The organism is Streptomyces sp. HUAS CB01 (genome assembly GCF_030406905.1).
GTDB lineage: Bacteria > Actinomycetota > Actinomycetes > Streptomycetales > Streptomycetaceae > Streptomyces > Streptomyces chengbuensis.
On sequence record NZ_CP129137.1, the window covers coordinates 7,293,675 to 7,349,827 of the forward strand.

Sequence of the window (56,153 nt, forward strand, 5' to 3'; positions counted from 1 at the left end):
GGGGCCCGTGACGCAGCAGACGCAGACGATCCGGGGCGGCAGGCCGCTCGCGGTGTTCGACCTCGACGGGACCCTCGCCGAAACCGGCCACCGGCAGCACTTCCTGGAGCGCAGGCCGCGCGACTGGGCCGGGTTCTTCGCGGCGGCTCCGGACGACACCCCCCTCACGGAGGGGCTGCGGCTGGTCGCGGAGTCGGCGGAGGACTGCGAGGTCGTGTACCTGACCGGGCGGCCCGAGCGCTGTCGCGCGGACACCGTGGCCTGGCTGGAGCGCCACGGACTGCCCCTCGGTCGCATCTGGATGCGGCGCAACGACGACCGTCGCCCCGCGCGCACGACCAAGCTGGAGATCCTGCGGCGCCTCGAACGCACCCGCGAGATCCGCGTGCTCGTCGACGACGACGAACTCGTGTGCGACGCGGCGGAACGGGAGGGCTTCCGTGTCGTCCGCGCCCGCTGGGCCACGACCTCCACGGCGATGCGTGCGGCCCAGCAGACGGAGGGCCGCACCTGACGGCGCGCACGTGCACCGCGCGTCAGACGGCGCCGTCGCCCCTTCGGGGTGCGGCGCGACGGTCGCAGCCCACCGGAGCGACAGCGCCCGGCGGGTACCCCACCCCTCGTCGACGGGTCACGGCACGTGCTGGCGGATGCGTGTCGTGCCCCGTCACGGGCGGGACCCTCGCGCCGTGCCCGTGCCCGTGCCGTGGGGCGTGAGCCGTGTGACGTGACGCCCGCGCCACGCTTCGTTCCGCACGGCACCGGGGCCCGGCACACCCTCGCCCCCGCCACGTGGCGGGTGTCACACACCCGGTTCAGGGGCGGCCGCGGCGCCGTGGATCCGCGGGGGTCCGTGCGGCCGGCCGGGTGACGGCGTCAGCCCGCGCCCTCCGCGTCCTCGATCCGGAAGCCGACCTTCAGGCCGACCTGAAAGTGCTCGATCTCGCCGTCCGCGATGTTGCCGCGCACCTGCGTGACCTCGAACCAGTCGAGGCCGCGCAGCGTTTGCCCGGCGCGGGCGATGCCGTTCCGGATGGCCTGGTCGACGCCCTCGTGCGAGGTGCCGACGATCTCGGTGACCCGGTAGGTGTGGTGGGACATGAGGGCCGTTCTCCTCTCAGCCGTGCCGCTGACTTCACTCCACCGTGCCCCAGCCGGTCCCGCTCCGCGAGACGTCGGGGGTTGACCCCGGAACTTGGTCCAGACCAAAATCCCAGCCACGCGCAACCGTCACGAACCCTGTTCGTTCCCCCCACGTCGCGTTCACTTCCCCGTGCCCCCACGCAGAAGGTGACCTACGTGATGAACCGTTTCCTGGCCGGTGCCGTCGCCCTCGTGTCCGCAACCGCCCTCGCGGGCTGCGGGCTTCTTCCGGGCGGCGGTCCCGGCGACCGTACGGTCACCGTCTGGCTGATGAAGGACAGCGTGTCCGAGGACTTCCTCGAGCGCTTCGTCACCGAGTTCGAGCAGACCCACCCGGGCATCGAACTGGACGTCACCTTCCAGGAGTGGACGGGCATCGGACGGAAGGTCCTCACGGCACTCGACAGCGACGACGCCCCCGACGTCATCGAGGTCGGCAACACCCAGGTCGCCCAGTACGCCGAGAGCGAGAGGCTCCTCGACCTCACCCTGGAGTCCATCCGCGACCTCGGCGGCGAGGACTGGCTGCCGGGGCTCGCCGAGCCCGGCAGCGTGCACGGGACGCAGTACGGCATCCCCTGGTACGCCGCCAACCGCGTCGTCGTCTACAACAAGGACCTCTTCGAGGAGGCCGGGATCAGCCGCCCCCCGAAGACCCGCTCCGAGTGGCTCGAAGCCACCGAGAAGCTCGACTCCAGCGGAAACCAGGGCATATACCTGTCCGGACAGGACTGGTACACCCTCGCCGGCTTCGTCTGGGACGAGGGCGGCGACCTCGCCGTCGACCGGGGCGGCGCCTGGCAGGGCGCCCTGCACGAGCCGGCCGCGGTGCGCGGGATGAAGTTCTACAAGAAGCTCCAGGCACTCGGGGACGGGCCCGGGAACGCGGACGAGATGACCCCGCCGCAGACCGGCGTCTTCGCCGAGGGGAACGTCGCCCAGATCATCGCGACCCCGTCCGCCGCCACGCTCATCGTGAAGGAGAACCCGGCGCTCGAGGGCCGGCTCGGTTTCTTCCCCGTCCCGGGGAAGACCGCCGGGAAGCCGGGCGCCGTGTTCACCGGCGGCTCGGACCTCATCATCCCCGTGAGGGCCGGGGAGCGTGCCGCGGCGATCGAGGTGGTCAAGGCGCTGGCGGGGGAGCGCTGGCAGACGGACCTCGCGAGGACCATGAGCTACGTGCCCAACAAGGCCGGCCTCGCGTCCGTGATCGAGGGACAGGAGGGCACCGCCGCGATGGCCGCCGGCGCCGCGCAGGGCCGAGCGACGCCGAACTCGCCGCAGTGGGCGGAGGTCGAGGAGGACAACCCCATCAAGCCGTACATGACGGCCGTGCTGGGCGGCGCCGACCCCGAGACGGCGGGGCGGGCCGCCTCCGAGCGCATCACCAGCGTCCTCGCCGGCAGCTGAACCGTCTCCTCGCCCGGACGCCCCGCCCGGTTCCCGGGTTCGGCCGCCGAGTCCGTCGCCGCCCTCGCACCCTCGCCCGCGCTCCTCCTCCCGTCCCGTCCCGGGACACGGCCGCTTCCGGGAGGCGGGCCGTGCTCGGCGCGGCCCTTCCACCGCTCCCGCACGAGGTCTCCCGGCATTCAGACGGCGCACATCCGCGCTCCGCACCACCGTCATGTCGAATCCAGCCGGTCACGGAATTAGTTAGGGGCCGGACCGCCGCAGGCGCGGTCCGGCCCCACCGTCCGGCAGAGGAGACCGCCATGCCCGCATCGCCAGCCGTCGTCCCCGCCCCCCTCGTCGCCGCAGAGCCCCGCTACGTGGTCTCGCTCGCCCGTGACCAGGAGGGCGTACGAGCCGCTCAGCGGCTGCGCCACCAGGTGTTCGCCGGGGAGATGGGCGCCCGCCTCGAAGGTCCCGAACCCGGGCTGGACATCGACGCCTTCGACGCGTACTGCGACCACATCCTGGTGCGCCACGAGGACACCGGCGAGGTCGTCGGAACCTACCGCGTGCTGCCGCCGGAGCGTGCCCGGGTCGCCGGACGGCTCTACTCCGAGACCGAGTTCGACCTCTCCCGGCTCGCCCCCATCCGCCACGACCTGGTCGAGGTGGGCCGCTCCTGCGTCCACCCCGCCCACCGCAACGGGGCCGTCATCGCCCTGATCTGGGCCGGGCTCGCCCGCTACATGACCCGCACCGGCCACACCTGGCTGTCCGGCTGCTGCTCGGTCCCGCTCGCCGACGGCGGCGCGCTCGCCGCCGCGACCTGGGACACCGTCAAGGCCAAGCACCTCGCCCCGGAGGACTACTGGGTCACCCCGCACAAGCTCTGGAGCGCCGACGGCATCGCCCGCCCCCAGGGCCGAACCGAACTCCCGCCGCTGCTGCGCGGCTATCTCCGCCTCGGCGCCTGGATCTGCGGAGCGCCCGCGCACGACCCCGACTTCGGCGTCGCCGATCTCTACGTCCTGCTGTCGCTGCGCCGCACCAACCCCCGATACCTGCGCCACTTCCTGTCCCTGGCGCCCGTGAAATGAGCGTCTGGCTGCCCACCGCGCCCTGCACACCCGCCGACTGCGCGTCCCCGCGGTGGCCGACCGTGCGCCGGACCACCGCGGTCCTCCGTCTGTCCGCCGGTACGGCGGTGGTCCTCGCGGGCGTGGTGCTCGCCCCCGTGGCGATCCCCCTGGGCCCGGCCGGCCGCGCCCGCCTCGTCGTGCCGTGGTGCCGCGCCGTGCTGCGGGCCTTCGGCGTACGGATCCGGGTGACCGGCGCGGTCCCGGGGCAGCGGGGGCCCGGCGGTCCCGGCCCGGGCACGCTCGTCGTCCCCAACCACATCTCCTGGCTGGACATCCCGCTCGTCGCCTCGGTGCTGCCGGGACGGATGCTCGCCAAGCGCGAGGTGCGTCAGTGGCCCGTGCTCGGCCCGCTCGCCCGGTTCGGCGGCACCCTGTTCGTGGACCGCGACCGGCTGCGGGAACTCCCCGGCGTCGTCCGGACCGTGGCCGGCGCGCTGCGGCACGGCTCGCGGATGATCGTGTTCCCCGAGGGCTCCACCTGGTGCGGCCGGGAGCGGGGCCGCTTCCGGCACGCCGCCTTCCAGGCCGCCCTCGACTCCGGTGCGGCCGTGCAGCCCGTCCGTATCGCCTACGAGCCCCTCGGGGCGGCCGCGTTCGTCGGCGACGACGCGCTGGGCGCCTCGCTCTGGCGGGTCGTGACGGCCGCCGGGCTGACCGCGGAGATCACCGTGCTGCCGCCGATCCCCGCCGCCGCCCACCCCGACCGTCGCTCACTCGCCCGGGCCGCACAGCACGCCCTCGGCGGGGCGGCGGCGCCCGACGGCACCGCCGGCCCGCACCCGGCACACTCCGTGCCTCCGAGGATTCCCGCTCAGACCGCGGTCGACAGGGAGAGGGCGAACCTGCCCCCCGAGTCCGTCCACCACTCGGTGAGATTCATCCCGGCGGCGGCGAGTTCCGAACGCACCCCCTCCTGACGGAACTTCGCCGACACCTCCGTACGGATCTCCTCGCCCGCCTCGAACGGGACGACGAGGTCCAGCTCGCGGATCCTCACCTTCGTCGCCTCGCGTGCGCGCAGGCGCATCTCGATCCACTCCTCCTGCGCGTTCCAGACCGCCACGTGCTCGAAGCCGTCCAGGGGGAAGTCCGCGCCCAGCTCCCGGTTGACCACGGCGAGCACGTTCTTGTCGAACTCCGCGGTGACACCGGCGGCGTCGTCGTACGCGGCCACCAGCACCCGCTCGTCCTTCACCAGGTCCGTGCCGAGCAGCAGCGCGTCCCCGGGCGTGAGGAGCGCGCGCACGGACCGCAGGAACTCCGCGCGCTCACCGGGCAGCAGATTGCCGATCGTGCCGCCGAGGAACGCGACCAGTCGCGGGCCCGGGGTGTCCGGCAGGGCCAGTACGTGGGTGAAGTCCGCGATCAGCGCGTGCACATGAAGCCCCGGGCGGTCCGCCAGCAGCGACTCGGCGGCCCCGGTCAGCGCGCTCTCGCTCACGTCCACCGGGACGTAGCTGTGCAGCTCCGGCAGGGCGTCCAGCAGGAAACGGGTCTTCTCCGACGAGCCGGAGCCGAGCTCCACCAGGGTGCGGGCTCCGGTCGCGGCGGCGATGTCCCGGGCCCTGCCGGAGATGATCTCCCGCTCGGCACGCGTCGGGTAGTACTCGGGAAGCCGGGTGATCTCCTCGAACAGCTCGCTGCCGCGGGCGTCGTAGAACCACTTCGGCGGCAGTTCCTTGGGCGTACGGGTCAGGCCGTGCCGCACGTCGTCGCGCAGCGCGGCACTCGTGGCGTCCTCGGGCAGGGTGCGGGTCAGCTGGAACGGGCTCACGCGGACGGCTCCTTGAGCGGGGTCAGTAGTACATCGGTACGGGTCGCCGTGAGCAGCGCTCGGTCGGGCACCTCGCACCAGCGGGGATCGTCGTCGTACGGCTCCGACGCCACGACCGTGCCCCGGCCGGGTTCGGCCAGGTACCAGAGCGTGTCGCCCCAGGCGGTCGCGGCGATCGTCACGCCGTCGGTCAGCAGCAGGTTGAGCCGGGAGTCAGGCGCGGCCCGCGCCACGTCGAGCACGGTGTCGGCCACGGCCTGGCCGGGTTCGTCACCGTTCCGCAGCCGGTGCAGCACCAGCGCCCACACCAGCGCGGAGTCGCAGCGCGCCTCCAGCGACAGCAGTTCGCCGGCCGGCAGCGCGGCGGCGAGTGCGGCCATGCTGCCGGGCCAGCCCCGCACGGCGCCGTTGTGGCTGAACAGCCAGGGCCCGGCGGCGAACGGCGCGGCCGCGGCCTCGCCGTCCGCACCGGCCTCCGTCGCGTCGCGGACGGCGGCCAGCAGCGCCTCGCTGCGGACCACCCGGGCCAGATCGGCGAAGGACAGGTCGGCCCAGACCGGCCCGGCACGCCGGTAGCGGGCGGGTACCGGATCGCCGTCGGCGTACCAGCCCACCCCAAAACCGTCGGCGTTCACCGTCCCGTACCGCTGCCGGCGCGGCGCCCAGGACTGCCGCAGCAGTGCGTGCGGCGGCCGTACCAGCAGCTCGCCCAGTGCCGTCGGTCTCCCCAGGAAGGCGATGTGACGGCACATCACGCGTCCCGTGCGGTGCGGAACCCGGAGAAGATCTGCCGGCGCACCGGCAGGTCCCAGTTGCGGAAGGTGCCCCGGCAGGCCACGGGGTCCACGGCGAACGAACCGCCCCGCAGCACCTTGTGCCCGGGGCCGAAGAACACCTCCGAGTACTCGCGGTACGGGAACGCCGCGAACCCCGGGTACGGCAGGAAGTCGCTCGACGTCCACTCCCACACGTCACCGATGAGCTGCCGTATGCCGAGCGGCGAGGCGCCCTCGGGATAGGCCCCCGCGGGTGCGGGCCGCAGATGGCGCTGCCCCAGATTGGCGCGTCCGGGTGTCGGGTCCTCGTCGCCCCACGGGTAGCGCCGCGAGCGGCCGGAGGCGGGGTCGTGCCGGGCGGCCTTCTCCCACTCCGCCTCCGTGGGCAGCCGCCGGCCCGCCCAGCGCGCGTAGGCGTCCGCCTCGTACCAGCTGACGTGCAGCACCGGCTCGTCCTCGGGCACCGGTTCGGTCACCCCGAAACGGCGGCGCAGCCACTGGCCGCCCTCGCGCCGCCAGAACAGCGGCGCGCCGATGCCGTGCTTGCGGATCTGGTCCCAGCCCTCGGGCGCCCACCAGCGCTCGTCGGTGTAGCCGCCGTCCGCGACGAACGCCTGGAACGCGCCGTTCGTGACGGGGGTGGTGTCGATGAGGAACGCGTCCACCTGGCGGTGGTGGGCGGGCCGCTCGTTGTCCAGGGCCCACGGCTCGGCCGAGGTGCCCATCGTGAACGGGCCCGCCGGCACGAGCACTTCGGCCGGCAGCCCGGTCGTGCCGCCGCCGGGCGGCTCGGGCGCGTCGAGCGCCGCCGGGCCGCGCCGCAGCTGGTGGGTGATGAGCATGGTCTCGTCGTGCTGCTGCTCGTGCTGCGCGATCATCCCGAAGGCGAAGGCGGAGTCCACGAGCGCGCTGCCGTGCAGCGGGTGCGCCTCCAGGATGTCCAGCACCCGGCCGCGGATGTCGGAGGCGTACGTCCGGGACTCGGCGGGCGACAGCAGCGGCAGGGTCGGGCGCTCCGCACGCGGGTGCTCGAAGGCGTCGTAGACCGAGTCGATCTCGGGCCGGATCGCGTCCCGTCCGGCGACGGCCCGCAGGAGCCACTGCTCCTCCTGGTTGCCGATGTGCGCCAGGTCCCACACGAGCGGGGACATCAAGGGCGAGTGCTGGGCGGTGAGTTCGTCGTCGTCGACGCACTCCGTCAGCAGCGTGGTACGGGCCCGGGCCGTGGTCAGCGCGTCCAGGGCGCGCTTCCTGAGCACGTCGTCCGTGGCCACCGGGGTCTCGGTCATGAGCTGGTCTCCTTGCTGAGGAGCGAGAAGTCGTCGGCCGGACACCGGCCGGGCAGGACATGGTGCTCGTGGAACGCGGCGACCGCGTCCTGTACGGCCTGCGAGGCACCCAGCCTGGGGAGGGCCTCCAGGGCGACGGCGAAGCAGCTGACGGCGGCGCCGTGCAGTTCGGGGTCGGTCAGCCCGTTCCTTGCGGCACCCACCCACAGGGGGTTGCGCGGCGCGGGCCGGGGGCCGGCGGTCTCGGCGAGCGGCTTGACCGTGCGGTAGGCGGTCTCCGCGGCCTCCGGGTCGTCGAAGAGCGCCATGGTGACGGCGAGGGGAACCATCCACCCCGTCTCGCCCCGCTGCGCGTCGATCATGCGCAGTTCGAGGTGCCCGCGCGGCCGCACCGGCGGGAAGAGCGTGGTCATGTGGTACTCGAGGTCGGCGCGGGTGGGCGGCCGGGGCTCGCCGGACCGTATCCACTCCCGGAACGTCAGCCCCTGCGGCACCGGCCAGGGGCCCTCGGCGGCACGGATGCACATCACCGGTGTGTCCAGCACGTGCGCGGCCCAGGCCTCGCGCGGCGGCGCTCCGGGGGCCGGTGCCAGGGCCCGTGCCGGGTCCAGGTCGGTCCACAGCGACTGCCGGGTGGAGCGCCAGCCGGTGGGCCCGCCCGCTCCCGCCGGGGAGTTGGCGAAGGCCGCGACGAGCACCGCTCCCAGCAGGTGCGCCAACTGCCAGCGGCGGCCGAGCCCGAGCGGGCCGGGCTCCTCGTATCCCGCGTCCAGGCACACCTGCACGGACGCCGAGGAGCACATCATGGAGCGGCCCGCGGGGCCGGTCCGGTCGAGGCACGCCTCCATGGCGTCGTAGCGCGGCTCGCGCAGCAGTCGGCGCGGCGGGTTCCACGGATCGTGACCGTAACCGGTCAGTGTGAGTCCGGATCCGGCCAGTGCGGTCCGGACGGCGGCCAGATCAGCCGCTGTGGAGTCGATGCACTCCATGAGCGACCCGGCGGGCGGCGAGCTCAGCTCCAGCTGCCCGCCCGGCTCGAAGGTGAGGGCCGAACCGAGGGACAGGGCCCGGAGTCCGGCGAATGCCCGGTCGAGACGGGCCTCGTCGACGGGCAGGTGCGGCAGGTGCCGGTCGTGCACGAGCCATTCCAGCTCCACCCCTACCGTTCGGGGTGGGCCCGTCTTGAAGCAGATACATCGGAGCAGTTCTTCGGCGTCGTCCTCGGAGAGGCGCGGTCCGCTGCCCCCGCGGCCTGGTGCTGCCATGATCGACTCCTCCCGTCGAAGGCGTTCCGTCCACCTAATGCCACCGCTGCGGTTCGCACAAGAGTGCCCTTCGGACGGGTCGGGCCCGGCCTCGGAGCAGGGGTGAGCGGGGCGAGAACAGGCTTGCGGGGCGCCTCCTTGATCACTGAGGATTCCTGGCATGAGTGCACGTTTGCGGGGGATGGCACGGCAGACCCAGGAGATCGTCGAAGCAGGTCGCTACCGGGCACCGGGCGGCCGCACGGTGACGATCGGCGGGGATCTGTCCGCCGCGGTCGAGGGGACACGGATGTTCGGGCCCGAGCCCGTGCCGGTGGTCCCCGACACGGACCGTCTCAGCGTATGCGAGGTCACCGGGGAGAGCAGCCTGACGGCCGCGCGCAGGATGACCGGCCGGGACGCCGCCCCGGTCGCCGTCCTGAACTTCGCCTCGGCCCGCAATCCCGGCGGCGGGTACCTCAACGGCGCCCAGGCGCAGGAGGAGGCGCTCTGCCGGGCCTCCGCTCTCTACACCACGTTGCTGGCCGTCCCCGGGTTCTACACGCACCACCGGGAGGACCGGAGCCCCTTCTACTCCGACCGGGTGATCCACTCGCCGGGCGTACCGGTGTTCCGGGACGAGCGCGGCGGACTCCTCGACACCCCGTTCACGGTAGGGTTCCTCACCTCGCCCGCGCCCAACGCGGGCGTGATCGCCGCCCGCACGCCCGAGCTGGCCGTCCGGATACCCCGGGTCCTCGCCTCCCGGGCCGAGCGAGTCCTGGAGACGGCCGCGACGACGGGCTACCGGCGGCTCGTCCTGGGCGCCTGGGGCTGCGGGGTCTTCCGCAACGACCCGTCCCGCGTCGCGGGGGCCTTCCGGTCGCTGCTCACGGGGGACGGGCGCTTCTCCGGGCACTTCGACGAGATCGTCTTCGCGGTGCTGGACCGGACGCGGGAAGCGCGGACGCTCGGGGCGTTCCGGGAGGCGTTTCCGGCGGAGCGCGACGGCCGGTCCGGCCCCCCGAACGGGGCCGGCTAGATCCAGCCCTCCAGGGACGCCATGAACCCGTCGAAGTCGTCGCGGTGGATCACGTGGCCGGCACCCCTGACCGTACGGAGCGCGAAGCCCCGGGTGGCCAGCGTCCGGGCCCTCTCCCCGGACACCAGAAGGCTCGGGTCGGCGAGCTGGACCAGCGACGGTACGGCCGGCCCCGCCGGCAGCAGGTCCACACCGGCCGATCCCGACAGCCCGAACGCGGACGACTCGTCCCAGAGCGCCAGGGCCTCCAGCTCGACGTCCACGTCCTCGCGCGCCCAGCGCGGGTGCAGCATCCCGACGACGTCCCGCGTGGCGATCGACTTGAGCTCGGCGAACTGAGCGGGGTCGAAGCCCTCCTCCCGGGTGCCGAGGTGCCAGGCGGGATCGGAGTACACGGCCCGCCGCGGAGCCAGCCGTTCCACGGCGAGGGACAGGGTGAGCCCGCCGAGGGAGTGCCCCAGCGCGAGCTCGGCGCCCCGCGGCAGGGTCTCGGCCAGGTCGTCGGCGTGATCCTGTGCCGTGTATGAGGCGGCGCGCCCGCTGAGGCCGTGGCCGCGGAGATCGACGGCGACGACCCGGTAGCCGCGCTCGGCGAGCGCGGGCCCCACCCTCCGCCATGTGCGGTGGTCGGCCATGATGCCGTGGACCAGCAGCGCGACGCGGTCGCCGGCGCCCCACGTGTGGGTGTGCAGTCGCACGGACTCGCCTTCCGTCGGTTCCTTTCGGCCGCTCGGTCCACCTCGGGCCCGACGGCCCGGCGCGACGCGGGGGCGGCACAGGTCACCGCGGATCGAACGTACATGTTACTCGTGTCACCGCAAGGTGCCGCTCAGTTCAGGCCAACCTCCGGATCGGCCGCGGAGCCGGTCTGGAAGGATGCCGAGCGCGATGACCCAGACACCCAGAGAGCCACGAGAACGCTCCGTTCCGACCAGTGCCGACGTCGCCCGGCTGGCCGGGGTCTCCCGTGCGACCGTCTCCTACGTGCTCAACAACGCCTCGGCCGTACGCATCAGCGAACCCACCCGTCGCAGGGTCCGCGCAGCCGCCGAGGAACTGGGCTACGTGCCCCACGCGGCGGCCCGCACCCTGCGCGCCGGACACAGCCGGATGGTGCTGCTGCCGACCGCGCACGTCCCCGTCGGCCCGCTCTACAGCCGCTTCCTCAACGAACTCCAGTGGGCGCTCCGCGGCCTCGACTACACGGTCGTCCAGTACGGCAGCATGGGCCTCGACGGCGACTCGGCCGCCCGCGCCTGGGCGGAGCTGCGTCCCGCTGCCGTGGTCTCCCTCGGGGAGACCGTCCTGACCCCCCACAGCGTCGAGGTGCTCAAGCGCTCCGGCGTCAGAGCCGTGATCACGCTCGGTCCCCGTCCCGTGGAGGGTGCGCACTCCCTCGTCATGGACCAGCGGGAGATCGGCGCGAGGGCCGCGGAGCACCTGCTGGAGCGCGGGTACCGCCGACTCGGCGTGATCATGCCGGAGGAGCCGGGTCTCGGCCTCTTCTCCGAGCCACGCCTCGCCGGTGTCCGCGGGGCCGCGGAGCCGCACGGCGCGACCGTCCGCGCCGTCCCGCTCGCGTACGACGAGGAGGCCGCCGAGGCGCTCGCCTCCCGCTGGCGGAACCTGGGACTGGACGCGGTCTACGCGTACAACGACGAGTACGCCATGCTCCTGATGCGCGCCCTGCAGGACGCCGGCCTCTCCGTCCCCGGCGACACGGCCGTCATCGGGGCGGACGACCTGCTGCTCGGGCGGCTGCTGCGGCCGCGGCTGAGCACCGTGCGCATCGACGTGGTGACCGGCCGGCACCTCGCCGATCTCGTGGACCGCGCGGTCCGGGACCAGGACGGCGCACCGGAGCGCCACGGCCTGATGGGGGCGACGGCGGTGGGACGCGAGTCGACCTGAGACACCGCACGGCCCGACGACGGTGCGGCACGGACCGGGGTCACCGCGTGCCCGAAGGAGGCGGGAGCGCCGGCGCGGACATGCGTGACGGGCCGGGCCTGACTAGCGTCATGGCATGAGCACTGTTCCGCGGCGCTTCGAGATCCTGCTCGTGCCGGAGCACGTCGAGGACCGCGGTGGCGCGGCGGTCGAGGACAGCGCGGTCCGCACGGCCGTGGTCGAGCTGACCGGGGAACTGGGGGCGTCGGGCTATCCGCGTTACGCGGGGCACGGCATCGTCGCCGACGTCGACCCCGGGACGCGCACGGTGGAAGCGCTCCTCGTGGACGGCTCGGAGCTGGACTACGGGCTGACGGCCCTGGTCAGGGACTGGCAGCCGGAGTGACCGGCGCGCAGCCGCAGCCGCGGGCACGCGGCGCCGAAGGTCCCCGCGCGGGCGACGAACGGGCCTGCGCTTCGGCGCTCGCGGGCGTGCGGTCCGACGAACACCCGCGCGGGAAGCGGCGATCGCAGGCATGCGGACCGGCGCACGCCGGGACCCTGCAGGCACCCGGAGACACGGACGCGCCCGGTCCGCGGTGGCCGCGGTCCGGGCGCGCCCGCCGTGCTCACTGCTGCTTCGCCTCGTTCTTCTGCGCGTCCTCGATGGACTTGCGCACCTCGTCCATGTCCAGGCCACGAGCCTGGCCGATGACGTCCTCCAGGACGGGCTCGGGCAGCGCGCCCGGCTGCGCGAACACCGCGACGTTGTCCCGGACGATCATCAGCGTCGGGATGGACTGGATGTCGAACGCCGCCGCCAGCTCCGGCTGCGCCTCCGTGTCGACCTTCGCGAAGACCAGGTCCTCGTGGCGCTCCGAGGCGCCCTCGTACACCGGGGCGAACTGGCGACACGGACCGCACCAGGAAGCCCAGAAGTCGATCAGGACGAAGTCGTTCTCGGAGACGACCTGATCGAAGTTTTCCTTGGTGAGCTCGACAGTGCTCATTACCTACTACCTCTTCCTGGGGTGTCCGGTCGGCCCCGTCCCTCCGGCGCCCTCGCGGCCGAGGGGGACCTCCGCCACAACAGGCGCGGAGTACGGCCGTATTCCGCCTGCCCATGTGGCCGCGGTCCACACGTGCCACCAGACTGTCCGTATGACGGAAGCCGTGGAGTACGACGTCGTGGTGCTGGGGGCCGGGCCGACCGGCGAGAACGTGGCGGACCGCACACGGGCCGCCGGTCTCCGTACGGCCGTGGTGGAGAGCGAACTCGTCGGCGGGGAGTGCTCGTACTGGGCGTGCATGCCGAGCAAGGCGCTGCTGCGGCCCGTGATCACCCGCTCCGACGCGCGCAAGGTACCCGGCGTGCGCCAGGCGGTGCAGGGCCCGCTCGACACGGAGGCCGTCCTCGCCCACCGCGACGGGATGACCTCGCACTGGAAGGACGACGGCCAGGCCTCATGGCTCGACGGGACCGGCGCCCGGCTGTACCGCGGGCAGGGCCGGCTCCACGGCCCGCGCAAGGTCGTCGTCGAAGGGCCGGAGGGCGAACACCATGTGCTGACCGCGCAGCACGCCGTCGCCGTGTGCACCGGCAGCCGCGCGGTCCTGCCGGATCTGCCGGGCCTCACCGGGGCCAGGGCCTGGACGAGCCGCGAGGCGACCAGCGCGCACGCGGCGCCCGGCCGGCTGGTCGTGGTGGGCGGGGGAGTCGTCGGTGCGGAGATGGCGACCGCCTGGCAGGGCCTCGGCTCGCAGGTGACCCTGCTGGTGCGCGGCGGGGGGCTGCTGCCGCGCATGGAACCCTTCGTCGGCGAGTACGTCGCCGAGTCGCTCACCGAGGCCGGGGCGACCGTGCGGACCGGCGTGGGAGTGGCCGCCGTCAACCGGCCCGACCCCGGCGGACCGGTCACCGTCGTCCTCGACGACGGGGAGCTGATCGAGGCCGACGAGGTGCTGTTCGCCACCGGGCGCGCCCCGCGCACCGGCGACATCGGGCTGGAGACGGTGGGACTGGAGCCGGGCTCCTGGCTCCGGGTCGACGACAGCTGCCGGGTGGACGGCCACGACTGGCTGTACGGCGTCGGTGACGTCAACCACCGCGCCCTCCTCACCCACCAGGGCAAGTACCAGGCGCGGATCGCCGGAGCGGCCATCGTGGCGCGCGCCCGGCACACGCCGCTGCTGGAGACGGACCGTTGGGGCGCGCACGCGGCGACGGCCGACCACGACGCCGTCCCGCAGGTCGTCTTCACCGACCCGGAGGCCGCCGCTGTCGGTCTGTCCCTGGCGGAGGCCCGGGCCGCGGGGCACCGTGTCCGCGCCGTCGACAGGGACCTGGCCGCCGTCGCGGGCGCGAGCCTCTTCGTCGACAACTACCGCGGCCGCGCCCGTATGGTCGTCGATCTCGACCGGGAGGTCCTCCTCGGCGCCACCTTCGTCGGTCCGGGCGTGAGCGAACTGCTCCATTCGGCCACGATCGCGGTGGCCGGGGAGGTGCCGATCGAGCGGCTGTGGCACGCGGTGCCCTCGTACCCGACGATCAGCGAGGTGTGGCTGCGTCTGCTGGAGGAGTACCGGGACGGCCAGGGCGGCTGACGGACCGGCGTACGGGCGCGGCGGGCGCCGCCGGGGACGGGCTCGGAGGCCGACCGGCCGGCTGTGCGGGCGCTGCGGCGGCCCGGGCGCGGTGCGTCCCCGCGCCGGAGTCGCCCGTCACGGGACTCGCGCGCAGGTGGAGCGGCAGGCGCTGCCCACCACGGCGCCGGGCGCCGGTCCCCGGAACGGCCCGCCGGCCGGCGCCCGGCGGGCCCACACCGGCCGGAGCCGGGCGGGTGGCCGGCCCCGGACGGCGGGTCACCGCCTCACGGCACCTCGGGGAAGTCCCCGGACATCGCCGCCGCGATCCGCAGGTGGGGCGCGGCCTCGGTGTGCCTGCCCTGCCGCTCCAGAGTGCGGCCGAGCATCAGGCGGGCGTAGTGCTCGACCGGGTCGCGCTCGAGCACCGCGAGCAGCTCGGTCTCGGCCTTGCCGAGCCGGGCGGAGTGGTAGTAGGCGCGGGCGAGCAGCAGCCTCGGGGCGACCTGCTCCGGCGCCTCCGCGACGAGGCCGTCCAGGATCCGCGCGGCCGTCATGTACTCCTTGGCGTCGAAGAAGAACCGCGCACGGTCCCAGCGCTCCGCCGGGGTCCCGAACTCGTAGTAGGTGTCGCTCACTTCGTCTCCCTCTCCGTCACCTGCGGGTCTGCCGACGGCCCCCTGCACCGTCCCCCCGCGACGCCGTCAACCCGAGAAAGTGGTTGAATATTCCACATCCTCGCGCTGCGGCGCATCGGCACCACACAGGACTAGGTTGGGCGTCATGAGCAATCTTGATCGTCAGGCTGCGCTCTCCGTATGCGGCGGCAAGGGCTTCGTCGTCGCCGATCCCGTGCGTGAGCTCCTGACCCCCCGCCGCGTCCCGCTCGGCGAGTCCACCGAGGTCCGCCGGCTGCTCCCCAACCTCGGACGCAGGATGGTGGGTGCCTGGTGCTTCGTCGACCACTACGGTCCCGACGACATCGCCGACGAGCCCGGGATGCAGGTGCCGCCCCACCCGCACATGGGCCTGCAGACCGTGAGCTGGCTGCACGAGGGCGAGGTGCTGCACCGGGACAGCGTGGGCAGTCTCCAGACGATCCGGCCGAAGGAGCTCGGCCTCATGACCTCGGGGCGGGCGATCAGCCACTCCGAGGAGAGCCCGAAGAGCCATGCCCGCCTCCTCCACGGAGCCCAGCTCTGGGTCGCCCTGCCCGACGCCCACCGTCACGGGGAACCGCACTTCCAGCACCATGCCGAACTTCCGCACGTCACCGTTCCCGGACTGACCGCCACGGTCATTCTCGGAGAGCTCGACGGCGCGGTCTCACCGGGCTCGACGTACACGCCCATCGTGGGCGCCGACCTCGCCCTGGCCCGCGGCACCGAGACCAGCATCCCGCTCGAACCGGACTTCGAGTACGCCGTGCTCTCCATGTCCGGCGAGGCCCACGTCGACGGTGTGCCCCTGCTCCCCGGCTCGATGCTCTACCTCGGCTGCGGACGCGGCGAACTGCCCCTGCGGGCCGAGTCGGACGCCGGTCTGATGCTGCTCGGAGGTGAACCGTTCGAGGAGGAGCTCATCATGTGGTGGAACTTCATCGGCCGTACGCAGGAGGAGATCGAGACCGCCCGCAGGGACTGGATGGAGGGCTCCCGCTTCGGCGAGGTCCACGGCTACGCGGGCGACCGGCTCCCGGCGCCCGACCTCCCGCCGGTGCCGCTCAAGCCGCGGGGACGGGTGCGCTGACCGTCGTGCCGTCGTGCCGTCGCACCGCCATGACACCGACGACCTGACACCACACCGTTCCGGGACCCGCGGGTGCACGCATGGTCCTCGTCCCGGTGACACCGTCACCCGGCGGCACCGCCCCCTCGCACCACCCCGTGGGCGTCGCGGGGGCCCCGGCCCCGGACGCTACGCGCGCTCGGCGCGGTACAGGCCCCGGCCGGTCCGGCGGATGCGCGAGGTGCCGACCAGGCGGTCGAGCGTGCTGCGGACCGCGTTGATGGTGCCGCTGTCCGTGTCGCGGCCGAGGGCGGCGGCCACATCGCGGGCCCGTACGTCCGCGTCGCCGACCGTGGCGAAGTACTCCAGGATCTGCTCGGTGAGCCTGCCGTAACCGCTCTGCCGGTCGGCGTCGGTCGAGGTCGCCGACTCCTTGGCCCCCTGCCGGCTCCTCGGCCGCCGGGTCCGCGGCGCCGTCTTCGGTGCCTCGGCCGGGACCGCGGGGGAGGGCACGGCGGTCTCCGGTGCCACGCGCGCCGCCGCCTGCCGCCGGCCCGGCGCCACGGGGGTCTCCGCCGGTGCGACGGCCGGGTCGAGCATGAGCGACTGGAGGGCGCGGAGAGCCCGTTCGACGGAGCCGAGATGGGCCACCACCGCGGCCAGCTCCCTCTCCAGCGCCTGCTTCTGGACGTGAAGGCGGGCCAGGTCCTCCTGGAGGCTCTCGGCGGTGAGCTCGACGTTGTGTGCCACGTGGGTTTCGGAGACCATGTGTTCCTCTCACCTCGACCCCGGATGTTGTGTCCCTGTCGGCTCGCCGCCGGTACCACTCGGCAGGGCGCGGGATGGGTTCCCCGGGGCCATCATACGCAGCGGCACACGGAGGACCGGGGGAGAGAGCAGGAGCCCACCGTGTTCCGGGCGCCGCGGACACACGGAAGGACAGGGACCCGCCCGCGGTGCCACCGTCGGGGGCGGCAGGGAGTGAGGGTACCGTTCGTCGCCCACGTCCCGCCGCCCCGGCCCGGGGCACCGGTGGCCGCTGTCAGCCGGCCGGCGGCGGGGGCGACGACGGGCCCCGCCGGTTCCAGGCGCGGAGTTTGTCCGGGTTGAGGATGATCCAGATCTGGGTGGCCTGGTGTCCGGCGATGTCGAGGCAGATGACCGCGGCGATCTGGTGGTGGTGGCGCACGACGAGTCCGGTCCGGCCGTTGACGGAGCGGGTCCGCAGGGTGGTGCCGGCGAGGAGGGTGAGCAGGCTGCGGGCGACGGGCCGGGCGCCGCGGACGGGCCGGTCGAGGGCGCGGACCTTGCCGCCGCCGTCGAAGTAGGCGGTGGCGTCGGGGGCCAGGAGGGAGGCCAGGAGCACCGGGTTCCGGGTGACGCAGGCCCGGCGGACGGCGCGGACGACGGTGTCGTGCCGGCGTGGCGTGGTGGGTCCTGCGCGGGGGGCCCGGAGGCTGTGGCGTGCACGGTGGACCAGTTCGGTGCACTCGTGCTCGGGCCGGCCGACGATGCCGGAGACGGTGCCCGGTGGCATGCCGAAGACGTCGTCGAGGACGAACGCGGCCCGTTCGGCCGGGGTGAGGGAGTCCAGGGCGCCGAACAGGACCTCGTCGATCTCCTCCGCGAGCACGGCGTGCGGGCGTCGCGCGGGTGTCGCGGTGTCCGGTGCCGGGTGGTGGCCGGGTGTCGCGTGGCCGGGCGGGGCCAGCCGGTCCAGGCAGATGCTGCCGGTGGTCCGCACCAGCCAGGAGCGGGGTTCGGCGATGCGTGCACGCGCCGGGCGGGACAGCCCGTACCACTTTCGGTAGGCCTCGTCGACGGCGTGCTCGGCCTCGCTGCCGCTGCCCAGCATCCACCGGGCCACGTCCAGCAGATGACGCCGCTCCTCCAGCAACTCGGCCAGCGGCACCGAGTCCCTCGACACCCCGTCATCGGCACGGTCCATAGGGCATCCTCCCGTCCCCTCGTCAGTTCAGACCGGACAGCCGCCGGACTTGTGACACCGGACCGGTACGCGGTGCCGGGGGTGCGCTTCCCGCTTCCAGGCAGCGCGCACGGATTCCTCACATCGACGCGCACCGTGTCACATACGCACCGGCCGTTCGGTCTCGTCTACGACAGGCTGTGACTTTTCGGTACGGCTGCGACAGTGCGCGTTTCCCGCGCGTTCCTCGGCGAGGAGGTCCTCGTGAACTGGCGACTGGACGCGACATGCCTGGGCGAAGACCCTGATCTGTTCTTCCCCATCGGCATCGGCAACAGTGGTCCCACCCTGCTGCAGACCGCCGAGGCGAAGGCCGTGTGCCGGCGGTGTCCCGTGGTGGAGCAGTGTCTCGACTGGGCCGTCGAAAGGGGCCCGGTCGACGGAATCTGGGGCGGCACCACGGAGAGCGAGCGACGTGCGATCAGCCGGCGCAGGATCAGCGCCCGCACGAGCCGGGGCTGAGCGGCGCGACGACGGGTGAGCCATGGGCGCCGTCTGGCGCACCCATGGGCTCCCCGGGTCAGGCGGCGGACGCCTGGTCCAGCCGCACCGCCGAGACGTCGAGGACCAGCGTCACCTTGTCGCTGATGAGCACGCCCCCTGTCGTCAGCGCCGAGTTCCAGGTGAGTCCCCAGTCGGAACGCTGCAGGGTGGCCGTGCCCTCGAAGCCGATGCGGGTCTGCCCGCAGGCGTCCCTGCGGGTGCCGCCGAAGTCGACGTCGACGCCGAGGGGCAGTTCGATGTCCTTGATCCAGAGGTACCCGGCCAGGCGGAACGACCCGTCGCCGGTGGGGACGACCGAGGCGGAGCGGAAGGTCATCAGGGGAAAGGTCGAGGAGTCGAAGAAGTCCGCGCCCGTGAGGTGCCTGTCCCGGCCCGGTATGCCCGTGTCCAGGCTCTCGGTCTGGACGCTCAGATAGGCCTCGGACCGGGCGGGACGGGCCCCGTCGAGTTTGAGCAGCCCCTCGAAGGTGTCGAACTTCCCCCGTACGTTCGAGACCATGGCGTGCCGGACCGAGAAGCCGACCATGCTGTTGACCGGGTCGAGCGCGTAGACGCCGGTCACTCCTTCGTACGGACGGCTGCTGGGGACGGTGTCGTGCTTGCGGCTCCTGAGCATGGCGGGACGCTTCCTTCGTGCTGTGGGTGTTCGTACGCGGGCGGATACCGGTCGCGGCGGGGGCACGGCGGTCCGGGAGCGGTCCACCGGCCGGCCGGGTGGCCCCTGACGTGCAGGGGCCACCCGGGGGACCTACTGCTGACGCGCGAGCCAGTCGGTGAACCGGGTCCCACCGAGACGGGCGTCGGGGCCGGGCAGGAGGGTGTCCTCCTCCAACTCGGCGCCGAAGTACGTGGCGTGCGGGTCCGCCACGACCGTGCGGGGGTCGTTCCTCGCTGCGAGGCCCTCGCGGACGAGGTCGTCCAGCCGGTACCTGTCGGGGCCGGCGATCTCCACCACTCCGCCGACGGGCGTACCGACCGCGGTGCGGCCCACCTGGGCGGCCACGTCGCCGGAGAAGACGGGCTGGATCCCGACGGCGGCCAGACGCACGGTGTCGCCGTCGGTCGCCCCGTCCGCGATGCCGTTCATGAACTCGAAGAACTGTGTGGCGTGGACGATGGAGTACGGGATCCCGGACGCCTTGATCAGCTCCTCCTGCGCCTGCTTGGCGCGGAAGTAGCCGCTCTGCTGGAGCCGATCGGTGCCGACCACGGAGAGGGCGACGTGGTGGGTCACACCGGCTTCTGCCTCCGCGGCGAGAAGGTTCGTGGTCGAGGTGCGGAAGAACTCCATGACCGCCTCGTCCTCGAACGAGGGCGAGTTCGACACGTCGACCACGACCGAGGCGCCGTGCAGAACCTCGGCCAGGCCCTCACCGGTCAGGGTGTTGACGCCGGTGTCGAGTGCGGCCGGCACCGCTTCGTGGCCGTGCTCCGTGAGCCTGCCGACCAGCTGCGAGCCGATGAGGCCGGTTCCGCCGATGACGACGACCTTCATGATGGGGATCCTCTCGGAGGTTCATCACGTGCGGCGGGCATCGCGAAAGGCGATCCGCCGGCCGCACCGGAGAAATGTTGTCTGCTCCAGGAAAGACAGAAACGTGATCCGGTTCGTGACGGAACACTCGGTGGACGCGGAGTCTCTTCCCGGGATTTCCCGCACGTCATTCGGCGAGCTTTCCGTCGGTGGAGACGTCTTCCATGAGGGAGGCGATCTCCTCGGGCACGGGCGGGATGCTCTCGTGGGTGATGCCGGTGGTCGGGGACCAGACGAGGTTCACCTGGAGATCGGGGTTCGTGCCGGGGTAGTCGCTGCGGTTGTGGCAGCCGCGGGTCTCCCGGCGTTCGAGCGCGGCTTCGAGCGTGGCGCGGGCGGCGAGGGCCGCGGACTTGAGGTCGAACGCGTGGGCGAGGTCCTGGTAGCCCGCGATGTCGGGGTGGACGCCGACGCGTTCCATGCGCTCCTCGATCGCGGCGAGCTCGGTGAGTCCGGTGCGCAGGCCCTCCTCGTCGCGGACGACGCCGGCGTGCTCGGTCATGGTGTTGCGGATGGCGCGCTGCAGCGCCCGGACGTTCTCGGGACCGTCGGCGGCGAGGAGGCCGTCGATCTCGGCGCGTGCCTCGTGCACGGCCGCGGCGGAACGCGGGTGTGCGGTGAGCGACGCGGAGTGGGCCGCGGCGGCCTGTGCGGTGATGCGCCCGTAGACGAGCAGTTCGATGAGGCTGTTGCCGCCGAGGCGGTTGGCGCCGTGCAGTCCGCTGGAGGCTTCGCCGATGGCGTACAGCCCGCGGACGTCGGTGCTGTGGTCCTCGGGCCGGACCCAGACGCCGCCCATGGAGTAGTGGGCGGTGGGTGCGACCTCGATGGGTTCGCGGGTGATGTCGAGCATCTGCAGGTCCAGCAGGGTCTGGTAGACGCGCGGAAGCCGGTTCATGATCGTCTGTCGGGGGAGGTGGGAGACGTCGAGCCAGACGCCGCCGTCGGGGGTGCCGCGGCCTTCCTTGATCTCGGTGTAGGAGGCCAGGGCGACCCGGTCGCGGGTGGAGAGTTCCATGCGCTGGGGGTCGTAGCGGGTCATGAACCGCTCGCCGAGGGCGTTGCGCAGGATGCCGCCCTCGCCGCGGGCGGCTTCGCTGACGAGTGTGCCGGCGGCGTTCTCGGGTTCGATGATGCCGGAGGGGTGGAACTGGACGAGCTCCGGGTCGCGCAGACGGGCGCCCGCTTCGACGGCGAGACGGAAGGAGTCGCCGGTGTTCTCGTCGCGCCGGGAGGAGGTGCGGCGCCAGATACGGGTGTGTCCGCCGGCGGCGAGGATCACGGCGTCGGCGTGTACGAGGTGACGGGTTCCGTCGGTGAGGTCGAAGCCGTAGGCGCCGAAGACGGTGCCGTCGTGGACCAGCAGACGGGTGATGTAGATGCTGTCGAGGACGGGGATGTCGAGCTGGGCGGCGCGCCGGATGAGGGTGCGCTGGATCTCCAGACCGGTGTAGTCGCCGGCGAAGGCGGTGCGGCGGTACTTGTGCGCGCCGAAGAAGCGCTGGGAGATACGGCCGTCGTCCTCCCTGGCGAACGCCATGCCGTAGCGCTCGAGGTCGTCGATGCCGCGGGCGGCGCCCTGGGTGACGATCCGGGTGGTGCGGGGGTCGCCGAGGAGGTAGCTCTCCTTGAGGGTGTCGGCGGCGTGCTGCTGCCAGCTGTCCTCGGGGTCCATGGTGGCCAGCGAGGCGTTGATCCCTCCGGCGGCCAGGGCGGTGTGGGCGTCCTCCTTGGGGCGCTTGCCGACCACGAGGACGTCGACACCGGCCTCGGCCAGTTCGATCGCCGCCCGCAGGCCGGCTCCGCCGGTGCCGATCACCAGCACCATGGTGGAGAGTCGTCGTTCGGTGGCAGCCATGATTGCTCCGATCGTTGGGGCCGTCACTGGAAAGACCAGGTCACCGACCGGTTTGTGACACCCCGCCCACCGGCGGGCCCGCATGACGCAGGGGTGAGGGGCGACGGCCGCCCGCGCCGCCGCCCCTCACCCCGGGGAGCGTCAGGGGACGAGGCTGTCGAGAGGCACCCCGGGGTCGGAAAGGCGGGCCTCGTCGATCCCCGCACCGGCCTGGATCAGGGCACGGATCGGATCGATGACGTCCCATACGTTGACGCTCATGCCCGCGAGGACGCGGTTCTTCGCCATCCAGAAGGCGATGAACTCGCGCCCGGCGACGTCGCCCCGGAAGACCACGCGGTCGTAGCCGCCCGGTTCCGCGTACCCGGTGTACTCCATCCCGAGGTCGTACTGGTCCGTGTAGAAGTACGGCAGCCGCTCGTACACGGCGTCCTGGCCGAGCATGCTCAGGGCCGCCGTGAGCGGCTGGTTCAGGGCGTTGGCCCAGTGCTCGACGCGGAGGTGCCGGCCGAGCCGCGGGTGGTACGCGTTGGCTACGTCGCCCGCGGCGTAGATGTCGGCCACCGACGTCCGCAGATGCTCGTCCGTGACGATCCCGTCCCTCACCTCCAGGCCCGCCTCCTGGGCGAGCCGGACATTGGGCGTGATGCCGATGCCCACGACCACGGCGTCCGCGTCCAGCCGGCTGCCGTCGGCGAGCCGCACCCCGTCCACGCGGCCGTCGGTTCCGGTGATGCTCTCGACCTCCGCGCGGGGGCGGAGATCCACACCGTGGTCCTTGTGGAGCCCGGCGAACACCTCCGCCGCTTCGCGCCCGAGCACCTTCAGCAGCGGCAGCTCCGAGTGCTCCAGCACCGTCACCTCGGCCCCGGCGGTCCGGGCGGCCGCCGCGGTCTCCAGGCCGATCCATCCACCGCCGATCACCACGATCCTCGCGCCCTCGGTGAAGGCCGCCCTGAGTCGTTCGCTGTCGCCGACACGGCGCAGATACAGCACGTTGTCGAGATCGGCTCCGGGAACGGACAGCCGCCGCGGGGACGAACCGGTCGCGAGGAGCAGCTTGGCGTAGGGCACCCGGCGCCCGCCGTCCAGCTCCACCTCCCTGGCCCGCACGTCGACGGACGCCGCGCTCGTACCCAGCAGCAGCTCGACGTCGTGCTCGGCGTACCAGTCCTCGGGATGCACGAAGATCGAGTCGCGCTCCTCCTTGCCCAGGAGGTAGCCCTTGGAGAGCGGCGGCCGGATGTACGGCCGCTCCCGCTCGTCGCCGATGATCACGAGCGGGCCGCGGTGGCCGTGCTCCCGCAGGGCCTCCGCGGCCTTGCCCGCGGCCAGTCCGCCTCCGACGATGACGAAAGTATTCTCAGGGGACACGGTGTTCCTCGTCTCGGATGTCGCACGCTGCGAGTCATGCGTTGAGAGTTGTCTAACAGACCGTGCGACGGCGGATCCTGTGACAAACCGGCTGTTCAGTCATTGGGACGCTCACGGCAGCACGGGCCCCCGGCGAGGTGCGGGCCGCCGGTCCGGAGGACCGCCGCGGTCCGGTACACGACGGCGGGCCCGGCTCCCCCTCCACGGGGCCGGCGTGATGGACGTGGGGGTCCCCTGCCGGGCCATCTTCGGGTACGGGCAGATCGCGTCGGCCTTCTCCGGCAGGGGCGCGGTGACCTCCTGGGGGACGCCCGGCCACTTCACCACCGGAGCGACGTGCAGCACGTACCCGCCGTCCTGGGGATCCCGCCCGAACGCCACCGTCGTCTCCGGGGAGAAACCGGCGGGTCGAGCGCCGCCGCCTGTCGCGCCACGAGACTCGGGGCCCCGTGCAGCAGGCCGCGAAACCGGCGGCGAACAGCTGCTCGGGGTGGGTCCCCCGGCCGTCCCCGCCGAGCTCGCGGGGCATGCGCAGGCGGATGTCCGGGGCCCCGTCGTCCGAGCGGGCTCTCCGGAGGCCCGTCCGCGCCCGGCGGCACCACCGGCGACGGTGACGGTCGTCGTGCAGCGGAGGGAGACGGACGACCCGGTGCAGTCCCTGGCGGTGGACAGGTCGGGCAGCGGGACCGGCCCGTTCACCGCGTCGCCCCGGTGTCGCCGCGGTCAGCGCTCCCGGTGCTGCTCCTGCCGATCCTCATGGTGTCCGCCCTCCAGGTCCGTGCGGTCCGGGAATTCCGGATGACTGGTTGACAGACGGCCCACCGCCCGTGTGACACCGCCGGGATCCCGCGGGGCGGTCAGTGGTCCAGCGACGCCACGAAGGGGGCCAGCTTGGCCGGGTTCATCACCCACATGATCTGCTCGATGCCGTCGGCGGACACGTCCACCGACAGGAGCGCGAACGCGTTGCCGTCGGACGACACGAGCACGGCCGGGAGCCCGTTGGCCTCGACCCACCGCACCTCCGCCCCGGGCCAGAACCGCGGTGCGAAGGCCGCGACGTACTTCGAGACGTGCGGACGTCCCACGACGGGGATCCGCGATGCCTGACGCACCCCTCCGCCGTCGGAGTAGCTGACCACGTCGGAGGCGAGGACGTCCTCGAGCGTCGACAGATCGCCCGTCTGCGCGGCGGTGAGGAAGACCTCCAGCAGGCGCCGGTGATCGGCCGGACTGACGGGTTCCCTGCGCTCGGCGGCCAGGTGCTTGCGTGCACGGCTCACCAGCTGGCGGGCGTTGGCCTCGCTCGTCTCCAGGACGTCCGCCAGCTGCTTGTAGGGGTAGTCGAACGCCTCCCGCAGGACGTACGCGGCCCGTTCCACCGGATTCAGCTTCTCCAGGAGGAAGAGGACCGCCAGTTCGACCGCCTCGGCCCGTTCCGCGCCCACCTGGGGGTCCGCACTCGTGTCGACGGGCTCGGGCAGCCACGGACCGACGTACGACTCCCTCCGTACCCGGGCCGACTGGGCGGCGTTGATGGCCAGACGCGTGGTGATCGTGGCCAGGAAGGCCGCCGGCTCGACGACGTCCGTACGGTCGGCGTTCTGCCACCGCAGCCACGCCTCCTGGACGATGTCCTCGGCTTCCGCCGCGCTGCCGAGCACACGGTAGGCGATGCCGAAGAGCTGCGGGCGCGCGGCGAGAAAGTCCCTCGCTGCCTGGTCAAGCGGGTCGGCGTCATCCCCAGCGTGCATGGTCGTCCCTTCCGGACCCGAGATCACCATGCTACAAGCCGGGACAGGGCCCTGCTTCTGCGGGCGTGGTGTTCACACCGATCACACGTGGGTGCACACCGTCACCCATGGTTGTGTCCGTGGTGCGCCCACGCGGTGACGCCTACGGTGGTCCGGGACGCCCGCCCCCGGCCGGTGCCCCGTGGACGCCTTCTGTCACAGACCCGCGGTGCACCCGGTCATCCCCGGCGGGGATGCTGTGTCCCCGGAGCCGGTGGGAGGCGAAATGAAGAAGATCGGACTGGGCGGCCAGGGGCTGACGGTGTCGGCTCAGGGTTTCGGCGCGATGGGCATGAGCGGTGTCTACGGCGCGAGCCGCGACCTGAAGGAGTCCATCGCCACCCTCAACGAGGCGGTGGACCTCGGCATCACCTTCTTCGACACGGCGGAGTCGTACGGCCCGTTCGAGAACGAGCGGCTCCTCGCCCGTGCCCTCGGCCATCGCAGGGACGAGATCGTGCTGGCGACCAAGTTCGGCCTGGACTTCTCGGACGACGGGCGGCCCGGGCCGCTGGACGGCAGGCCGGAACACATCCGGCGGGCCGTCGAGCGCTCGCTCCGCCACCTGGAAACCGACGTCATCGACCTCTACTACATGCACCGGCTCGATCCGGACACCCCGGTCGAGGAGACGATGGGCGGCATGGCGGAACTCGTGGCGGCGGGGAAGATCCGCTACGTCGGCCTCTCGGAGGTGTCCGCGGCGACCGTCCGACGGGCGCACCGGGTGCACCCGCTGACAGCGGTTCAGTCGGAGTTGTCGCTGTTCAGCCGTGACCCGCTCGACAACGGGGTCAAGGACACCCTGGACCGGCTGGGCATCGGCCTGGTGGCCTACTCGCCGATGGGACGCGGCTTCCTCTCCGGCGCGATCCGCAGCATCGACGACATCGCCCCGGACGACTCGCGCCGCTCGCTCCCCCGTTTCTCCCCGGAGAACATCGCGGCGAACCTGACGCTGGTCGACCACGTCCGAACCATCGCCGAGGCGAGGGGAGCGACGTCCGCACAGATCGCGCTGGCGTGGGTCGCCGCGCAGGGCGCCGTCCCCATCCCGGGGACCAAGCGGCGTGCCTTCCTCGCGGAGAACGCCGCGGCCGCCGGGATGGTCCTGACCGCGGACGAACTGGCGTCCCTGGAAACGGCGGTCACGCGGGACTCCGTTCAGGGCGCCCGTTACACGGACCAGCAGCTGGCATCGACGAACCGCTGAGACACAGCGGCCCGGCCCCGCACCCGGGGCCGGGCCGCTCCGCTCCGCCGTGACCTCCGCCAGGGTCGGACGAGTTCGAGCCCGCCGTCGTTCGTGAGCACCTGGCCGGTGACGTGGGTACCCCGCGGGTCGGCGGTGCGCACGGTCCAGTCCGCGACGTCCTCGGGGTCGCCGAGCCGGCCCACGGGGATGCGCTCGCGTTCGTAGGCGAGCATCTCCTGGACGGTGTCGTCGGGAACCCGCCGCGACCAGCACGTCCGTCCTGGCGGGACCAGGGGCAACGGCGTTCGCGCGCACACCGTCCGGGGCGAACTCCAGGGCCCAGCTCCTGGTCGCTCGAGGGCGCTCTTGGTGGCGGTGTGTGCGCTCCTCCGGGAAGTGGGCGGTGGCCTTACGCACTCGGCACGTTGACGATGGAACCGAGGTCGCGCGGAGGTGCGGCAGTGCCGCGTGGGCGAGCAGGCTCGGTGCCGTCACGTTGAGTGCGAGGAGCCGGCCGATCACCGAGCGGTCGGTCTCCGCCGGCGGCATCACGGAGGTGGAGCCGGCGTTGTTCACGAGGAGATCGAGCCGGCCTCAGCGTTCCACGGCGGTGCCGACGACCTTTCGGAGGCCCCTCCTCGACGATGTCGAGCGGCAGGACCGCGATGCCGGGGTGGGCGCGGGCCGTCTCCTCGAGAGCTTCCTTCCGGCGTCCCGCTCCGAGGATCCGGGCGCCCGCCTGGGCCAGGGCGACGGCCGTCGCCCGGCCTGTGCCCGATCCCGCGCCGGTGACGACGGCGACCCGGTCCGCGAAGGGGGTCGCCGTGGAGCGGGTCATGGTGCCCCTCGGATCGGTGTTCCCCGGCAGGGAGGCCCCTGCCGTCGGTGCCTGCGCGGGGGAGGAGCCGAGGACGGCTCCCTCGGCCGGGCACCGGTGGTTCCCCGGCCCCGGCGGAACCGGCCGGCGCCGGGGGTCCGTCTCCCCGCCGGAAGGCCGGGGCGACGCGGAGACGGACGTACGGGTCCGGCGGGGCCGGGTGTCCTCGGTCAGCCGAACTGACCGGGCTGGTAGCTGCCCGCAGGCTGCTGGTTGATCACGTTGATGCGGTTGTAGGCGTTGATGAGGGCGATGAGCGACATCAGGGCGACGAGCTGGTCACCGTCGTAGTGCTTGGCCGCGTTCGTCCAGGCCTCGTCGGTGACGCCACCGGCCGCGTCGGCTATCCGGGTGCCCTGCTCCGCCAGCTCCAGGGCCGCGCGCTCGGCATCGGTGAACACCGTGGCCTCGCGCCAGGCGGCGATCAGATTGAGGCGCAGCGGGGACTCACCCGCGACCGCGGCGTCCTTGGTGTGCATGTCGGTGCAGAAGCCGCAGCCGTTGATCTGGCTGGCGCGGATCTTCACCAGCTCCTGGGTGGCGAGCGGCAGGCCCGACTCGGAGAGCACCTTGCTCGCCGTGTTGAAGTGCCTCAGCACCTTGCCCGCAAGGCCGTTGCCGAAGTAGTCGAGACGCGCTTCCATGTCGTCCTCCTGGTCGAGTTGCGGATACACACTGCTGACCGGACAACGCGACGGGACGTGACAGACGGGAGAGTGTGACCTGCGTCATGCGACTCGGGCGGCCGGCCACGTGGACAGGAGCCGGAGGAGGCCGTGGCTGTCGGTGTCCGGCACCGCGGTGAGGACCAGGAGACGCTGCGACCGGTCGGGCTCGAGCAGCGTCCGGCGGTGGAGTTCGAGCAGTCCCCGCCGCGGATGCCGGAAGCGCTTCGGCGCGCGGGGGGAACCGAGCACCGGGTGCTCGGACCGGACGGCCTCGAACTCCCGGCCGGCCGCGCGCAGGACCCCGACGAGTTCCGCGGCGCGCGAGTCACCGCCGGCGCGTGGGTACGCACCGTGGAGATCCGCCACGAGCAGGCGGTCCGTACGGCGTGGTCGCTGCAGGGACGGGCCGCCCGGGAGGCCGGATCCGGTGAAGCGGCGGTGGTGCGGACTGCAACACCGTGTGACACCGTCCTGTTCCCACTGCGCATGGCCGCGGCCTTCCGTGTCCGTGGTCGTGGGGGACTGCCGGCCGGCGGAGCGGGAGCCGGGCTGAGGAACCGGCGCGGGCGCTCCCGTGCCGCCCGGGCCGGCCGGCACGGAGGCGCCCACCGTGCCTCGGGAGGTGGTGGCCTTCGTCCCCAGGAACTCCTCCGGTCCGGCGCGCCCCGTCCCACGGCCGATCCCGGACTGCTTGTCACCACCGAACGGGGCCCGTCCGGACCGGTCAGGATTCGAGAAGCACCGGCGGGCGGGCCGCGGCTAGCGTGACGGCCATGGACCTCATCCTCCACGCGAGCTTCCTCCCGTACGACGACGCGGAGGCCTCCCTGGCCTTCTACCGTGACGTCCTCGGCTTCGAGGTCCGCTGCGACGTCGCGGACGACGGGATCCCCCGGATCACGGCCAGCCCGCCCGGCCGGCCCGGGGCGGCCCTCGTCCTGGAGCCCCCGGCCGCGGAACGGGGCGTCACCGTCGAAGAGCGCCGCACCGTCGTCGAGATGATGGCCAAGGGCACCTACGCCCGCGTCCTGCTGTCCACCGGCGAGCTCGATCGCGTCTTCGCACGGCTGCTGGTCGCGGGTGCCGAGGTCGCCCGGGAGCCGGCCGAGCAGCCGGACGGAGTGCGCGACTGCGCCGTCCGCGATCCCGCGGGCACCCTGCTCCGCATCCGGGAGCTGCGCTGACTGATCCCGCCGTCGCGGCGTGCACCACGGCGACGCCACGTCTCCGCACCCGCGCGACCCGCACGACCCGCGCGACCCGCGCGACCTGCGTCCCGCCGTCCGCCGGCCCCGGGCCGCACCCCATGGCGTGTCCATGATCCGCGCCGACGAAGCGCCACCAGACATACTGCTCGAAGCCGGTCGGACCGAGCGAGGCGACGCCTACGGAGACCGCGAAGGCGCCCGACAGATGGAGAGACGATGAGCAAGGCCACGAGGACCACCCCGCAGTCGCCTGTGCAGCACGCTGCCGACAGCCACGACCTGATCCGGGTGCACGGGGCGCGCGAGAACAACCTCAAGGACGTCAGCATCGAGATCCCGAAGCGGCGACTGACGGTCTTCACCGGAGTCTCCGGCTCGGGCAAGAGCTCCCTGGTGTTCGACACGATCGCCGCCGAGTCGCAGCGGATGATCAACGAGACGTACAGCGCCTTCCTGCAGGGCTTCATGCCGACCCTCGCCCGGCCCGAGGTGGACGTGCTCGACGGCCTGACGACGGCGATCAGCGTCGACCAGCAGCGGATGGGCGGCGACCTCCGCTCCACGGTGGGCACCGCCACCGACGCCAACGCGATGCTGCGCATCCTCTTCAGCCGGCTCGGGAAGCCGCACATCGGCCCGCCCAGCGCGTACTCCTTCAACACCGCCACGGTCCGGGCCAGCGGCGCGATCACGGTCGAGCGCGGCGCCAGGACCAAGGCCGAGAAGGCCACCTTCACCCGCACCGGCGGCATGTGCACGCACTGCGAAGGCCGGGGCAAGGTCTCCGACATCGACCTCACCCAGCTCTACGACGACACGAAGTCGATCTCCGAGGGCGCCTTCACCATCCCCGGCTGGAAGTCGGACAACGTGTGGACCGTGGGGATCTACGCCGAGTCGGGCTTCCTCGACCCGCACAAGCCGATCCGCAGGTTCACCAAGAAGGAGATGCACGACTTCCTCTACCGCGAGCCGACCAAGGTGAAGGTCAACGGCGTCAACCTCACCTACGAAGGACTGATCCCGAAGATCCAGAAGTCGTTCCTGTCCAAGGACAAGGAGTCGATGCAGCCGCACATCCGGGCTTTCGTGGAGCGCGCCGTCACCTTCACCACCTGTCCCGAGTGCGACGGCACCAGGCTCAGCGAGGGCGCCAGGTCGTCGAAGATCGGCAGGATCAGCATCGCCGACGCGTGCGCGATGGAGATCCGCGACCTGGCGGAATGGGTCCGAGGACTCGACGAGCCCTCCGTGACGCCGCTGCTCACCGCGCTGCAGGGCACCCTCGACTCGTTCACGGAGATCGGTCTGGGCTATCTCTCGCTCGACCGGCCCGCGGGCACGCTGTCCGGCGGTGAGGCGCAGCGCGTGAAGATGATCCGCCACCTCGGCTCCTCCCTCACCGACGTCACCTACGTCTTCGACGAGCCGACCATCGGCCTGCACCCGCACGACATCCGGCGCATGAACGACCTGCTGCTGCGTCTGCGGGACAAGGGCAACACGGTCCTCGTCGTGGAGCACAAGCCGGAGGCGATCGCGATCGCCGACCACGTCGTCGACCTCGGACCGGGCGCCGGTACGGAGGGCGGCACCGTCTGCTTCGAGGGCACCGTCGAAGGACTGCGTGCCAGTGGCACCGTCACCGGCCGCCATCTCGACGACCGGGCGACCCTCAAGGACTCCGTGCGCACGCCCACGGGCGCGCTGCGGATCCGCGGCGCGACGGCCAACAACCTGCAGGGGGTCGACGTCGACGTCCCGCTCGGAGTGCTCTGCGTGGTCACCGGCGTCGCCGGCTCCGGCAAGAGCTCGCTCGTGCACGGGGCGCTGCCCCGGCAAGCGGGGGCCGAGGGTGTGGTGTCGGTCGACCAGAGCGCCATCCGCGGTTCCCGGCGGAGCAATCCCGCGACGTACACCGGGCTGCTCGAACCGATCCGCAAGGCGTTCGCCAAGGCCAACGGCGTGAAGCCGGCGCTGTTCAGCGCCAACTCCGAGGGTGCCTGCCCCACCTGCAACGGCGCCGGCGTGATCTACACCGACCTGGCGATGATGGCCGGTGTCGCCACGACCTGCGAGGACTGCGAGGGGAAGCGGTTCCAGCCCTCCGTGCTGGAGTACCACCTCGGCGGCCGCGACATCAGCGAGGTGCTCGCGATGTCGGTGACCGAGGCCGAGGAGTTCTTCGGCGCGGGGGAGGCGCGCACACCCGCCGCGCACCGGATCCTCGAGCGGCTCGCGGACGTCGGACTCGGCTACCTCAGCCTCGGCCAGCCGCTGACCACGCTGTCCGGCGGCGAGCGCCAGCGGCTGAAGCTGGCCGTCCACATGGCCGAGAAGGGCGGGGTCTACGTCCTCGACGAGCCGACGACCGGTCTCCACCTCGCCGATGTCGAACACCTCCTCGGCCTGCTCGACCGGCTCGTCGAATCCGGAAAGTCGGTCATCGTGATCGAGCACCACCAGGCGGTCATGGCGCACGCCGACTGGATCATCGACCTCGGTCCCGGCGCCGGCCACGACGGAGGCCGGGTCGTCTTCGAGGGCACCCCCGCCGATCTCGTCGCCGAGCGTTCCACCCTCACCGGCGAGCACCTCGCGCAGTACGTCGGAGCGTGACCGGCGCAGTGCGCCCCTGGGGCGTGTTGCGAATATCCCTCCTGGCCCGCGACGCGGGCAGTTCCGCCTCGACGACCACGCGGACGACGTGACCGGCCTGGTCCGCGACTGCTCTCCGCGCCACCGGATGACCGGCGCGGGCCCGTCCGGTCCGGCAGCGCGGGCGTGGTGGACGACGCCGGCGTGGCACGCGACGCGGGCACGTGGCACGGCGGCCAGCGGTGCGCCTCACGCGCCGAGGGCCACCACGGCCTCGTCCGTGTACGTCAGGAACGTGAGGGTCTGCCGGAAGTACAGTTCGACGTCGTGCGCGTCGTGCCCGCTGTAGCCGATGGAGAGGTCCTCACCGAGCCGCAGTTCGTAGTCCCCGCCGCGCGTGGTCAGGAGGAAGGCGCCGTCGAGCGCGGGCGCCCAGAGCAACTGGCCGTCCAGGATGCGTTCCAGGTGCGCGGCGATCGGGTAGCCGTGGTCGGAGGTCTCGCTGACCGCGGTGTAGGCGTCGGCGCCCAGCAGCAGGGAGTACGGGCCGCCGACGCCGGCCAGCCGCAGGGTGGTGAGGGCGCGGCTCACCGTGTCCGGGTATTCCCGCGGCTCGGACGGGAGCGTGAGCGCGGGGTTCGAACTGCGCCTGCGCAGCCCGTCGATGCCCGCCGCCGCGTACCCCTCGAAGACCGCGCGGTCCTCGGTGAAGGCCATGGTGCGTGCGGCATCCTTGACCGGCTGCCAGTCCGAGTCCTGGGAACCCCGCTCGACGTCGTCGACCGCCGCACGGGACACACGGAACGGCACCCGCAGTTCGACGAGGGGCTGTGACGCGCGCAGGTGGGCGGATACCCCCGGTGCGGGCGCCTCGATCCGGGACAGGTGTCCGGTGCCCACCGCAGCGAGCTCGGGTCCGTCGGGGCCGGTGACATCCACGACGCGTCGCCCGGCGACGTTGCGCCGGAACGTGCGGCGTGCCTCCTCCTCGATCTCCGCCCAGGCGCCGGGCGGGATCGGGGCGAGTTCCCGGTGCAGGTTGTTCATGCCGTCGGGCGTCGTCATGGTGATCAGGCTCCTTTGAGGCTCCCGATGCCGAGGGAGCCCTCGGCCGCGCCCAGGTCGGCGGCCGGAGGGGGCGGGTCGTCGAGGAAGTCGGCGGTGGGCACGTGGAAGAGACACCCCGTGACGGCCGTCGAGAAGTCGAGGATGCGGTCGTGGGTGCCGGGCGGATCGCCGAGGAACATGTTGCGCAGCATCCGCTCCGTCACGGCGGGGGTGCGCGCGTAGCCGATGAAGTACGTACCGAACTCCCCCCGCCCGACGTTCCCGAAGGGCATGTTCTCGCGGAAGATCTTCTGTTCGTCGCCGTTCTCGTCGGTGATGGTGTTCAGTGCGACATGCGAGTCCGCGGGCTTGGTCTCGTCGGGCAGCTCGACGTTGGCCTGCTTGGTGCGGCCGATGGTGTTCTCCTGCTCCTCGGTGGGGAGCGCGTTCCAGGCGGCGAGATCATGCACGTACTTCTGCACGATCACATAGCTCCCGCCCTCGAACTCCGGGTCCTCCTCGCCGGTGAACACGGCGTCGGTCGCGATCGCGCCCTCGGGGTTCTCGCTGCCGTCGACGAAGCCGAGCAGGTCGCGCTCGTCGAAGAACTTGAAGCCGTGGACCTCGTCGACCACGGTGACGGCTCCGGCGAGGCGCTCGCCGATCAGCCTCGCCAGCTCGAAGCAGAGGTCCATGCGGTGCGCTCGCAGATGGAAGAGAAGGTCTCCCGGGGTCGACGGCGCCCGGTGCCGGGCGCCCGACAGCGGTACGAAAGGGTGCAGATCACTGGGGCGCGGACCGGCGAACAGCCGATCCCACGCGGTGGAGCCGATACCCACGATGCATCCCAGCCCCGCATCCGGTACGCGGAAGCCGACGGACCTCCGCAGCCCCGCCAGGTCCTGCAGCAGATCGCGGACGGTGGCCTCGCCGCCGGGCGAAATGGTGCTCACGAGGAACATGGCGGCCCTGGCCGGCGGGGCGATCACCGCTTGCGACTCGACCACGTCATGCCTCCTGCCTCTCACCGGTGTGGCAGTGCGGCCCGCAGGACCGGAGGAAAAGGCTGTACGAAGGATCCTAAACCGTGGTCGGCGAGCCCGCCGCCCGTGCACGTCAGGTGCGGCCGAGGGCTCCCGCGCCAGGCCAGGGGCCCTCGAAGCCCTGCCGGCCCGGCGGCGGCCGCTCCCGCCGCGCTCCCGGCCGCAACCGCGGGACCACGGGCGCCTCGCCGCCCCCGACGGGCGGCCGCGGGCCACCGGTAGGTTCGCCCCGTGGCCGACGGTGACTGGGCGCACCCCGGACGGGCCGTGTACGTGCGGCTCGACGAACCGCCTCGTGCGGTGAGCCTCGGTGTCGGTGTGCACGGCACGACGAGCCCGGTCGATGTGTTCCGGCTTCCCGACCTGTGGCAGTTGCATCTCTACCGGTACGCGGCCGACCTCCGGGTCGACGGTACGCCGCACGCGATCCGGCCCGGGTACGTCAGTCTCGTGCCGCCCGGGGCGGAGGTCCGCTACCGCTACCGCGGGCGGTCCGAGCACCTCTACGCCCATCTGCGCCTGCCCGGCGAAGGGGCCGCGGTCGGCCTCCCCGTCGTGCAGGATGCCGGAGCCCTCACCCCGGAGCTCTCCGAACTGCTGCTCCAGGCCATCGCGTCGGCCCCGCGCAGTCCACGCCGGGCCGACGCCGAGGTGTGGTCGGCGCTGTGGCGTCTGACCGGCATCGCCGAGCCGTCCCGGCCCGACAGCCGCCCGCACGCCTCGTTCGCCGCGGCCGTCGCCCACATCGAGTCACGTCTCGCCGGCCGGCTGGCGGTGCCCGACGTGGCCAGGGCGGCAGGCGTCTCGCACAACCACCTCATCCGGCTGTTCAGGGCGGAGACGGGCGTCACCGTCGTGGCGTACATCCGGCGGCGGAGGATGGAACGCGCCCGGCATCTGCTGCGCGAGTCGACGATGCCGATCCCCGCCGTGGCGGCGGCCGTGGGCATCGAGGACCTCCAGGCGTTCAACAAGGCGTGCCGACGTGAACTGGGCGCCTCTCCGCGTGCGGTGCGCGCCGGCGTCCCGGGACCGCGCTGAGCCACTGGGCACCCCGGACGCTCGGGACCGCCGACTCCACACCCTCCCACTTCCCACGTCCCACTTCGGGCTCAGCGCTGCGGACTTCGGGCGCACGGCGCCGGACTCCGGACGCCGCGCGACGGCGGAGCGCTCGTCGGGGGCCGGGGTCCGCCCCCGGACAGCCGCAGCCGTTCCCGCTCAGTCGCGGCCCGTACCCCGGTACAACTCCAGTTCGCCGTCGAGTTCGACGGCGAGCACGGTGGCGTACGCGTCGACGTCCTGCGCCTGCGGGGCGTCGATCCACAGCACACCCGGCACCTCGCCCAGCCCGCCGACGACCCTGTGCTCCAGAGCGGTTCCGCTGCCCATGACACGGACTCGCTTGACGGGCGTACGCAGACCTCGCAGCGAGACGGTCTCACGCGGTGCGTCGAAGCACATCAGGTACAGCGTGCGCCGATCGGCCGAGAGGGTGCTCGGACCGTAGTGGTGGCCGGCCGGCAGTCCGGCCACCGTGCCGTACACGGCCGCGGAGTGCTTGGCCACCCATTCCCCCAGGCCCTCCAGCCGCGCGGCCTGCTCGACCGGGATCGTGCCGTCCTCCCGGGGGCCGACGGCGAGCAGCAGATTGCCGCCCATCCCGATGGTCTCCGCGAGGTGGCGCACCAACTGCCGCACCGACTTGTGACGGTGGTCGTGGTGCTGGAACCCCCAGGAGTCGTTGACCGTCAGACACAGCTCCCACGGCCCCTCCGGGGCGACCACCGGCACCCCTTGCTCGGGTGTGGCGTAGTCGCCGTGACTCAGCATGCGCGCGTTGAGCACCGTGTCCGGATTGCCGGCGAGGATCAGTTCCGCGAGCGCGGGCAGGCCCCACTGCTCCTCGCTGCGCTCCCACTCGCCGTCGAACCAGAGCAGATCCGGGCGGAACCTGGTGACCAGCTCGCCGACCTGTGCGTCCCGGTACGCGAGGAACCGGGCCCATGCCTCCGGGTCCTCCTGACCGGGCCGCGCCGAGGCATAGGGGTTGGTGCGTATCTCCTCGTCGTGCGGCCGGGGGTGCACGGCGGTGGCGTAGTCGGGGTGGTTCCAGTCCGAATGGGAGTAGTACAGCCCCACCTTGAGGCCCCGTTCGCGCATCGCCTCGGCGTACGGGGCGACGAGGTCGCGGCCGGCGGGGGAGCGCGCGACCACCGACAGCGCCCTGACCCGTGTCCCAGAGGGCGACGCCGTCGTGGTGACGGGCCGTCAGCACTGCGTACCGCGCACCGGCGCGGGCGAACAGGGCCGCCCATTCCCCGGGATCGTACGCCGAGGCGGTGAAGCGGCCGAGCTGGCTCATGTACCGCTCGTGCGGCACGTCGCCGCGGTAGAAGGCCCAGGACTCCGGCACCCCGTCGACGGCGTAGACGCCGTAGTGGAGAAATACGCCCAACTTGGCCTCGCGGAACCAGGGTTGCATCGGCATCGGAACTGCTCCTCGGCGGGGGAGTGGGCGGAGGTGGCGGCGGCGTGCCGTCACACGCCGAACCTATGCCGCCGCGTGTGGCGCACGCGTGGGCCGTACTCACCCCGGCTGGTCGGTTTTCACCACGGGCCGGGACATCGGGACCGGACGGGAGCAGGCGCGGGAAGCGGGGCGGCCCGGACCGCCGGCGCCGGGGCGAACTGCGCCATCGGGCGGACGAGTTGGCGCCGTGCCGGGCCGGTGCACCACGGCCGATGCTGATGCCTCCACCCCTTCAGGAGAGGCCCGTGAGCGACGCCGGCCCTCGAGGAACGTGGTCGGCGAGCTGCATGTGCCCTGCCTTCGGGGACTCCGGACCGGCTCCCGCCGTCCGAGGAACCGGACTCTGCACCACGGACTTCGGGGCGCCTAGGTGTGCGCGGCCGGGTACCGGCGCGGCTCCGAACCTCCCCGTGCGCGCCGCCGTGCCCTGGAGCCGGCGGCCGCGAGGGGGGCCGGTCGCGTTACCCGTCGTCGGGTCTCAGACGGCGCGCAGGGCCCTCGCCTCCGCGTCCGACTCCACGGCGGGAGCGGACCCGGGCAGCGGGCGCCGGGCGGACTCCGCCATGAACCACACCGCGGCGCCGCCGATGACGGCCGCGCCCATCATGTAGTACGCGGGCATCATCACGTTGCCCGTCGCCCCGATGAGCGCCGTGACCACCAGCGGCGTCGTACCGCCGAAGAGCGAGACCGACACGTTGAAGCCGATGGACAGGGAGCCGTAGCGGACGCGGGTGGGGAACAGGGCCGGGAGGGCCGAGGGCATCGCCGCGGTGAAGCAGACCAGGAGCAGGCCCAGCGCGCCCATGCCGAGCGCGATGGCGAGGAGACCGCCCTGGCGGATCAGCAGCAGCGCGGGGACGGAGAGGAGGAAGAAGCCCGCACAGCCTGCGGCGATCACCGGACGGCGGCCTACGCGGTCCGACAGCGCGCCCGCGAAGGGCTGCACGGTCATCATCAGCGCCATGACCCCGAGCACGACCAGCAGGCCGTGGGTCTCGTCGTACTTCAGCTCACTCGTCAGATAACTCGGCATGTAGGACAGGAGCATGTAGTCCGTGACGTTGAAGACCAGGACCAGGCCCATGCACAGCAGCAGGGCCCTCCACTGCCCGGTGACCATGTCCCGCAGCGGCACCTTGGGCCGCTCGCGCTCCTGCCGTGCCGCCTTCTCGAGCTCGGCGGCGAACGCCGGGGTCTCCTCCAGCTTCGTGCGCAGATAGAGGCCGATGAGGCCCATCGGGCCGGCGATCAGGAACGGCAGGCGCCAGCCCCAGGACAGCAGGTCGTCGGAGGACAGCAGCGCCGTCATCAGGGTGACGAGACCCGCACCGGCGATGTAGCCGGCCAGGGTGCCGAACTCCAGCCAGCTGCCGAAGAAGCCGCGCCTCCTGTCGGGCGCGTACTCGGCGATGAACGTCGTCGCGCCCGCGTACTCGCCGCCCGTCGAGAAGCCCTGCACCAGCCGGGCCACGAGCAGCAGCACCGGCGCGGCGACGCCGATGGCCGCGTACGAGGGAATCAGCCCGATGGCGAAGGTTCCGGCCGCCATCATGATCATGGTGAGGGCGAGCACCTTCTGGCGGCCGACGCGGTCGCCCAGCGGGCCGAAGACCATGCCGCCGAGGGGCCGGACCAGGAAGGCCGCGGCGAAGGCGCCGAAAGTGGAGAGCAGCTGGGCGGTGGGGTTGCCGGTCGGGAAGAAGACCTTGCCCAGCGTCACGGCGAGGTAGCTGTAGACGCCGAAGTCGAACCACTCCATGGCGTTGCCGAGGGCGGCGGCCTTCACGGCGCGCTTGACGAGCGCCGGGTCGGTGACGGTGGCGCCCGCGCCGGCGTCCCGGGACTCCTGCGGTGCCTTCGTCGGTATCGGTGCCAGTGTGGTGGCGCTCGGCACGTTCCGCTCGCCTGCCTTTCGGGTCGACTGCAAGGACAAAAGCCGCCCGGATCGGAAAATCGGACGGCCGAAAATCGACCATAGGTGCTGTGGTGCCCGCTGCGGACCGTGAGCACCGGGTCGCCTGGCGTACCGAAACTGCGCTTGTCGAGGCACAACGCCGGGCCCGTCGGCCGTCGTCGCGCCGGCCGATTGTGATGCATGTCGCGGGGAGCGAGCTCGACCGCACGCTCGGCGCCCCCCGCGGCACGGCCGGTGAACCGCCGCGCCCGGGTGCCGACCGCCCGCAGCTCGTCGCGCGATCGGGCGACGAGCTGCCGGTCGTGGCGCTCGTCCGAACGGCGGCGGCCGTGGCGGTCACAGGGGCCGGCGTGTCCTGGACGAGCCTCTTCACGCCCCGGAGGCAGGTCGCCACGGGACGGGCCGGCCGCCGGGAAACCCGACGCGAGCGCAAGTGTCAGTGGTGGCTGGGAGCATGCGCCCATGGAACCCTCCGAGGTCATTCATGAGTTGTGGGATCGCATGCAGGCGCGGGACTGGGCCGGTGTCGGGGAACTGCTCTCCGACGACGTGGTCGTCGAGTGGCCCGTCAGCGGTGAACGGATCGTGGGCCGGGAGGACTACGTGGGCGTCAACGCGGAGTACCCGGAGGGCTGGTCGATCCGTGTGCTGCGGATCGTGGCCTCGGGCGAGGAGGTCGTGTCCGAGGTCGAGGTGCCGCACGAGACGCTGGGTGTGCACCGGGTGGCCTCGTTCTGGACCGTGCGATCCGGACGGGTCGTCACGGGGCGGGAGTACTGGAGCGAGCTGGGTTCGGATCCGTCGCCGGAGTGGCGCGCCGGACGGGTGGAGCGCATATAGCGGACTGCCCGCCGGGCCGGCCGTGCGGGGGATGGGGTCCCCGGCCCGGTGGCCTCCTGGCGCAGCGGCGCGACGGTGCCGAGCAGCGCTGCGGGCTCGGCCTCGAACGGTCGTCGCCTGAACCGTGGTCGCGCTCTCGCCCCCGCCGGACCCGCCGGGCATCCGACGACGAAGGGGAGCCTCGCGGCAGTGCCGCCCCATTCGGTCCTCTCCGCGTCGGCCGGGTCGCGCAGACCGGTGTCGACCGGCAACGAAGTCGCGGTCGGACCACGAGACCGGGAACGCAGCCCCGGCGACCTCCTCCGGCATCGCCCGTGACCGGATCGAGGGGGTGCGGTGTCCACTGCCGTTCTGTTGGGTTGGCGGCATGGCCTCGGCTGGCCGATCGGCGTGTGAACTGGCCAGCAAGGCTTCTGAGAGGGGCGATCGATGTGTGACAAGCGTCGTACACGCCGCCTGGGCGCGCGGTCGACTAGCCGCGCTTTGATGTCGTCGGGTTTGGAGAGCGCCTGGGTGCTTGCTTCGGGGCCAGGGTTGTGCTCGGCATGACGAGGGGGCCGGGGTGCTGCCGTGATGCAAGGTTGATCCGTACGCGGCGATCCGGCGTGATGCGAAGGCTGGTCTGCGATGACTCAGCCTGTTGCCTCTGATCAGCGGTCTTGCCCTCCTGGCTCTGCCCGTTGAATTTCTCTCTGATGACCGGGCTGCTATGGCCGGTTCGCTGCCGCTCCGACGCCTGGAGAGCTGGAGAAGTTCTTCCGTCTGTGTACGCGGGCGCTGATGGCCGTGGCGGTTTTCTCGGGGCCGGTCGGTGTTCCTGTCCCCGGAAGGCTGCTGACTCCGTCAGCGTGGGTTGTCGTGCTGCGCGAGGGCGTTCTCCCGCAGGTTCGGTTCCTTGCGGAGTGTCCTGGTGAACCATGTGCCGTAGCGGTCGCCCAGGATGGGAGCTGATGCTCCGTGGAGGATGATGCTCAGGCCCACGGTCACGGCGATGACCTCGCTCAGCAGGGTTCCCCCAGGCAGATGCTCTTCGAGGGCGAGCAGGCCGAACACGAGGGAGGCAAGCCCCCGCGGGCCGAACCAGCCGATGTACGCGATGGAGACGCGGCGCAGGCCGGTGCCGGCCAGGGCGAGCGCGACGGGCAGCATCCGGATGACGGTCAGGCTGAGCAGCGCGTAGAGGACCATGCGCCAGGTCAGGTGCTGGAGTGCGGGTCCCAGGATGACCGCGCCGAAGACGAGGAAGCTCAGCGAGGCGAGCAGGAGACCGAGGCGTTCGGTGAACCCGGTGCTCTGCGCGGGGTCCGAGTCCCGGGGAGGGATGCCCAGGCCGACGGGGGTGCGGCGCAGGTGGATGCCGAAGGCCAGGCCGGCGACCCAGGCGCCGATGAAGCCGCTGCCCTCGGCCATGGCGCACAGGACGTACGCGATGACCGGGACGGCGAGGACCAGGAACTGTCGCCAGTCGGAGCTGCTCCACCCGCGGGCGAACGACCAGCGCAGCAGGCTCGCCCCGGTCCGGCCGGCCGTGATTCCGATCGCGCCGCTCAGCAGCAGCGCGCGCAGAAACGTCTCGGCCACGCCCGGATGGCCGTGGCCCTCACCCGCCGCCGCGAGTGCCAGGACGAAGAACGGCAGGGTCAGGCCGTCGTTGAGACCGGATTCGATGGTCAGGCCGCCGCGGACCAGCGGGGGCACCCGCTTGTTGGAGAAGGCCTGCTGCCCGAGCGCGGCGTCCGTCGGCGCGAGGATGACGGCGGCCAGGGCCAGTTCCCACATGCTCAGGCCGGGCAGCAGCGGCCAGGCCGCCAGCCAGCCCAGAGCCATCGTGACCGGCAGGCCGATCGCGAGCAGGCGCAGCGGCAGGAACTCCTCCCGGCGCAGGTCCCGGGCCCTGATCCCCGCTGCGTCCGCGAACAGGAGGAGCACCAGCGCGCTCTCCAGGAGCGTCCGCGTGACCTCGGGATCCTTCGCCTGGTCCAGCAGGTCCAGGCCCAGCGGGCCGATCGCCAGACCGGCGAGCATGAAGACCAGCGGTCCCGAGAGCACCGTGGTCGACAAACGGCGTGAGAGCGCCCCGTAGCCGACGACCGCACTCCCGGCGATCACGACGGCCCAGCCGTTCATCCGCACTCCTCACGCCCGCCTCGCGCAGAGAGGCGAAGTCCGACTGTATGGCGGCGCCGGTCAGATCTGCGGGAACCGTGCTCCGAACTCCGCCGGCCCGGCCCGGTCGGCCCAACGCGGCGGTATCGAAAGGTGGTCGAGAACACGCCCGATCCGATGGCCCTGCGCTTGGCGCCAGGTCCGGGGAGAGGGTGGGAACGTTCTCAGTCGACGGGTTCCACGGTCGGGAAGGTCCAGGTGCCGTCGAGGATCTCGGGCCGCGGCCGGTAGAGGCGGACGGTGAAGTTCCAGCCGTCCATGATGCGCAGGCAGTTGGGGCGCCCGTCGGCGCACCCTCCGAGGTTGATGACGAACGAGCCGTCCGGCTCCCTTTGGGCATTGAACTGGTTGAGGACGCATCCGCCTTCGCTGCTGTCCTCGAAGTAGCCATCGGCGTTGTAGAGGGAGATCGACCAGAAGCCGTCGACGGGCACGTCACCGACCACGATGCGGTACTTCCCGACCGGCAGGCCCGGCTCGACCAGCAGGTAGAACGCCTCGCTCTCGGGGAGGCCGGGCCCAGCCCACCGCCGTACCGATGAGGTGCCGAACAGGGTCGACGTCCTCACGGCGGCCGAACATCCGCTCAGTTCCGGGCAGGGTTCGGCCGAGCACCGCAAGCGCGTCCCGTACGGCACTGAGGGAATCCTCGTCGTAGTCGGGTACGGCGAGGGGTTCAGCCGACCCCGCGGACAGCCTCAGACCGTCCTGCAGGGCGTTGGCCTCGGCGACATCGGCGGGGTTGCCCGGGTCGACCAGGACGCGCATCGTCAGCTGTACGTGGCGGGTGCCGTGGTTGTTGATGGTGAGCCGGTGCTCGCCGGGCGTGTGGATGACCTGGTTGACGTAGTGGTCCTGGCTGAGAACCATGAGCGACGCGTAGCGGTCGCCGCTGTCCGGCATCGTGACCGTAGCGCCTTCGGCCAACTCCAGCACGGCGAAGCTGTACAGCGTGTCGCGGTTCATCCGGACCGATGTCTGCTGATCAAGCGGTGTCTGCACCCGGTTGTGGTGCCACCGGTTGACGCCACCGCAGAGCGCCATCAGCTTCGCCATCGCACGGTTGGATTCGGCCCGGACGAAATTTTCGACCGTTACCTTGACCTTGTCACTCACGGCCGGTGCTCATTGCCAAGGATCAAAGTTGTTCACCCCGTCGACGCAGCCCTGGTACATGTTGGCCAGGTTGTCGGAGACGATGTGCGCCAGGCCGTGGGTGGTGATGGTCAGGTCACGGTCCACCGTCCGCGCCTTGTATGTCCAGCCCTCGGGCAGAGTGAGGCGCTCGGCCAGGCGGGGCAGCGCCGATTCGGTCAGGCTGTGATCCACATGATCGGTGAAGGTCTGCATCACCCAGGTGATCTCGTCGGGCGATCTCAGGAGGAAGACCGGCCGCCCGCTCAGGAACGTGTACGTGTTGGCCCGGTGGATCTGCATCGGCCGGTAGGCCAGCGCCGACTGGTCCCGCTGCGGATCGAAGCCGGCCGGCATCTGCATGTCAGCCAGGCAGTTGAACATCAGGCCACCCAGCTCACGGGGCTCGCCTGCGAGGTCGATGGTCAGGGTGTCCATCATCCAGAACCGTCTCGGGTTCTTCCACACCAGATCGCACCCGGTGTCCTTCGCCAGTTGCGCGGTGTCGATCGCCGCGAACTCATCGGCCGGGCACGGGCCGAACCCGCTGGTGTTGTAGACGAGGCCTTCGAACGCTTCACCCGCCCGGCTCAGCAGGAAGATCTCTCCTTGGGCGTAGGCCCGAAGATCCTCCAGATGCATCGGTGTGTCGGTCATACGGGTAACCCTTCTTCACAGGTGGGGCCACTGCACCTTCTGACCCGCGAACGGGTGAGGCGGACAGCGCTGACCTTCCAGAGAGACGAAGGTCAACCACGGTGGACGTTGCTGACAGACCGGATCCTGGCGGAGGAGGGCGGAGGCAGCCCCGTCCTGGTCGAGGATCGGCACCTGGTCAGTTGCACGCTCTGATACTGCACCGCCGGACAGGACCGGTAGGTGTGTGACGTGAGTCCGCCGGACCGCGAAGGAGGGCGAGAACCATCGAGTGCCTCGCGGTTTCATCCACCTGGCATGGCGGTGGACGGTGGTCGGTGTGGCGTGTGCAGCGACGTCGGCGGGCAGCAGCGCCCGGTACTCGACCGCCCGGCGGCAGGGCCGTCGTTCGCGGTCAACCCGGCAGCATCAGATCTGTATAGGCGGCCGCACGCCGCGAGATGCTCAGGAGCCATGTCGCCAGGGTCGACTGGAGTGTGTTGTGGAATCTCCAACCGGCCCGTGGCCGGCGCTGACCGAAAGCGACGGGGACGAACTACGCGGTCAGCGTCGTCCTCCTGCTCGTGTGCGGAGCTGCCTTTGTGCTGCCGTGGCAGCGGCTGCCAGCCTGGACTCCGGTCCTGGTGCCCCTGCTCTACACCGCGTCCGTGCTGGAGTTGATCCTCGCGACCGGTGTGACCTCAGGTGTGGGCTTGGTGCTGCTGGCCCCGCTGCTGTGGTCGGTGCTCTTCCACCACCGCTGGGAGTCGGCCTGCGTGGCGGCCGCGGTCGTGGCCGCCCAGACGGTGTCGTCCATCGTGCAGGCCACGCCCGGTGCCGTGGTCACCCGACGCGTACTGCTCTGGACCGCCCTCAGCGCCCTGATCCTGGTGGCCGTACACGGCTTGCGCGACCGCATCAGGCAGTCGATGACGGCCAACGCGGCCCTGCAGGAGGAGGTGATGCTGACCCGGGAGCGGGACCGGCTCGCCTCCGACCTCCGCGACAGCGTGGTACGGACGATCTTCGACGCCGGAATGGAACTCCACGGTACGGTCGCGATGATCGGGGAGGGGCCCGTCAGCACACGGCTCATGGAGGCGGTGGACAAACTCGACCGTGCGACCCGGGCCCTGCGTGTTCGGTGCACGCCACGACACAAGCCCCGGCAGGCACGAGCCCGACGGACCCTGACCCCGGTGTCGTGGGCCGCTGACAGATCTGGGGCAGTCGCCCAGAGGGCCTGGTGATCGAGGTCGTCCAGGCCCTTGGTGTGGGGCGTATTCCGGATCGCTCAGCGGGGGGAGGGTTTGCCGTTCTTGGCGGCGGGTCGGACCTTCAGGGCGACGCCGTGGCCGTCGTGGAGGATGTTGTAGATCAGGCCGCCGTAGCCCGGGGGCACCGTCCCGGCCGAGGTGGCCGGCGCGTAGAAGTCGGAGGCGGCCAGGAGCTTTCCGGTGCGGGCGTCGCGCCACTGGATCTGGTCCATGTAGTTGACGCCGACCGGGCCGGGGTTGTACTTGGTGGGGTCGGTTTCCTTCGAGCGTGCGTTCGCGCTCACGAAGACCCGCTTGTCCGGCGGGCCGATGAGGGTGATGTAGCTGTTGGTGCGCTGCTTGACCTTCCAGGCCAGGGACATGCGGCCGTTGCGGAAGTCGATGGCCGAGGCGGTGCCCAGGCCGAAGTCCATGACGTAGATCCGGTTGTTGACCGGGTCGGCCGAGACCTTGGCGTAGTAGTAGCTGTACTCGCCGGGCTTCAGCTTCGGGGTGGGGTCCATGCGGGTCATCCGCGCGGCGTTGCCCTGGTGGATGGCGATCACGCTCAGCGGCACCTTGGAGGCGGTTCCATTGGTGGACATGACCACCCAGTCGCCCATGATCACGGGTGCGCCGGCCTGGGTCTGGCCGGACTTGGCGTAGGTGATCGGCCCCCAGGCGGTGTCCTGCTTGATGGTGCGGCCGTCCCAGACGTAGCGGAAGAGCTGGGTGGGGGTGGTGACGTAGGCGTAGTCGTGGCCCTGGTGGCGGCTGGTGGTGACCCGGCCCAGGACGTTGCCCTTCAGCTGGGTCCAGCTGAGCACCTTGAAGGTCTTGGGGTCGACCGTGCCGATGATGGAGGGCTTGGCCGAGTCGGGGGCGCCGGGGCACTTGAAGCCGGCGGCGCTGTAGCCGTTGAGCGTGCAGCCCACCGGCCGGTTCAGCGACCTGACGACGATCGTGCCGTCGGGGAAGGCGTCGATCCCGTTGAACGCGCTGTCGTTGAGGGGGCTCTCGCCGGTGGGCATGTCCTTCTTGAGGAGGATCTTGCCGGTGGTGCCGTCGAGCTTGTACAGGGTGTGGTCGGAGATGGCGACGAGGTTGCCGTCGGCCATGACGTCGACCGCTCCGGACACGTGCAGTTCGTTGTTCTTCCGCGCGTCGGACAGGTGGGTGCGCCAGATCTGCTTCATGGTGCCGGGCTCGACCTTGGCGATGAAGGCCTGCAGGGCGGGCGGGTTGGCGTCGCCGCTGCCGCCCCCGTAGACGTACAGGTCGTTCTGATGGCGTGTGGCGATGTCGAACTGCGCGTAGTAGAGGCCCTTGGTGGGGTGGGCCTCGACCACGTTGGGGCCCGTCATGGAGCCGGTGAACTGTGCGCACTCCGAGAGGCTGTCGCGTCCGATGTGGGCGTGTTCGAACGGGATGAGCGTCCTGAACCAGGGGGCGTTCGGCTGTTGTGCGGCGCAGGCGGCTTCCTGCTGGGCGACCTTCGGGTCGACGATGGGCCTCACCCGCAGGGCTTCGGCTTCGGCCGCTGCTGCTGCGGCGGCCGACGGGTCGGGCGGCCCTCCGGGTGAGCCGGAGATGTCGCTCGCCAAAGGGGAGCAGCCGACGGCGGCGACCGTGAGTACGGCCAGTACCCCGACCAGGCGCGGGTGACGTATGCCTACCTTCATTCCTTCCTCCTCTTCCCGGAACACAGGTGTCCCGGCGGCGTGCGCCGCCCTCACCCACAGCAGCCCGGAAGGAACACCGGATCCCTTGAATGGGCAGATCGCCGTTCGCAGAGAAGTCCGACGCGCTTGACGTCTGCGTCGGGCCTGCGGTCCGGCACGAAGGCGGAGGCGCACGAGGGGTCGTGTGCCTCAGAGAGCTCGTGGCGTCCGGCCGCACGGGCGGGCTCCAGTCGCACAGGAAGCGTATGCAGCCCACCTGCCCCAGGGCTCGTTCAATTACTCCGACCAGGGCTCGATGAAGGACTCGTGCCGGGAAGGCACTGTGGGACCGATGCGTTCCTCATTCGGGAAACGGTCACCTGTCCGGCGTGAAGCGATCTTCTGAGGCCTTGTGCGTGCCTGATCAGAGGCGCCCGTGAACAGCCCTGGTATCCCGGTTCATCGGCGACGGCCGCGACCGGTGGCTCAGCGAGGCCGGTGGAAGTGGCTGTTGAGCTGGGTCATCAACTCACGATTGGTGGTCCGGGCGGCTGCCAGGTCCTCGTCGCGTTCGCCGAGTTGCGAGATGAGTTCAGCGACCTGTTGTTCGAGACGGGTGATCTTCTCCTGAAGCGTGCCGATGTCGGTTGGGGCTCCCAGTCCGGTGGCCTGCCAGGCGTCCTGGCCGAGGACGTGGGAGAGGCGTTGTTCGAGCTGGGCGATGTGCTGGGCCTGGCGGGTACTGCGGGCGGTCATATCGGCGAGGTCGACCAGGAGGGACTGGCGGCTGACCTGCTCCGGTGGGACCTTCCGGCGGTTGGGCGGCGCGGGCCAGTACGCGGTGTGGAGATCGCTGTGCCGGTAGATCAGGCTGCGGTGGACGTTGGCCATGCGCGCCACAGCGGACACGGTGATCGTCAGGCCGTCGCGGGTCAGGTCGTCCAGGGCGGCCAGCACGCGGCGGCGTCTGCGGGCGGAGTCGTCGGCGCGAGCCTTCGCGAGCTGCTCGGCCGGGCCCGGGCGGCTCATGATTGCGTCCCGAGCCGTTGTCCCGCCGCACGACGTGCAGATGCGACCCCGCCACCGCGCACCCCAGATGCCGGGCATCGACCAGGAAGTGGATGTCCTCACGGCGCCCCGCGACCTCCCCGCGACGGAGCCCAGCCCGCGCCATCAGCAACACGATCAGCCGGTCCCGCGCCGTCCGACAGGCCCGTAACAGGGCCAGCACCTCCTCGTCACTGGCATGGTCGACCGGCTCGTCCGGCACAGCAGCCCTGTGCCGGGCCCGGGCGTAGTAGCGGAGCCCGATCGCCTCACCACGAACCTCGACAGGAAGGCCACGATCATCAGCTACCTCATAGAGCATCCCCAGCACCGAGCTCGGGGCGTTCCCCACAGCCACCTGGTGCTCGAGGAACTCCCGTACCGCAGCCAAGACCGTGTTCACCCGACGCGGCCCCGCACCGGCCGGCATCCCGGACCGGCGACCACCGCGCCCTCGTCCAACCGCGCGTGCCGCAGCCAGAGCATGAACGAGCCGAGCCGGCCGGCGTACTCCCGCCAGTCTCGGCCGGTGCGATCACACCAGGTCAAGAACAACTTCATCGCGCCCGCGTACGTCGCGGTCGTGGTCCCGGCCGAAACGTACGTGCCGCAGGAACTCGTCCACCTCGACGACCGGCGTCAGCTCGTCCTCATCCAGCACTGTCCAGTACCGGTCCCCCGAAGGCATCCGTACCAGGAAGGGCCGCAGCCGCAGCTGCCTGTTCTCCATCACGGGCGCATCTCGGCAACACCTGCGACGTCCGCGACACCGGTTCGGGAACTGTCGGAGACAGGTTCACCGCCTGGAGTGACACCACAGTGCACGACACCCGCTGAAACCCAAGGGAACTCCAGAACGTACGCGGAGAGGAGGGCCGCCGCGGTGAGGACCCTTTCCCGCGTGTCGAGCCACACGTCCGGGTCGGCGAGTTCGACCGCGCCGCCTCGGCGGAGCCGACACCGTCGAGGTGGAACTTCGGCAGCCCGTGCTCCTCGTGCGCGGCCGCCGCCCGAAGAGCGGCATGTCGAGCGGGTCGTAACCGGTCGGGGGTGCGCCGGCGACCTCCCGGGTCGTCCACCGTGTCGCGGGTCGGTGGAACGACTCGCCGAAGGGCGAGTTAGGGCCCGGTCACACCTCGTCACGGCATGCTTTCCTCCTGCAACTTCCTCTTCCGAGAGAGCGACAACGTGGCCATGCACAAGTCGTCCGAGGCGCTCGGCACGGACACCTACGAAGACGAACTTCCCGTCCGGCGCCGGCAGCCCGGCAACGTGGTCGTGAAGTGGCTTACCACCACCGACCACAAGACGATCGGCACGCTCTATCTGTCGACGTCGTTCCTCTTCTTCTGCATCGGCGGGATCATGGCGCTCTTCATGCGCGCCGAGCTGGCCCGTCCGGGCACGCAGATCATGTCGAACGAGCAGTTCAACCAGGCGTTCACGATGCACGGCACCGTGATGCTGCTGATGTTCGCGACGCCGCTGTTCGCCGGATTCGCCAACTGGATCATGCCGCTGCAGATCGGCGCGCCCGACGTGGCGTTCCCGCGGCTGAACATGTTCGCGTACTGGCTCTACCTCTTCGGCTCGCTCATCGCGGTGGGCGGCTTCCTCACCCCGAACGGCGCCCCGGACTTCGGCTGGTTCGCCTACTCCCCGCTGTCCGACGCCGTCCACACCCCCAACGTCGGCGCCGATCTGTGGATCATGGGTTTGGCCTTCTCCGGCTTCGGCACGATCCTCGGCTCGGTCAACTTCATCACCACGATCATCTGCATGCGCGCCCCGGGCATGACGATGTTCCGCATGCCGGTGTTCTGCTGGACCGTGCTGCTGACCGGTGTGCTGGTCCTGCTGGCCTTCCCGGTGCTGGCCGCCGCCCTGTTCGCCCTGGAGGCGGACCGCAAGTTCGGCGCCCACATCTTCGACGCCTCCAACGGCGGCGCGTTGCTGTGGCAACACCTCTTCTGGTTCTTCGGCCATCCGGAGGTGTACATCATCGCGCTGCCGTTCTTCGGTATCATCTCGGAGGTCATCCCCGTCTTCAGCCGCAAGCCCCTGTTCGGCTACATCGGCCTGGTGGCCGCGACCATCGCGATCGCCGGTCTGTCCGTGACCGTGTGGGCCCACCACATGTTCGTCACCGGCGGGGTGCTGCTGCCGTTCTTCTCCTTCATGACCTTCCTGATCGCGGTACCGACCGGTGTGAAGATCTTCAACTGGGTCGGCACCATGTGGAAGGCTTCGTTGTCCTTCGAGACGCCGTTGCTCTGGGCGATCGGCTTCCTGGTCACCTTCACCTTCGGTGGTCTGACCGGTGTGATCCTGGCCTCGCCCCCGATGGACTTCCACGTCTCCGACTCGTACTTCGTCGTCGCGCACTTCCACTACGTCGTCTTCGGCACCGTGGTCTTCGCGATGTTCGCCGGATTCCACTTCTGGTGGCCGAAGTTCACCGGCAAGATGCTGGACGAGCGCCTCGGCAAGATCACGTTCTGGACGCTGTTCATCGGCTTCCACGGCACGTTCCTGGTCCAGCACTGGCTGGGCGCCGAGGGCATGCCGCGGCGTTACGCGGACTACCTGGCCGCCGACGGCTTCACCGCGCTGAACACCATCTCGACGATCAGCTCGTTCCTGCTCGGCCTGTCGATCCTCCCGTTCGTCTACAACGTGTGGAAGACGGCCAAGTACGGCAAGAAGATCGAGGTCGACGACCCGTGGGGCTACGGCCGTTCGCTCGAATGGGCGACGTCCTGCCCGCCGCCGCGGCACAACTTCCTCACCCTGCCGCGGATCCGCTCCGAATCCCCGGCCTTCGATCTGCACCACCCGGAGATCGCGTCGTACGACGAGGCGAGCCTCACCGGCTACCGGGACGTGATCGAGCCCGGCAAGGGCGCGGCGCCCCCGCTGGGGGACGACAAGGACGGCCGGTGAACGGGGTGGAGGGCGGAGCCCGCGACAGCGCCGACCTGGCGGCGGGCTTCGCCCGGCTCGAGGGCTATCTGATGGCCAACGCCCATGTCCTCGCGGCCCGGACGGCGGCCGAGGGGCTCGCCGACCGGATGCCCTGGCTCACGGCGGCCGAACGCACGGAGCTCGTACGCCTCAGTACCGCCGACCGCATCCAGGCGTCCCGGGAGCACTTCGAGGCGGTGGCCGTACGGGCGCGCGAACTGGAGGAGGAGTACGGGGCCCGCTACCGGGAACTTCGGCGCCGCGTCCTGACCCGGGGCGTCGCCTGTCTCACGGGCTGCCTCGCCCTCTGCACGACCACTTTCGTCCTCGCCGCCCAGCGGTGACGGAGGCGCGTCACGACGCCCAAGCCCGCGACGGCGGGCGGGTCCCGTCAGCGGGGCCGGCCGACCCGGTGTGACGCGGGCGTGCGGCACGCGGAGGGGGCGGCCGGGCCCGATGTGGCGGGCCGCCCCCTCCGCGTCGGCGCACGGCCCGTTCCCCGCCTCGCCTCCCCCGTCGGCGGGGGAACGGCCCTGCCAGTCGCGGAACTTGCCGTTCCCCTCCAATAATCGGTGTCGACGGCGCGGCACTCCTCGGTAGCGTCGCCGCCGTGACCCCAGCAGATCTCGCCGCCGTCATCTCCGCCGGCGTACACCAGGCCATCCAGTCCGGACGCATCGCGGGGGAGGCGCCCCGGGACATCCGCCCGGAGCGGCCCCGCCACCGAGGCCACGGCGACTACTCGACCAACGTCGCCATGCGGCTCGCCCGGTCCGCGGGCCTGCCCGCCCGGGCCGTCGCCGAGGTGCTGGCCCCGCTGGTCGGCGCGGCCGACGGAGTCGCGAAGGCCGAGGTCGCGGGTCCGGGATTCCTCAACATCACGCTGGAGAGCGCGGCGATCGGCGCCCTGGCCCGCGACATCGTCCTCGCCGGTGACACCTACGGCCGTACGGACCGGCTCGGCGGCCTCCGGCTCAATCTGGAGTTCGTCTCGGCCAACCCCACCGGCCCGGTGCACATCGGCGGCGCCCGGTGGGCGGTCGTGGGCGACGTGCTGGCGCGGCTGCTGGAGGCGTCGGGCGCGGACGTGTCGCGGGAGTACTACTTCAACGACGCCGGAGTCCAGATCGACAGGTTCGCCCGCTCGCTGCTCGCCGCCGCCCAGGGCGCCCCGGCGCCCGAGGACGGCTACAGCGGCGCGTACATCGAGGAGATCGCCGCCGCGGTGCTGCGCCGGCGGCCCCGGACCACGGAACTGCCGGAGTCCGAGGCCCTCGCCGTCTTCCGGGCGGAGGGCACGGCGCTGATGTTCGACGAGATCAAGACCTCGCTCGCCGCCTTCGGCACCCGCTTCGACGTCTACTTCAACGAGAAGGACCTCCACGACCGGGGGGACCTGGACTCCGCGGTCGCCCGCCTGCGGGAGGGCGGTCACGTCTTCGAGGCCGAGGGCGCGCTCTGGCTGCGCACCACGGACTTCGGTGACGACAAGGACCGGGTCCTGGTCAAGCGTGACGGCTCCTGGACGTACTTCACCGCGGACTGCGCGTACTACCTCAACAAGCGGTCCCGGGGGTTCGAGCGGGTCGTCATCATGCTCGGCGCCGACCACGCGGGCTATGTGGGCCGGATGCGTGCCATGGCCGCCTGCTTCGGTGACGACCCGGACGCGCACCTGGAGATCCTGATCGGCCAGCTGGTCAACCTGGTGAGGGACGGGGAGCCCGTCCGGATGAGCAAGCGGGCGGGCACCGTCGTCACCCTGGACGACCTGGTCGAGGCGGTCGGCGTGGACGCGGCGCGGTACGCGCTCGCGCGGGCCGGCGTGGACGCGACGATCGACCTCGACATCGACCTGCTCACACGGCAGTCGAACGACAACCCCGTCCACTACGTGCAGTACGCGCACACACGGCTGTGCGCCGTGCAGCGCAAGGCGGGGGAGGCAGGGATCGGAATGGGCGCGCCGCAGGACTTCGAGCCCTCCCTGCTCACCCACGGGCGGGAGACCGACCTGCTGGGCGTGCTGGCCGAGTTCCCGCAGGTGGTGGCGGCCGCGGCGGCGCTGCGCGAGCCGCACCGGGTAGCGCACTACCTGGAGCAGCTGGCCGGTACGTACCACCGCTTCTACGACGCGTGCCGCGTCCTGCCGCGCGCGGGTGAAGAGCCGGACGACCGCACCAGGGCCCGGCTCTGGCTGACCGACGCCGCCAGGGTGGTGCTGCGCAACGGGCTGCGGCTGCTCGGGGTTTCGGCGCCGGAACGCATGTGAGCGGGGGACCGTCGAGGCGCCACTACGCCCGTCGGCTGAACTCGGGGCCGGTCCGAGCCTCGCGCGCGGACGGGCCCCGGTCGTCGGCGCGACCATGGCAGAACCAGGCAGTGCCGTCGGCCGTGAAGGAGTTCACCGTGACAGCAGAACACTCCACCCCACCGGCCGAACCCGCCATCGCGGTGCTCGCGGCCGACGGCCGGCGCGCAGAGCTGGTCCTGACCGGGGAGATCGGGGCCGCGACCCTTCGTGAGCTCGAAGAACGCCTTGACGCGCCCCCGCTCGCGGGGGCCGCCGAGTGCGTCGTCGACATGAGCGGGGTCACCCATCTCGACCTCGCGTGCGCGTACGCGCTGCTGAGAGCGGCCACCCTGCCGGCGGAACCGGCGGCGATGACCATCCGCGGGGCGGGCCGCACGGTCCGGCGGACGCTGCGCCACGCGGGGCTCGACACGGTCGCCACGATCGTGGACTGAGCGACCGCCGCCCGGGCCGTGACCCCGCCGGCACTGCTCGGCCTCGCGCCGCCGGCGATCGGCATGTCCCACGCCGTCCTGCTCCGTGCCGCCGGTGACACCCGGACGGTGACGATCGCCTCGGTGACCAGCGACTACGTCCTGCTCATCCCGCTCGGCCGGTACCTCGGGGTGCACACGGACTCGGCCTCCAGGGCCTCCACCCGGCCCGGACGGCCCCCGGCGCGCTGTGCGCCGTCCTCCTCCTGCCGCGCCACCGAAGGCGTTTCCGGGTACCGGCACGGTCCCGCCCGGAGTCCGCGCGAGAGTCGCTCGACCCGGCCACGCCACCGGGCCGGGGAACCTCCCCGTGAAACCCTTGGCCTGAACTCCCTTTCCGCGAGCTCCCTTTCCGTCGGGGAGGTGGCGGGAAGGGCTGTCGGCGAGGGCGAGGGCGAGGGCGAGGGCGAGGGCGAGGGCGAGGGCGAGGGCGAGGGGGCGCGGGAACGCGTGAACCAGCGGAAGGACTGGTACCGCAAGCGTCGACGGTCTTCGGTGGGCGCAGGGGTGGGATGCCGCGCCGCCGCGGACAGTCGTGCATGATTCCGTCGGGCCGGTTCGCGCCGGCCCGGCGGCCGGGAGCAACGACCGGGGGACCGCATGCAGTGGGAACTGGCAGTGGCCGGTCTCGCCGTCGGCATGCTGATCGCCGTGCTGACCGCCCCGGTGGGCGTGTCCGGCGCGGTCTTCCTGCTGCCGGTGCAACTGAGTGTGTTCGCGGTGCCCAACCCGGCCGTCACACCGACGAATCTGCTCTACAACGTGGTCGCCGGGCCCGGCGCCCTGCTCCGCTACCGGCGAGCCGGCGCGCTGCGGGGCCCGCTCGTGCGTCTGCTGGTGCTGGGCACCCTGCCGGGCGTGGTCATCGGCGCGGTCGTCCGCGTCTTCGTCCTCCCCGGCCCCCATGTCTTCCGACTGCTGGTGGCCGTCCTCATGCTGCCCCTGGGCCTCTGGCTGGTCGTGCGCACCCTCCGCCCCGCCTCTCCCCGCACGGGGCGCGGCGGGCTCTCGCCCCGTACGGTGGCAGGTCTGGCGCTCACCGTCGGGATCGTGGGCGGGGTCTACGGCATCGGCGGCGGCTCGATCCTCGGGCCGGTCCTCGTCGGCCGAGGCGTCCCCGTCACCGACGTGGCTCCCGCGGCGCTCGCCTCCACCTTCGCCACCTCCGTGGTCGGCGCCTCCACGTACGCCCTGCTGTCCCTGACCCAGACCGGCAGCATCGCCCCCGACTGGTTCCTCGGCCTCGCATGCGGCCTCGGCGGGCTCGTCGGCGGGTACATGGGCGCCCGCCTCCAGCCACGGCTGCCCGAGACCTTCCTCCGCCTGCTCCTCGGCACGCTCGCCACCGCGCTGGGCGCTCTCTACGCGGTCGACGCACTGGGCTGAACCGCCCGCGCACCGGACCGCCCGGGTCCGTCGGCGGACGAACGCGACCGCCATGTCCGGGGCGTCGTCGCTCGGTGCGCCTCGCGGCAGGAGCGAGGACGCGAGGACCGGCCGGTACTCCTGCGGCCTCGCGCATCCGCTGCGCCTGCGGTATCGCGCGTATGGGTTCATCATGACGTGTATGGCCCGTACCGGCACACCGGTGGCCGTTTCCTCCCCATGCCCCGGGCCCCAGCGCCGGGCGGGGGTCCGCGGTTGCGCACGGCCGTGACCGCACGCGGCGCGATCGCCGCGGGTACGGCGAGCGGGTTCCGGCTCCTCGGCGAACACTCCTCGGCCAGTACCGAGCACTCCTCGGCGAGCACCGAGCACCGAGCACCCGAGAACGAAGAACAAGGAGTGCCGTTCCATGGACATGAAGCTCGAGGTCGTGGTGATCCCCGTCGCCGACGTGGACCGGGCCAAAACCTTCTACCAGGCGCTGGGTTGGCGCGAGGACGCGGACTTCCCCACCGATGACGGCTTCCGCGTGGTGCAGATGACGCCGCCCGGATCCCCCTGCTCGGTGATCTTCGGTACCGGAGTCAGCGACTCCGCACCCGGTTCGGCGCAGGGGCTGCACCTGGTCGTGTCGGACATCGAGGCGGCCCGCGCCGAGCTCGTCGAACGGGGAGTGGACGCCGTCGAGGTCTTCCACGACGCCGCAGGCGTGTTCCACCGCGCCGGCACCGCCAACCGGGTCCCGGGCCCCGACCCCGAACGCCGCAGTTACTCGTCCTTCGCCTCCTTCAGCGATCCCGACGGCAACGGTTGGATCGTGCAGGAGGTCACCGAACGCCTTCCCGGCCGCTGACCCGGGTCCGTGCCCCACGCGTGTGCCGGGGAACGAGTGAACCGAGGTGACCACCGATGGCGGACGAGAGTGTGCCGCACCCCAGCCTGACCGTCCGGTCGGGCCCCGGTCGGGCACTGGCTCCGGTTGCGCCGTTCGGACACGATGACCCGCTGCCCCTGAAAGGGCGGACGACGAGCAGCTACTGGTCGTTCGACAGCGACGTCGCCACCCGCGAGGACATCGCCTGGGCCTGCGACCTCCCGACGATCCACGCCAACCGCATCGCGGGCCTGGTCGCGTTCCCCAATGACGACGTCGACCTGTACGTGGAGGGAACCCTGCTGCCGCGCCCCGCCGCGTCCACCCCGGCCGGGCCGCCCCGATGACGCGCGACGGCTCCCGGTCGCGACGCGGTCAGCCCCCCACGGCCTTCGCCCAGCCCCGGTCCACCGTCACCCTCGCCTTCTGCAGTTGTGCGTCCGTGGGGAACTGCGGCTCGCCCTCCACCGTCGGCAGCATCGCCGCGGCGGCCTCGTCGAGGGTGCCGTCCTCGCGCATGGCCTCCATCAGGACCGGGCGGGCATAGCCTTTGAGCCGGAGGTTCTGCCCCGCCGCGCTGAACAGGTACTCCTGCCAGAGCCGGGCGGCCGCCGGATGGGGGGCGTCCCTGTTGACGGCCAGGGCGTAGTACTGGGCGAAGCTGCCGTCGAAGGGGATCGCGACCTGCCAGTCCAGGCCCTTGTCACGGAACCGTTCCGCGTAGTCGAGGTTGACGTAGTCCCAGTCGATGCTGATGGGCGTCCGCCCCGTCTCGACCGCGGCCGAGGTGGACTCGACCGGGTTGAAGTTCCCGCGGTCGTCGAGTTCGGCGAAGAAGTCCAGACCGGGCCGGATGTCGTCGAACGACCCCCCGTTCGCGAGCGCGGCCGCGTAGACCCCGGCGAAGGCCGTGTTGGAACGGGTGGGGTCGCCGTCGAGGGAGACCATCCCCTTGTACCGGGGGTCCAGCAGATCGGCGAAGGTCCGGGGGCAGGGCTTGACGCGGTTGGCGTCGCAGCCGATCGATACGTAGCCGCCGTAGTTGTTGGACCAGCGGCCCTCGCGGTCCTTCTGGTTGTCGGGGATCGAGTCGTACGCGGCGACCCGGTACGGCGCGAGCAGGCCCTGCCGGGCCGCGGTCCGGGCGAACGTGTCCCCCACGTCGACGACGTCGGGGGCGTCCGCGCGTCTGCCGCTCTGCCTGATGGCGTCGATCTCGTCCTGGCTGGACGCCTGGGGATCGTGCACCGTCACCCTGATCCCGT

At 71.8% G+C, this 56,153-nt stretch carries 52 protein-coding genes and 4 pseudogenes (2 of these 56 cut by a window edge); 24 read left to right on the forward strand and 32 right to left on the reverse strand.

The annotated features are described in order from the left end of the window. Positions 1 to 514, forward strand: partial view of a phosphatase domain-containing protein gene (locus QRN89_RS31850; protein WP_435833284.1) — the 3' portion only. The gene continues 29 nt to the left of window position 1, outside the view; 514 of the gene's 543 nt are visible here — the last part of the coding sequence; its start codon lies beyond the left edge, outside the window; the stop codon is at positions 512 to 514. A gap of 362 nt (positions 515 to 876) precedes the next feature. Here QRN89_RS31850 and QRN89_RS31855 read toward each other — a convergent pair whose 3' ends face one another. Next, positions 877 to 1,101 (reverse strand): dodecin, encoded by a 225-nt coding sequence (locus QRN89_RS31855; RefSeq protein WP_290352875.1) that lies wholly within the window; start codon positions 1,099 to 1,101, stop codon positions 877 to 879. A gap of 198 nt (positions 1,102 to 1,299) precedes the next feature. Between QRN89_RS31855 and QRN89_RS31860 the strand changes: the two genes are divergently transcribed. The 3 genes from QRN89_RS31860 to QRN89_RS31870 all read left to right on the forward strand — a co-directional run bounded on the left by QRN89_RS31860 (position 1,300) and on the right by QRN89_RS31870 (position 4,591). Next, on the forward strand, positions 1,300 to 2,553 hold the full coding sequence (locus QRN89_RS31860) for an extracellular solute-binding protein (RefSeq protein WP_290352876.1): 1,254 nt from the start codon (positions 1,300 to 1,302) through the stop codon (positions 2,551 to 2,553). A gap of 302 nt (positions 2,554 to 2,855) precedes the next feature. Further along, positions 2,856 to 3,632, forward strand: coding sequence for a GNAT family N-acetyltransferase (locus tag QRN89_RS31865; protein WP_290352877.1), 777 nt, complete (start codon positions 2,856 to 2,858; stop codon positions 3,630 to 3,632). Continuing rightward, complete coding sequence (locus tag QRN89_RS31870) at positions 3,629 to 4,591, forward strand: lysophospholipid acyltransferase family protein (protein ID WP_290352878.1); 963 nt, start codon at positions 3,629 to 3,631, stop codon at positions 4,589 to 4,591. Before QRN89_RS31865 ends, QRN89_RS31870 begins: the two co-directional genes overlap by 4 nt. Here QRN89_RS31870 and egtD read toward each other — a convergent pair. Genes egtD through egtA form a run of 4 tightly spaced genes read right to left on the reverse strand, consistent with a single transcriptional unit; the run spans position 4,486 to position 8,778 of the window. Next, complete coding sequence (gene egtD, locus QRN89_RS31875; protein WP_290352879.1) at positions 4,486 to 5,448, reverse strand: L-histidine N(alpha)-methyltransferase; 963 nt, start codon at positions 5,446 to 5,448, stop codon at positions 4,486 to 4,488. The genes QRN89_RS31870 and egtD overlap by 106 nt on opposite strands. After that, positions 5,445 to 6,200, reverse strand: coding sequence for an ergothioneine biosynthesis protein EgtC (gene egtC / locus QRN89_RS31880; protein WP_290352880.1), 756 nt, complete (start codon positions 6,198 to 6,200; stop codon positions 5,445 to 5,447). The genes egtD and egtC overlap by 4 nt, the downstream gene beginning before the upstream one ends. Then, positions 6,200 to 7,513 (reverse strand): ergothioneine biosynthesis protein EgtB, encoded by a 1,314-nt coding sequence (egtB, locus tag QRN89_RS31885; protein WP_290352881.1) that lies wholly within the window; start codon positions 7,511 to 7,513, stop codon positions 6,200 to 6,202. The genes egtC and egtB overlap by 1 nt, the downstream gene beginning before the upstream one ends. Continuing rightward, positions 7,510 to 8,778, reverse strand: a complete 1,269-nt coding sequence (egtA, locus tag QRN89_RS31890; RefSeq protein WP_290352882.1) for an ergothioneine biosynthesis glutamate--cysteine ligase EgtA — start codon at positions 8,776 to 8,778, stop codon at positions 7,510 to 7,512. The genes egtB and egtA overlap by 4 nt, the downstream gene beginning before the upstream one ends. A 160-nt stretch (positions 8,779 to 8,938) precedes the next feature. Here egtA and QRN89_RS31895 point away from each other — a divergent pair, with 160 nt between their 5' ends. Then, positions 8,939 to 9,799 (forward strand): TIGR02452 family protein, encoded by an 861-nt coding sequence (locus QRN89_RS31895; protein ID WP_290352883.1) that lies wholly within the window; start codon positions 8,939 to 8,941, stop codon positions 9,797 to 9,799. Here the strand turns inward: QRN89_RS31895 and QRN89_RS31900 are convergent. After that, positions 9,796 to 10,497, reverse strand: a complete 702-nt coding sequence (locus tag QRN89_RS31900; protein ID WP_290352884.1) for an alpha/beta fold hydrolase — start codon at positions 10,495 to 10,497, stop codon at positions 9,796 to 9,798. The two genes, QRN89_RS31895 and QRN89_RS31900, sit on opposite strands and share 4 nt — an antisense overlap. A 190-nt stretch (positions 10,498 to 10,687) precedes the next feature. Between QRN89_RS31900 and QRN89_RS31905 the strand changes: the two genes are divergently transcribed. Beyond that, the gene (locus QRN89_RS31905) at positions 10,688 to 11,710 is read left to right on the forward strand and encodes a LacI family DNA-binding transcriptional regulator (RefSeq protein WP_290352885.1); all 1,023 of its coding nucleotides are present in this window, start codon (positions 10,688 to 10,690) and stop codon (positions 11,708 to 11,710) included. A 115-nt stretch (positions 11,711 to 11,825) separates the two neighbouring features. Then, positions 11,826 to 12,095, forward strand: coding sequence for a hypothetical protein (locus QRN89_RS31910; protein ID WP_290352886.1), 270 nt, complete (start codon positions 11,826 to 11,828; stop codon positions 12,093 to 12,095). 223 nt (positions 12,096 to 12,318) lie between these two features. Here the strand turns inward: QRN89_RS31910 and trxA are convergent, their stop codons facing one another. Further along, the gene (gene trxA / locus QRN89_RS31915) at positions 12,319 to 12,699 is read right to left on the reverse strand and encodes a thioredoxin (RefSeq protein WP_290352887.1); all 381 of its coding nucleotides are present in this window, start codon (positions 12,697 to 12,699) and stop codon (positions 12,319 to 12,321) included. Between the two features lie 151 nt (positions 12,700 to 12,850). On the opposite strand from trxA, the gene QRN89_RS31920 reads away from it, so the two are divergent. Next, on the forward strand, positions 12,851 to 14,293 hold the full coding sequence (locus tag QRN89_RS31920; protein ID WP_290352888.1) for a dihydrolipoyl dehydrogenase family protein: 1,443 nt from the start codon (positions 12,851 to 12,853) through the stop codon (positions 14,291 to 14,293). A 266-nt stretch (positions 14,294 to 14,559) separates the two neighbouring features. On the opposite strand, the gene QRN89_RS31925 is transcribed toward QRN89_RS31920, so the two are convergent. Then, complete coding sequence (locus QRN89_RS31925) at positions 14,560 to 14,910, reverse strand: tetratricopeptide repeat protein (protein ID WP_290352889.1); 351 nt, start codon at positions 14,908 to 14,910, stop codon at positions 14,560 to 14,562. A gap of 145 nt (positions 14,911 to 15,055) precedes the next feature. Between QRN89_RS31925 and QRN89_RS31930 the strand changes: the two genes are divergently transcribed. Then, positions 15,056 to 16,021, forward strand: a complete 966-nt coding sequence (locus QRN89_RS31930) for a pirin family protein (RefSeq protein WP_290352890.1) — start codon at positions 15,056 to 15,058, stop codon at positions 16,019 to 16,021. Positions 16,022 to 16,189: 168 nt separating this feature from the next. On the opposite strand, the gene QRN89_RS31935 is transcribed toward QRN89_RS31930, so the two are convergent. Together QRN89_RS31935 and QRN89_RS31940 are read right to left on the reverse strand one after the other, a co-directional pair. Continuing rightward, entirely contained in the window at positions 16,190 to 16,768 is a 579-nt protein-coding gene (locus QRN89_RS31935; RefSeq protein ID WP_290352891.1) for a hypothetical protein, read from the reverse strand. 274 nt (positions 16,769 to 17,042) lie between these two features. Continuing rightward, complete coding sequence (locus tag QRN89_RS31940) at positions 17,043 to 17,948, reverse strand: sigma factor (RefSeq protein ID WP_290352892.1); 906 nt, start codon at positions 17,946 to 17,948, stop codon at positions 17,043 to 17,045. Between the two features lie 243 nt (positions 17,949 to 18,191). On the opposite strand from QRN89_RS31940, the gene QRN89_RS31945 reads away from it, so the two are divergent. Beyond that, positions 18,192 to 18,449, forward strand: coding sequence for a WhiB family transcriptional regulator (locus QRN89_RS31945; RefSeq protein ID WP_290353937.1), 258 nt, complete (start codon positions 18,192 to 18,194; stop codon positions 18,447 to 18,449). 58 nt (positions 18,450 to 18,507) lie between these two features. Here QRN89_RS31945 and QRN89_RS31950 read toward each other — a convergent pair whose 3' ends face one another. From QRN89_RS31950 to QRN89_RS31975, 5 genes are all read right to left on the reverse strand, one after another. Further along, positions 18,508 to 19,107 (reverse strand): YceI family protein, encoded by a 600-nt coding sequence (locus tag QRN89_RS31950; RefSeq protein ID WP_290352893.1) that lies wholly within the window; start codon positions 19,105 to 19,107, stop codon positions 18,508 to 18,510. Positions 19,108 to 19,239: 132 nt separating this feature from the next. Continuing rightward, entirely contained in the window at positions 19,240 to 19,986 is a 747-nt protein-coding gene (locus tag QRN89_RS31955) for an SDR family oxidoreductase (RefSeq protein WP_290352894.1), read from the reverse strand. Positions 19,987 to 20,152: 166 nt separating this feature from the next. Further along, a complete protein-coding gene (locus tag QRN89_RS31960) occupies positions 20,153 to 21,883 on the reverse strand; it encodes an L-aspartate oxidase (RefSeq protein ID WP_290352895.1) in 1,731 nt (576 codons plus the stop codon). A 141-nt stretch (positions 21,884 to 22,024) separates the two neighbouring features. Beyond that, positions 22,025 to 23,257, reverse strand: a complete 1,233-nt coding sequence (locus QRN89_RS31965) for an NAD(P)/FAD-dependent oxidoreductase (protein ID WP_290352896.1) — start codon at positions 23,255 to 23,257, stop codon at positions 22,025 to 22,027. Between the two features lie 857 nt (positions 23,258 to 24,114). Beyond that, positions 24,115 to 25,011, reverse strand: coding sequence for an RNA polymerase sigma-70 factor (locus tag QRN89_RS31975; protein ID WP_290352897.1), 897 nt, complete (start codon positions 25,009 to 25,011; stop codon positions 24,115 to 24,117). A 265-nt stretch (positions 25,012 to 25,276) separates the two neighbouring features. Between QRN89_RS31975 and QRN89_RS31980 the strand changes: the two genes are divergently transcribed. Beyond that, complete coding sequence (locus QRN89_RS31980) at positions 25,277 to 26,263, forward strand: aldo/keto reductase (RefSeq protein WP_290352898.1); 987 nt, start codon at positions 25,277 to 25,279, stop codon at positions 26,261 to 26,263. Here the strand turns inward: QRN89_RS31980 and QRN89_RS31985 are convergent. From QRN89_RS31985 to QRN89_RS32000, 5 genes and pseudogenes are all read right to left on the reverse strand, one after another. Beyond that, positions 26,227 to 26,478, reverse strand: a complete 252-nt coding sequence (locus QRN89_RS31985) for an SDR family oxidoreductase (protein ID WP_290352899.1) — start codon at positions 26,476 to 26,478, stop codon at positions 26,227 to 26,229. The genes QRN89_RS31980 and QRN89_RS31985 overlap by 37 nt on opposite strands. Positions 26,479 to 26,566: 88 nt before the next feature. After that, positions 26,567 to 26,794 (reverse strand): annotated as a pseudogene (locus QRN89_RS35660) (ketoreductase); the annotation flags it as partial. A gap of 181 nt (positions 26,795 to 26,975) precedes the next feature. Then, a pseudogene (locus tag QRN89_RS35665) lies at positions 26,976 to 27,083 on the reverse strand (ketoreductase); the annotation flags it as partial. A 209-nt stretch (positions 27,084 to 27,292) separates the two neighbouring features. Then, positions 27,293 to 27,766, reverse strand: coding sequence for a carboxymuconolactone decarboxylase family protein (locus tag QRN89_RS31995; RefSeq protein WP_290352901.1), 474 nt, complete (start codon positions 27,764 to 27,766; stop codon positions 27,293 to 27,295). 84 nt (positions 27,767 to 27,850) lie between these two features. After that, on the reverse strand, positions 27,851 to 28,399 hold the full coding sequence (locus QRN89_RS32000; RefSeq protein WP_356948673.1) for an MmyB family transcriptional regulator: 549 nt from the start codon (positions 28,397 to 28,399) through the stop codon (positions 27,851 to 27,853). A gap of 164 nt (positions 28,400 to 28,563) precedes the next feature. Between QRN89_RS32000 and QRN89_RS32005 the strand changes: the two genes are divergently transcribed. Both QRN89_RS32005 and QRN89_RS32010 read left to right on the forward strand, forming a co-directional pair. Continuing rightward, positions 28,564 to 28,974, forward strand: coding sequence for a VOC family protein (locus tag QRN89_RS32005; RefSeq protein ID WP_290352902.1), 411 nt, complete (start codon positions 28,564 to 28,566; stop codon positions 28,972 to 28,974). A 240-nt stretch (positions 28,975 to 29,214) separates the two neighbouring features. Then, positions 29,215 to 31,617, forward strand: coding sequence for an ATP-binding cassette domain-containing protein (locus tag QRN89_RS32010; RefSeq protein ID WP_290352903.1), 2,403 nt, complete (start codon positions 29,215 to 29,217; stop codon positions 31,615 to 31,617). 228 nt (positions 31,618 to 31,845) lie between these two features. On the opposite strand, the gene QRN89_RS32015 is transcribed toward QRN89_RS32010, so the two are convergent. Together QRN89_RS32015 and QRN89_RS32020 are read right to left on the reverse strand one after the other, a co-directional pair. Then, entirely contained in the window at positions 31,846 to 32,643 is a 798-nt protein-coding gene (locus tag QRN89_RS32015) for a family 1 encapsulin nanocompartment shell protein (protein ID WP_290353939.1), read from the reverse strand. Between the two features lie 23 nt (positions 32,644 to 32,666). After that, positions 32,667 to 33,650: a Dyp-type peroxidase gene (locus QRN89_RS32020; RefSeq protein ID WP_290352904.1), complete on the reverse strand. Its 984-nt coding sequence runs from the start codon at positions 33,648 to 33,650 to the stop codon at positions 32,667 to 32,669. Between the two features lie 267 nt (positions 33,651 to 33,917). Here QRN89_RS32020 and QRN89_RS32025 point away from each other — a divergent pair, with 267 nt between their 5' ends. Continuing rightward, positions 33,918 to 34,727 carry an AraC family transcriptional regulator gene (locus QRN89_RS32025; RefSeq protein ID WP_435833285.1) on the forward strand — a complete coding sequence of 270 codons (810 nt, stop codon included), beginning with the start codon at positions 33,918 to 33,920 and terminating at the stop codon, positions 34,725 to 34,727. Between the two features lie 180 nt (positions 34,728 to 34,907). Here QRN89_RS32025 and QRN89_RS32030 read toward each other — a convergent pair. Next, positions 34,908 to 36,177 (reverse strand): annotated as a pseudogene (locus tag QRN89_RS32030) (alpha-L-fucosidase). 520 nt (positions 36,178 to 36,697) lie between these two features. Further along, positions 36,698 to 38,116, reverse strand: coding sequence for a glycine betaine/L-proline transporter ProP (gene proP / locus QRN89_RS32035; RefSeq protein WP_390701818.1), 1,419 nt, complete (start codon positions 38,114 to 38,116; stop codon positions 36,698 to 36,700). A gap of 483 nt (positions 38,117 to 38,599) precedes the next feature. Between proP and QRN89_RS32040 the strand changes: the two genes are divergently transcribed. Then, entirely contained in the window at positions 38,600 to 38,977 is a 378-nt protein-coding gene (locus tag QRN89_RS32040) for a nuclear transport factor 2 family protein (protein WP_290352905.1), read from the forward strand. A gap of 843 nt (positions 38,978 to 39,820) precedes the next feature. Here QRN89_RS32040 and QRN89_RS32045 read toward each other — a convergent pair. The 4 genes from QRN89_RS32045 to QRN89_RS32060 form a co-directional block, all read right to left on the reverse strand. Continuing rightward, positions 39,821 to 41,104, reverse strand: a complete 1,284-nt coding sequence (locus tag QRN89_RS32045; RefSeq protein ID WP_290352906.1) for a cation:proton antiporter — start codon at positions 41,102 to 41,104, stop codon at positions 39,821 to 39,823. A 203-nt stretch (positions 41,105 to 41,307) separates the two neighbouring features. Continuing rightward, complete coding sequence (locus tag QRN89_RS32050) at positions 41,308 to 41,589, reverse strand: DUF1214 domain-containing protein (RefSeq protein WP_290352907.1); 282 nt, start codon at positions 41,587 to 41,589, stop codon at positions 41,308 to 41,310. Continuing rightward, positions 41,579 to 42,259, reverse strand: a complete 681-nt coding sequence (locus QRN89_RS32055) for a DUF1254 domain-containing protein (protein ID WP_290352908.1) — start codon at positions 42,257 to 42,259, stop codon at positions 41,579 to 41,581. Before QRN89_RS32055 ends, QRN89_RS32050 begins: the two co-directional genes overlap by 11 nt. A gap of 9 nt (positions 42,260 to 42,268) precedes the next feature. Next, entirely contained in the window at positions 42,269 to 42,934 is a 666-nt protein-coding gene (locus tag QRN89_RS32060) for a hypothetical protein (protein WP_290352909.1), read from the reverse strand. A 581-nt stretch (positions 42,935 to 43,515) separates the two neighbouring features. Here QRN89_RS32060 and QRN89_RS32065 point away from each other — a divergent pair. Further along, positions 43,516 to 44,163: a sensor histidine kinase gene (locus QRN89_RS32065; protein ID WP_290352910.1), complete on the forward strand. Its 648-nt coding sequence runs from the start codon at positions 43,516 to 43,518 to the stop codon at positions 44,161 to 44,163. A 44-nt stretch (positions 44,164 to 44,207) separates the two neighbouring features. Here the strand turns inward: QRN89_RS32065 and QRN89_RS32070 are convergent, their stop codons facing one another. The 3 genes from QRN89_RS32070 to QRN89_RS32080 all read right to left on the reverse strand — a co-directional run bounded on the left by QRN89_RS32070 (position 44,208) and on the right by QRN89_RS32080 (position 47,607). After that, positions 44,208 to 45,851, reverse strand: a complete 1,644-nt coding sequence (locus QRN89_RS32070; protein ID WP_290352911.1) for a hypothetical protein — start codon at positions 45,849 to 45,851, stop codon at positions 44,208 to 44,210. Between the two features lie 465 nt (positions 45,852 to 46,316). Continuing rightward, the gene (locus QRN89_RS32075) at positions 46,317 to 46,859 is read right to left on the reverse strand and encodes a hypothetical protein (RefSeq protein ID WP_290352912.1); all 543 of its coding nucleotides are present in this window, start codon (positions 46,857 to 46,859) and stop codon (positions 46,317 to 46,319) included. Positions 46,860 to 47,412: 553 nt separating this feature from the next. Then, on the reverse strand, positions 47,413 to 47,607 hold the full coding sequence (locus QRN89_RS32080; RefSeq protein WP_290352913.1) for a hypothetical protein: 195 nt from the start codon (positions 47,605 to 47,607) through the stop codon (positions 47,413 to 47,415). Between the two features lie 464 nt (positions 47,608 to 48,071). On the opposite strand from QRN89_RS32080, the gene ctaD reads away from it, so the two are divergent. The 8 genes and pseudogenes from ctaD to QRN89_RS32120 form a co-directional block, all read left to right on the forward strand. Further along, the gene (gene ctaD, locus QRN89_RS32085) at positions 48,072 to 49,820 is read left to right on the forward strand and encodes an aa3-type cytochrome oxidase subunit I (protein ID WP_290353942.1); all 1,749 of its coding nucleotides are present in this window, start codon (positions 48,072 to 48,074) and stop codon (positions 49,818 to 49,820) included. After that, positions 49,817 to 50,185 carry a hypothetical protein gene (locus tag QRN89_RS32090; RefSeq protein ID WP_290352914.1) on the forward strand — a complete coding sequence of 123 codons (369 nt, stop codon included), beginning with the start codon at positions 49,817 to 49,819 and terminating at the stop codon, positions 50,183 to 50,185. Before ctaD ends, QRN89_RS32090 begins: the two co-directional genes overlap by 4 nt. A gap of 266 nt (positions 50,186 to 50,451) precedes the next feature. Beyond that, the gene (argS, locus tag QRN89_RS32095; RefSeq protein WP_290352915.1) at positions 50,452 to 52,113 is read left to right on the forward strand and encodes an arginine--tRNA ligase; all 1,662 of its coding nucleotides are present in this window, start codon (positions 50,452 to 50,454) and stop codon (positions 52,111 to 52,113) included. A 137-nt stretch (positions 52,114 to 52,250) separates the two neighbouring features. Further along, a complete protein-coding gene (locus QRN89_RS32100) occupies positions 52,251 to 52,589 on the forward strand; it encodes an STAS domain-containing protein (RefSeq protein ID WP_290352916.1) in 339 nt (112 codons plus the stop codon). A gap of 402 nt (positions 52,590 to 52,991) precedes the next feature. Further along, entirely contained in the window at positions 52,992 to 53,171 is a 180-nt protein-coding gene (locus QRN89_RS32105; protein ID WP_290352917.1) for a hypothetical protein, read from the forward strand. Positions 53,172 to 53,228: 57 nt separating this feature from the next. Then, entirely contained in the window at positions 53,229 to 54,014 is a 786-nt protein-coding gene (locus tag QRN89_RS32110) for a sulfite exporter TauE/SafE family protein (protein ID WP_290352918.1), read from the forward strand. Positions 54,015 to 54,423: 409 nt separating this feature from the next. Next, positions 54,424 to 54,867 carry a VOC family protein gene (locus QRN89_RS32115; RefSeq protein WP_290352919.1) on the forward strand — a complete coding sequence of 148 codons (444 nt, stop codon included), beginning with the start codon at positions 54,424 to 54,426 and terminating at the stop codon, positions 54,865 to 54,867. A 117-nt stretch (positions 54,868 to 54,984) separates the two neighbouring features. Beyond that, positions 54,985 to 55,235, forward strand: a pseudogene (locus tag QRN89_RS32120) (DUF427 domain-containing protein); the annotation flags it as partial. A 28-nt stretch (positions 55,236 to 55,263) separates the two neighbouring features. Here QRN89_RS32120 and QRN89_RS32125 read toward each other — a convergent pair. Further along, positions 55,264 to 56,153: the 3' portion of an ABC transporter substrate-binding protein gene (locus QRN89_RS32125; protein WP_390702310.1), read on the reverse strand. 244 nt of this gene lie beyond the right edge of the window; the window shows 890 of its 1,134 coding nt (coding positions 245-1,134); the start codon falls outside the window, past its right edge; the stop codon is at positions 55,264 to 55,266.

Bases quoted from the DNA above. Each gene is read 5' to 3' on its own strand.
- QRN89_RS31855 (WP_290352875.1), bottom strand. From the start codon at position 1,101: ATGTCCCACCACACCTACCGGGTCACCGAGATCGTCGGCACCTCGCAC.
- QRN89_RS31865 (WP_290352877.1), top strand. From the start codon at position 2,856: ATGCCCGCATCGCCAGCCGTCGTCCCCGCCCCCCTCGTCGCCGCAGAG.
- QRN89_RS31870 (WP_290352878.1), top strand. From the start codon at position 3,629: ATGAGCGTCTGGCTGCCCACCGCGCCCTGCACACCCGCCGACTGCGCG.
- egtC (WP_290352880.1), bottom strand. From the start codon at position 6,200: ATGTGCCGTCACATCGCCTTCCTGGGGAGACCGACGGCACTGGGCGAG.
- egtB (WP_290352881.1), bottom strand. From the start codon at position 7,513: ATGACCGAGACCCCGGTGGCCACGGACGACGTGCTCAGGAAGCGCGCC.
- egtA (WP_290352882.1), bottom strand. From the start codon at position 8,778: ATGGCAGCACCAGGCCGCGGGGGCAGCGGACCGCGCCTCTCCGAGGAC.
- QRN89_RS31895 (WP_290352883.1), top strand. From the start codon at position 8,939: ATGAGTGCACGTTTGCGGGGGATGGCACGGCAGACCCAGGAGATCGTC.
- QRN89_RS31905 (WP_290352885.1), top strand. From the start codon at position 10,688: ATGACCCAGACACCCAGAGAGCCACGAGAACGCTCCGTTCCGACCAGT.
- QRN89_RS31910 (WP_290352886.1), top strand. From the start codon at position 11,826: ATGAGCACTGTTCCGCGGCGCTTCGAGATCCTGCTCGTGCCGGAGCAC.
- trxA (WP_290352887.1), bottom strand. From the start codon at position 12,699: ATGAGCACTGTCGAGCTCACCAAGGAAAACTTCGATCAGGTCGTCTCC.
- QRN89_RS31920 (WP_290352888.1), top strand. From the start codon at position 12,851: ATGACGGAAGCCGTGGAGTACGACGTCGTGGTGCTGGGGGCCGGGCCG.
- QRN89_RS31930 (WP_290352890.1), top strand. From the start codon at position 15,056: ATGAGCAATCTTGATCGTCAGGCTGCGCTCTCCGTATGCGGCGGCAAG.
- QRN89_RS31935 (WP_290352891.1), bottom strand. From the start codon at position 16,768: ATGGTCTCCGAAACCCACGTGGCACACAACGTCGAGCTCACCGCCGAG.
- QRN89_RS31940 (WP_290352892.1), bottom strand. From the start codon at position 17,948: ATGGACCGTGCCGATGACGGGGTGTCGAGGGACTCGGTGCCGCTGGCC.
- QRN89_RS31950 (WP_290352893.1), bottom strand. From the start codon at position 19,107: ATGCTCAGGAGCCGCAAGCACGACACCGTCCCCAGCAGCCGTCCGTAC.
- QRN89_RS31955 (WP_290352894.1), bottom strand. From the start codon at position 19,986: ATGAAGGTCGTCGTCATCGGCGGAACCGGCCTCATCGGCTCGCAGCTG.
- QRN89_RS31960 (WP_290352895.1), bottom strand. From the start codon at position 21,883: ATGGCTGCCACCGAACGACGACTCTCCACCATGGTGCTGGTGATCGGC.
- QRN89_RS31975 (WP_290352897.1), bottom strand. From the start codon at position 25,011: ATGCACGCTGGGGATGACGCCGACCCGCTTGACCAGGCAGCGAGGGAC.
- QRN89_RS31980 (WP_290352898.1), top strand. From the start codon at position 25,277: ATGAAGAAGATCGGACTGGGCGGCCAGGGGCTGACGGTGTCGGCTCAG.
- QRN89_RS31985 (WP_290352899.1), bottom strand. From the start codon at position 26,478: ATGCTCGCCTACGAACGCGAGCGCATCCCCGTGGGCCGGCTCGGCGAC.
- QRN89_RS31995 (WP_290352901.1), bottom strand. From the start codon at position 27,766: ATGGAAGCGCGTCTCGACTACTTCGGCAACGGCCTTGCGGGCAAGGTG.
- QRN89_RS32005 (WP_290352902.1), top strand. From the start codon at position 28,564: ATGGACCTCATCCTCCACGCGAGCTTCCTCCCGTACGACGACGCGGAG.
- QRN89_RS32010 (WP_290352903.1), top strand. From the start codon at position 29,215: ATGAGCAAGGCCACGAGGACCACCCCGCAGTCGCCTGTGCAGCACGCT.
- QRN89_RS32015 (WP_290353939.1), bottom strand. From the start codon at position 32,643: ATGAACAACCTGCACCGGGAACTCGCCCCGATCCCGCCCGGCGCCTGG.
- QRN89_RS32040 (WP_290352905.1), top strand. From the start codon at position 38,600: ATGGAACCCTCCGAGGTCATTCATGAGTTGTGGGATCGCATGCAGGCG.
- QRN89_RS32045 (WP_290352906.1), bottom strand. From the start codon at position 41,104: ATGAACGGCTGGGCCGTCGTGATCGCCGGGAGTGCGGTCGTCGGCTAC.
- QRN89_RS32060 (WP_290352909.1), bottom strand. From the start codon at position 42,934: ATGACCGACACACCGATGCATCTGGAGGATCTTCGGGCCTACGCCCAA.
- QRN89_RS32070 (WP_290352911.1), bottom strand. From the start codon at position 45,851: ATGAAGGTAGGCATACGTCACCCGCGCCTGGTCGGGGTACTGGCCGTA.
- QRN89_RS32075 (WP_290352912.1), bottom strand. From the start codon at position 46,859: ATGAGCCGCCCGGGCCCGGCCGAGCAGCTCGCGAAGGCTCGCGCCGAC.
- QRN89_RS32080 (WP_290352913.1), bottom strand. From the start codon at position 47,607: ATGGAGAACAGGCAGCTGCGGCTGCGGCCCTTCCTGGTACGGATGCCT.
- ctaD (WP_290353942.1), top strand. From the start codon at position 48,072: ATGCACAAGTCGTCCGAGGCGCTCGGCACGGACACCTACGAAGACGAA.
- QRN89_RS32110 (WP_290352918.1), top strand. From the start codon at position 53,229: ATGCAGTGGGAACTGGCAGTGGCCGGTCTCGCCGTCGGCATGCTGATC.
- QRN89_RS32115 (WP_290352919.1), top strand. From the start codon at position 54,424: ATGGACATGAAGCTCGAGGTCGTGGTGATCCCCGTCGCCGACGTGGAC.